Source organism: Streptomyces sp. NPDC057877, assembly GCF_042796855.1.
Taxonomy (GTDB): Bacteria; Actinomycetota; Actinomycetes; order Streptomycetales; family Streptomycetaceae; genus Streptomyces.
On the sequence record NZ_JBHVMS010000007.1, the window covers coordinates 272,051 to 328,353 of the forward strand.

Here is a 56,303-nt window from a genome sequence, read left to right on the forward strand (position 1 = left end):
AGGAGGGCGAGGGCCACCGCAAGGCGGTCAACCCCGACCTCACGCGCATGGCGCGGATGGAGGCCACCCGGCCGTCGTACCAGGACCGTCGGCGCGGGCGCGCGATGCGCGAGGCCGACCGGGAGCGGGAGCGGCGCCAGCGGTCCCGGATCTGGACGCCGAGCAGACCCGAGGTCATCGAGCGGCTGGACGCCGAGGGCCTGTTGCCCGCGATCACCTTCATCTTCAGCCGGGCCGCCTGCGAGGCCGCCGTCCAGCAGTGCCTGTACGCGGGGCTGCGGCTGAACGACGACGAGGCGCGGGAGCGGGTGCGCTCCCTGGTCGAGGAGCGGACCGCCTCCATCCCGGCCGAGGACCTGCACGTCCTCGGGTACTACGAGTGGCTGGAGGGCCTGGAGCGCGGTATCGCCGCCCACCACGCGGGCATGCTGCCGACCTTCAAGGAGGTCGTGGAGGAGCTGTTCGTGCGCGGGCTGGTGAAGGCCGTCTTCGCCACCGAGACCCTCGCCCTGGGCATCAACATGCCCGCGCGGTCGGTGGTCCTGGAGAAGCTCGTCAAGTGGAACGGCGAGCAGCACGCCGACATCACCCCGGGCGAGTACACCCAGCTCACCGGGCGGGCCGGGCGGCGCGGCATCGATGTCGAGGGCCATGCGGTGGTGCTGTGGCAGCGGGGGATGAGCCCCGAGCACCTAGCGGGGCTCGCGGGCACGCGGACGTATCCGCTGCGGTCCAGCTTCAAGCCGTCGTACAACATGGCGGTGAACCTGGTCGAGCAGTTCGGGCGGCACCGGTCGCGGGAACTGCTGGAGACCTCCTTCGCGCAGTTCCAGGCGGACCGGTCGGTGGTCGGGATCTCCCGGCAGGTGCAGCGCAACGAGGAGGGTCTCGAGGGCTACAAGGCCTCCATGACCTGCCACCTCGGGGACTTCGAGGAGTACGCGCGGCTGCGGCGGGAGCTGAAGGACCGCGAGACCGAGCTGGCCCGGCAGGGCGCGGCGCAGCGGCGTGCCGAGGCCGCGGTGGCGCTGGAGCGGCTGAAGCCGGGCGACGTCATCCATGTGCCGACCGGGAAGTACGCGGGTCTCGCGCTGGTACTGGACCCGGGGCTGCCCGCCGGGCGGTCCAACGGACACCGGGGGTTCGAGCAGCACGACGGGCCCAGACCGCTGGTGCTGACCGCCGAGCGGCAGGTCAAGCGGCTGGCGTCGATCGACTTCCCGGTGCCAGTGGAGGCGCTGGAGCGGATGCGGATCCCGAAGTCGTTCAACCCGCGTTCGCCGCAGTCCCGTCGGGACCTGGCCTCCGCGCTGCGCACCAAGGCCGGGCACATCCCGGCGGACCGGCACCGCAAGAAGCGGTCGCAGGCGGCGGACGACCGGGAGATCGCCCGGCTGCGGGCGGCGCTGCGGGCGCACCCCTGCCACGGCTGCAACGACCGTGAGGACCACGCCCGCTGGGCCGAGCGCTACCACCGGCTGCTGCGGGACACCTCGCAGCTGGAGCGGCGGATCGAGGGGCGCACCAACACCATCGCGCGCACCTTCGACCGGATCGTGGCGCTGCTGACCGAGATGGACTACCTCCGCGACAACCAGGTGACCGAGGACGGCAAGCGGCTCGCCCGGCTCTACGGCGAGCTGGACCTGCTGGCGAGCGAATGCCTGCGCGAGGGCGTCTGGGAGGGGCTCGAGCCCGCCGAACTGGCGGCGTGCGTCTCGGCGTTGGTCTACGAGGCGCGGGTCTCGGACGACGCGATGGCGCCCAAGCTGCCGTCCGGGAAGGCGAAGGCCGCGCTGGGGGAGATGGTGCGGATCTGGGGGCGTCTTGACGCCCTGGAGGAGGAGTTCCGGATCACGCAGACCGAGGGGGTCGGGCAGCGCGAGCCGGATCTCGGGTTCGCCTGGGCCGCGTACATGTGGGCCAGCGGCAAGGGCCTGGACGAGGTGCTGCGGGAGGTCGAGATGCCCGCCGGTGACTTCGTGCGGTGGTGCAAGCAGGTCATCGATGTGCTGGGGCAGATCCAGGCGGCGGCGCCGTCCGGGTCGAGCGTGGTGAAGAACGCCCGCAAGGCCGTCGACGGGCTGCTGCGCGGGGTCGTCGCGTACTCGTCGGTGGGCTGAGGCGGCGCGCCGCACCGGTGCTCGGGTGGGGGTGTCACGTTCCCAGGGGGACGGGCACCCCCACCGGCGTCTTCACTCGTCGCGGTGAGTCGTTTTCGTATGCCTGTACGCCACTACGGTGTGTGTTCCCGTGGTGTCCGTGCGTGCAAATGGGGCCGAGGGTACTGCAGTCGCCGGGGGTGTTTCAGGCGGATGCGGAATATGACACGGCGATGATCCGGTCGGACTAAGCTCGCCCGCAGCGCACCGAGTTGAGGTGTATTCGGGCGTTTGTTCCCCATGAGTCCTGAAGGTTCAGGCTGTTCAGGAACCATCCCCCAGACGATTTGTCTTAGAGGCACACATGGTGCATGTTGAACCCCCTCTCCCACGGCGTGAACTGCCCGAAGCACGCGTGCTGTTGGTGCCGGCCATACTGATGGCGGCGGCGACCGGAGCCGCCGTCGCCCTGGTGGCGTCGTCGGCGCGGATCGTGGTCGGCGTCTGCGGTGCCGTGGCGGTGGTGCTGCTGCTCGCGGTCTCCGCCGTGGCCGTGCGCCGTGGCCGCGTGGTGCGGGTCGTGGAGGCCGAGCACATCGAGTACGCCGCGTATCTGGAGCGCCGCCTCGCCGCCGAGAAGGAGGTGGTGGACTGCTTCGCCGACGAGATCGCGCCCGCCGCCTTCGACCGGATGGCCGGTGGCGTCAACCCCCATCACGCGCTCCGCGAGCTGGCCAAGGTCGACGACCGCCTGGAATTCCTCCCCGCACCGCTGGGAGACCTGCTCGAGCAGGTCATGTTCACCGTCCACACCGAGCAGGCCATCCGGGACTCCCTGGCCCGCTCCTTCGTCGACGTCGCCCGCCGCATCCAGGCGATCGTCCACCAGCAGGCCAAGGAACTGCGGGAGATGGAGGAGGACCACGGCACCAACCCCGGGGTCTTCGACGACCTGCTCCGCATCGACCACGGCACCTCGCTGATCGGCCGTCTCGCCGACACCGTCGGCGTGCTCGGCGGCGGCCGTCCCGGCCGGCAGTGGCCGCTGCCCGTCTCCCTCTACAGCACCCTGCGCGGCGCGATGTCCCGGATCCTGGAGTACCGCCGGATCCAGCTCGACACCATCGGCCGGATCAGCGTCAAGGGCATCTACGTCGAGCCCGTCATCCACGCCTGCGCCGAGCTGTTCGACAACGCCACCCGCTACTCGCCGCCCGGGTCCAAGGTCCACGTCAACGCGGTGGACGTGCAGACCGGCATCGCCATCGAGATCGAGGACTCCGGGGTCAACTTCAACGAGGAGGCCCGCAACCGGGTCGAGGGCCTGCTGGAACTGGCCATGGAGGGCATGGACATCCAGGACCTCGACAAGGCGCCGCGCCTCGGTCTCGCCGTCGTCGGCCGCCTGTGCAAGACGTACAGCATGCAGATCTCGCTGCGCCCCTCCGCGTACGGCGGTGTCCGTGCCGTGCTCGTCGTGCCGCACGCCATGCTCACCACCGAACGCGGTGTCGGACTCGCCCACGGCATCGGCGCCACCTCCCTGCCCATCTCCGCGCCGGAGATTCCGCCGGGCCCCGCCCGCACGCCCAAGAAGCGCCGCCCCACCGCCCCGAAGATCGTGCCGCGCACGGCCATCGAGGAGGAGGAGCAGGGCCCGATCATCACCGAGTGGACGCCGAACGGTCTGCCGCAGCGCCGCAGCCGGGTGCTGATCCCGCCCCACGTCCAGCGCATGCAGGCCTACGCCGCCCAGGAGGCGGCCGAGCGGGCCGAGCGGGAGGCCGCCGAGCAGGCCGAACGCGAAGGGCGACCGCTGCCCGAACCGGAGCCGGAGCCGAAGGACGACCGGCCCCCGCCCGGAATGTGGGTCGAAGAGTTCTTCGAGGGGCTGAAGCACCCTCCGGGTGAGTACAAGCCCAAGGCCAAGAGGACCGAGGAGGCGGCCAGCCCCGTGGCCGAGGACGAGAGGGATTCCCAGTGAAGCCGTACCGACGGAACATGGACTGGTTGCTCACGGACCTGTCCAAGAGCGTGCCCGGCATCCAGATGATCGTGGTGCTCTCCGCCGACGGGCTGCGCATCGCGCGTGAGGGCGGTGACCCCGACGCCGCCGACCGGGTCGCCGCCGCCTGCGCCGGACTCCAGAGCCTCGCCGGTGCCGTCGCCGACGAGATCCTCAGCAGCGACGGGGAGATGCGCATGATCCTCATCGAGGTCAACGGCGGCTACTTCTACCTGATGGCGGCGGGCCCCAACGCCTATCTGGCGGTGCTCTCCGACATCCGTACCGAGCCCGGGATGATGAGCAACCGCATGCAGGACCTCGTCGCCCGGATCGGGCCGCATCTGACCAGTCCGCCGAGGCGGAACGGGAAGGTCGTATGACTCCTCCGAAACGACAGCGGCGCCTCCCCAACCAGGAACCGCCGCCGCCGCCACCCCCGGCGCCCCAGTCCGACGAGGACAAGGAGGGCGCGCGCCCCGACCCGGAACGCCTGTACGTGATCGGGGGGGACGGGGAACGCGCGCCGCTCGACCTCGTCACCTTAGTCGTGGCGCACGCCGAGCCGAAGCCCTCCACCACCCCGGAACAGGCGGCGGTGCTCAGGCTGTGCGCCGCCCCGTTGTCCGTGGCCGAGATCTCGGCCTATCTGGCGCTGCCCTTCACCGTGGTGGCCATCCTGCTGACCGAGATGCTGGCGGCCGAGCTGGTCCAGGCCCGCGCCCCCATCGTCCGCCAGGCGCTACCAGACCGTTCCATCCTCGAAGCGGTGATGCATGGACTTCAAAAGCTCTGACACCATCCCGGGCCCCCGCGCAGAGGACCATCTGCCGCACACGGCGCAGGCCGCCGTGAAGATCGTGATCGTGGGTGGCTTCGGGGTGGGCAAGACCACCATGGTCGGCTCGGTCAGCGAGATCAAACCGCTGACCACCGAGGAGACCATGACGCAGGCCGGGATCGGCGTCGACGACGACTTCGGCTCCGCCTCCAAGACGGCCACCACCGTGGCGATGGACTTCGGCCGCATCAGCCTCACGGACGAGCTGGTGCTGTACCTCTTCGGCACCCCCGGCCAGGAACGCTTCTGGTTCCTGTGGAACGGGCTGTTCGAGGGCGCGCTCGGCGCGGTCGTGCTGGTCGACACCCGGCGCCTGGAGGTCAGCTACGACGTCATGGGGCGGCTGGAGGAAGGCGGTGTGCCCTTCGTGGTGGCCATCAACACCTTCCCCGACGCGCCCCGTTACCCCCTGGACGAACTCCGGCTCGCGCTCGATCTCGCCCCCGACATCCCCATCGTGGAGTGCGACGCGCGGCGCCGCGCCTCCAGCCGCGACACGCTGATGGTCCTGATGCGCTTCCTGCACCACATGGTCACCAAGCGCCAGCTCACCTGACGCGGCACGCCCGCCCCCGTATCCGAGTTTTCGAAAGCGACTCGCCGTGACGTCTGAATCCCCGACCCCGACCGGTACGGACGAACCCCTCCTCAGTCCGCCGCCCGGCTGTCCCGCGCACGCCCTCAGCCCCAACGGAGTGCGCAGGCTCCACGGCCCGGAGGCGGAGGACCTGCGCGCCCTCTACGAACAACTCCGCGAGGAGCACGGGCCGGTGGCTCCCGTGCTGCTGCACGACGACGTGCCGATGTGGGTGGTCCTCGGCTACACCGAGAACCTCCAACTGGTGCGCTCGCCCACGCAGTTCACCCGTGACAGCCGCATCTGGACCCCGCTGCGGGAGGGCATGGTCAAGCCGGACCACCCGCTCATGCCGCACATCGCCTGGCAGCCGATCTGCTCGCACGCCGAGGGCGAGGAACTGCTGCGGCTGCGCGGCGCGGTGAACGGGGCCCTGTCGACCATCGACTTCCGCGGTCTGCGGCAGACCGTCAACCGCTACAGCCAGATGCTCGTCAACCGGTTCTGCCAAGAAGGTGAGGCCGACCTCGTCAGTGAGTTCACCGACCATCTGCCGATGGCGGTGATGTGCGACGTCCTCGGGATGGCCGACGAGTACAGCGACGAGATCGTGCACGCCGCCCGCGACATGCTCAAGGGCACCGAGACCGCCATCGCCAGCAACCAGTACATCGTGGACGCGCTGGGGCGGCTCGCCACCCGGCGCCGGGCCAAGCCCCAGAACGACTTCGCCAGCCACCTCATCACCCACCCGGCCGGGCTGACCGACGAGGAGGTCCGTGAGCATCTGCGGGTGGTGCTGATCGCCGCCTACGAGGCCACCGCCAACCTCCTCGCCAACGTGCTGCGCATGGTGCTCACCGACCCCCGGTTCCGCAGCCGCCTCAACGGCGGTCAGCTGACCGTGCCGGAGGCGGTCGAGCAGTCGCTGTGGGACGAGCCGCCGTTCAGCACCGTCTTCGCCTACTTCGCCAAGCAGGAGACCGAGCTGGGCGGGCACCGCATCCGGCGCGGCGACGGGCTGCTGTTCGCGCCCGCCCCGGGCAACGTCGACCCGCGGGTACGGCCCGACCTCAGGGCCGGGATGCAGGGCAACCGCTCGCACCTCGCCTTCGGCGGCGGGCCGCACGAGTGCCCCGGCCAGGACATCGGCCGCGCCATCGCCGACGTCGGGGTGGACGCGCTGCTGCTGCGGCTTCCGGACGTGGAGCTGGTCTGCTCGGAGGACGAGCTGGAGTGGACGGAGTCCATCGCGTCCCGGCATCTGCTGGAGCTTCCGGTGTACTTCGAACCGCGTGAGCCGCAGAACGAGTTCCAGAAGCCCGCCCTCCACGCGAACGCGCACCAGCGCTCCACCTGGTCGCTCACCGTCGGCGACGCCAAGGCCACCAAGGCCCGGATCCGGCTGACGGACGACCTGGAGCCCGCCGCCGCACCGCCGACCGGGGGCGAGCCGGGAAGGTGGCGGCGGATCGTACGGTGGTGGCGGGGCTACTGACCGCTCCCGTCAGTGGGCCGTCACCCCGGCGGCCCACTCGGCGTACGAGGACCAGGCGCCGAGGGTTCGCCCGGTGCGGAAGCGGTGCGGTGTCCCGGTCACCGGGTCGGTGAACTCCAGCTCCTTCGCGAGGAGTTGCAGGGGGCGGCGGAAGTCGTCGGGCGGGACGGGCCCGGCCACCTCGGGATAGAGGGGGTCGCCGAGGATCGGCAGGCCGAGGGCGTTCATATGGACGCGCAGCTGGTGGGTCTGGCCGGTCGCGGGCAGCAGCCGGTAGCGGGCCAGGCCGTCACCGGTGCGCGCCTCCAGCAGCTCGATGCGGCTGACCGCGTTCGGTTCGCCCCCGACCTCACGGGCGGTCAGCGAGCCGCGCTCCTTCACCATCCGGCTGCGCACGGTCCGGGGCAGGGCGAGCGCGGGATCGTACGGCGCCACGGCCTCGTACTCCTTGCGCACCCGCCGGTCGCGGAACAGCGTCTGGTAGGCGCCGCGTTCCTCGGGGCGCACCGTGAACAGCACCAGCCCCGCCGTCAGCCGGTCCAGCCGGTGCGCGGCGCTGAGCGTGGGCACGCCCAGCTCGCGGCGGAGGCGGGCGAGCGCGGTCTCGGTGACATGGCTGCCGCGCGGGGTGGTGGCCAGGAAGTGGGGCTTGTCCACGACGACGATGTGCTCGTCCCGGTGCACCACCGCCAGCGGGAACGGCACCGGCACCTCGTCGGGCAGCTCCCGGTGGAACCACACGTACGCGCCCGGCGCGTAGGCCGCGTCCTTGGGCACCGGCCGCCCGTCCACCCCGACGATCAGGCCGGAGGCGAGCATCGCGTCGATCGTGCCGGGGCCCGCGCCGGTGAGCCGGGCCACGAGGTAGTCCCGGACGGTGTCCCAGGTGCCGTCGACGGGCATCCGCACCCGCACGGGGTCGACGCCGTCGCGCTGGGGGAGGGGGGAGGGCGGGGCGGGGGTCCTGCGTCTCATCGTCGGCTCGTGGCTGGCGCGCGGTCGTGGGCTACGCGACCGGGGTGCCCTCCTGCTCGGCCTCGATGCGGGCGTTCCACTCGCGCTTGGACTGCTGCCAGCCGTCCTCGTTGTGGCCGAGGCGCCAGTAGCCGGAGATGGACAGGTCCTCGCGGGGCACCTGGTGGTCCACGCGCAGCAGGCCGCGGAGTTCCCTCACCCAGGTCGCCTCGCCGTGCACGAAGGCGTGCACGCGGCCCTCGGGGAAGGGCAGCGCGCGGACGGCGTCCACCAGGGCCTCGCCGATCGGACGGTCACCGCGGTGCAGCCAGACCACCTCCGCGTCGGAGTCGATCTTCTGCTCCTCCTCGGGCCCGGCGATCTCCACCAGGGCGCGGACCTCGGAGCCGTCGGGCAGCGCCTCCAGGGCGGCGGCGATGGCGGGCAGGGCGCTCTCGTCGCCGACGAGCAGATGCCAGTCGGCGTCCGGGTCGGGGGCGTAGGCGCCGCCGGGGCCCATGAAGCGGATGGTGTCGCCGGGGCGGGCGTGGGTGGCCCAGGGCCCGGCCAGGCCCTCGTCGCCGTGCAGGACGAAGTCCAGGGTCAGTTCGTGCAGTTCGGGGTCCCAGGCGCGCACGGTGTACGTGCGGGTCACCGGCCACTGGTCGCGGGGCAGTTCCTCGCGGATCCGCTCCATGTCGAAGGGCTCGGGGTAGCGGACGCCCGCCGCGGGCGGGAACAGCAGCTTCACATAGTGGTCGGTGCAGGAGCCCGCCGAGAAGTCGGCCAGTCCGTCGCCGCCGAGCACCACGCGCTGCATGTGCGGAGTGAGCCGTTCGGTGCGAACGACCTGCGCGGAATGGGCCCTGCGCGGCTTGCGGGCCGGACGTTCTGCCATGGCGGCCTCCCTGCTGTCCCGTGCTTAGGTTTACCTAAGTTAGCACTTCCTTCTCCGGGAGACCTCTTGTGTCCCTCTTCGGGATGTCTCGCGCACGGAACCAATGGATTCACTTCGTGACCGGCTCGCGCGGCGCGTGCGCGGGCCTCGCTACGCCCCGAGCGTGGTGAGCAGGCGTTCCAGGGAACCGCCGAGGTTCCAGTGGGCCGCCAGTTCGGTGAGCCCGGTGGGGTTGCGCGGGGTGCGGGGCAGTGCGGGGTCGACCTCCGGCAGGGGGACGTCGTCGGCGACCTTCACCACCTTCGGCGCGACGGCGACGTAGGGCCGGGCCTCGGTGAGGCGCTTGCGCTGCGACGGGGTGAGTCTGGCCTTCGGGTCGTCGACGGCGGCCATGATCGCGGCCAGGTCGCCGAACTCGGCGAGCAGCTTGGCGGCCGTCTTCTCGCCGATGCCGGGCACGCCGGGCAGTCCGTCGCTGGGGTCGCCGCGCAGCAGCGCGAGGTCGGCGTACCCCGGGCCGTCGACGCCGTACTTCTCGCGCAGCACCGACTCGTCCGTGATCTGGAGGGTGCCGACGCCCTTGATCGGGTACAGCACCCGCACCCCGCGCGCGTCGTCCACCAACTGGTAGAGGTCGCGGTCGCCGGTGACGATGTCGACCGGGGTCTGGGCGTGGGCGGTGAAGGTGCCGATCACGTCGTCCGCCTCGTACCCCGGCACGCCCACCCGCGCGATGCCGATCGCGTCCAGGACGGCCTCGATGACCGGCACCTGCGGGGCGAGGGTGTCCGGCACCTCCTCCGCGTCCGGCCCCGTCTCGCGCTCCTCGGCCACGCGGTGCGCCTTGTACGACGGGATGAGATCGACCCGCCACTGCGGGCGCCAGTCGGCGTCCATGCAGGCGACCAGGTGCGTGGGCCGGTGGTCACGGACCAGCCGGTCGATGAACTCCAGCAGCCCGCGCACGGCGTTCACCGGGGTGCCGTCCATGGCTTTCACGGACTCCGGCACCCCGAAGTAGGCGCGGAAGTAGAGCGAGGCGGTGTCAAGCAGCATCAGTCGTCCGGTCACGCCTCGCATCATGCCGCACGGCACTGACAACGGCCGGTCTCCGGCCCCTTCGCCCGCCGTGCCCCACCCCTGTGAACTGGGCCACTTGCGTGTTTGCCGGTCAGGGGGCCGGGCAGGCGCCGCCGCGGAGCCGCGCCGGTTGCTTGTTCAACTGCCTGCGGCCGGTGGCTCCGTTCCAGCAGTCGAGGCAAGAGGTACGCGTGTCAGCGAGACTAGAGGCCGAGCGTCTTTACAAGGTGTTCGGCAGACGACCGGGGGAGGCAGTCGAGAGGCTGCGGGGCGGAGCCGACCGGGAGGAGCTGCGGGCCGACGGCACCACGGCGGCCGTGATCGACGCCTCCTTCACCGTCGAGCCCGGTCAGATCTTCGTGGTGATGGGCCTGTCCGGGTCCGGGAAGTCCACCCTGCTGCGCATGCTCAACGGGCTGCTGGAGCCGACCGCGGGTCAGGTCCGCTTCGACAGCCAGGACCTCACCGGGCTGGGCGAGCGTGAGCTGCGCGAGGTGCGCGCCCGGAAGATCAGCATGGTCTTCCAGCACTTCGCACTCTTCCCGCACCGCAGCGTCCTGGAGAACGCCGCCTACGGCCTCGCCGTGCAGGGCGTCCCGCGCGCCGAGCGGGAGAAGCGCGCCGCCGAGGCACTGGAGCTGTGCGGGCTGGCCGGGTGGGAGTCCTCCTGGCCCGACGAGCTGTCCGGCGGCATGCAGCAGCGGGTCGGCCTGGCCCGCGCGCTGGCCACCGACGCCGACCTGCTGCTGATGGACGAGTCCTTCAGCGCGCTGGACCCGCTGATCCGGCGCGACATGCAGGACCAACTCCTGCAGCTCCAGCAGACCCTGAAGAAGACCATCGTGTTCATCACCCACGACCTCAACGAGGCCATGCGCCTGGGCGACCGCATCGCCGTCATGCGCGACGGCCGCATCGTGCAGAACGGCACCGCCGAGGACATCCTGCTCCGCCCCGCGAACGACTACGTCGCCTCCTTCACCAAGGACGTCGACCGCTCGCGCGTGCTGACGGCCGCCGCCGTCATGGACACCGGCCCGCGCGGCGACGAGGCCGACTGCGGCTGCGCCACCGCGACCCCCGGCATGCCGTTCGACGAGCTGTGCGCCCTCAGCGCGCGCGTGCCGCACCCCGTTGCCGTACTGGACGCCGACCGCACCGTCGTCGGCGTCGTACCGTCGCGGCGGCTGGTGGGCTTCCTCGCCGAGTGGCCGGGGGACCCGCAGCCCTGCGACGGTGCGGCCACGGACGGGAAGGTGACCGCCCGTGCCTAGGCTCCACCTCGGTGACTGGGTCGACTCCGGCGTCGACTGGCTGCTCACCCACCTGTCCTGGCTGTTCGACGCGGTCAAGTCGGTCCTCGGCGGCCTGTACGACGCCGTGAACGCCGTGCTCACCGCTCCCGAGGCGCTGCTTCTCGCGGGCATCCTCGCGGTGGTCGCCTGGTGGCTGCGCGGCCTCGTCGCGGGCGTCCTGGCCTTCGCCGGGTTCGCCCTCGTCGACTCGCTCGACCTGTGGGACCGCGCGATGTCGACGCTGGCCCTGGTGCTCGTCGCCACCGCCATCGCCCTGCTGATCGCCGTCCCGCTGGGCATCTGGGCCGCGCGTTCCAAGACGGTCAGCGCGGCCGTGCGGCCCGTCCTCGACCTGCTCCAGACGATGCCGTCGATGGTGCTGCTGATCCCGGCGATCCTGTTCTTCGGGCTCGGCACCGCCGCCGGTGTCGTCGCCACGCTGATCTTCGCGATCGCCCCGGGCGTCCGGATGACCGAGCTGGGCATCCGCCAGGTCGACAAGGAACTCGTCGAGGCCGCCGAGGCCTTCGGCACCACCCCACGCGACACCCTGCTCCGGGTCCAGCTGCCGCTCGCACTGCCGACGATCATGGCGGGCGTCAACCAGGTGATCATGCTCGGTCTGTCGATGGTCGTCATCGCCGGCATGGCCGGGACCGGCGGTCTCGGCGGCGCCGTGAACGAGGCCATCGGCCGTCTGGAGATCGGCTACGGCTTCGAGGCGGGCGTCGCCATCGTGGTCCTCGCGATCTACCTGGACCGCATGACCAGCGCCCTGGGCACCCAGATCTCCCCGCTCGGCCGCCGCGCCGCCGCCCGCGCCCGCACGGCCGCCGCCGTCAGGCCGTGGGCCCACCGGCCGCGCCCCGTCGTCGCCGTCGTCGGTGTGGTCGTCCTCGCCCTGGTCGCGGGCGGCGTGAACGTCTTCGGCTCCACCGCGGGCACCGCCGAGGCCTCCGCCTCGAACGTCGGCCGGGGCAAGGAGGTCAAGATCGGCTTCCTGCCCTGGGACGAGGGCATCGCCTCCACCTACCTGTGGAAGGAGATGCTGGAGCGCCGCGGCTTCGAGGTGACCACCACCCAGTACGCCGCGGGCCCCCTCTACACCGGCGTCGCCACCGGCCAGATCGACTTCCAGACGGACGCCTGGCTGCCGACCACACACGGGGAGTACTGGTCCCGGTACGGCGAGCGGCTCGACGACCTCGGCGCCTGGTACGGCCCCACCTCCCTGGAGCTGTCCGTCCCGGCGTACATGGACGACGTGAACTCCCTGGAGGACCTGAGGAACCACGCCGACGACTTCGACGGCAAGATCATCGGCATCGAGCCGAGCGCCGGAATGATGGGCCTGCTCAAGGACAAGGTCCTCAAGGAGTACGGCCTGCAGGACTCCTACCGGGTCGTCGACGGCTCCACCCCGGCGATGCTCGCCGAGTTGAAGCGCGCCTACGCCAACGAGGAGCCCGTCGTCGTCACCCTCTGGTCGCCGCACTGGGCGTACAACGACTACGAGCTGAAGAAGCTCAAGGACCCCAAGGGCGTCTGGGGCAAGGGCGACGGCGTGCACACCGTGGCACGCGACGGCTTCGCCGAGGACAACCCCGAGGTCGCCCGGTGGCTGAAGGACTTCTCGATGACCGAGGAGCAGCTCACCGGTCTGGAGTCGCAGATCCTCAAGGCGGGCCGCGGCAAGGAGCAGGACGCCGTGCGCGCCTGGCTGAAGAAGCACCCGGGCCTGCTGGACAAGTGGGCTCCCGTCGACGGGACGGCCGAGAACCGGGCGGCCGGGTGACCTGACCGGCCCGGGCCGCCGCGCGAGGGGCGGGCACCGCCGTACGGAGCTTTCGTGCGCGGCGGGGCCCGCCCTTCGTGGTGCCGCTCCACGGCCCGCGCGCCTACCAAAAGGATCCGGACAACCACGCAGCGCCATGTCACCCCCCGAACCCGGCCCCAACCGGGTGCCGAGGGCACCGACTTCGCGCTCCGCCTACGGCGGGAAGATGGGGGAACACGGAAGAACGGCCGTGCATTGAACTGTAGAGAGCCGTTTCGTCCGCCGCTGGTCAGGTGCTCCGCTTGGCGATCGCACCGCGGAAGGGGTTACGCGTCCGGTGGTCGGAGCGGGATGATCCAGGTGGCGTGAACTGTGAGGTCGTACCCGACGCAGTGTGTCGTCGATGTGACGGCCATGGGAAACGGTTTGCCGAACATGCGTAGGGTGCAGAGAACTCAACAGGCAGAGTGTGCCGGGCAGCGGCACACGCGTGACGGAGCGAGGACGAGCGAGGGAGGGAGCCGGAGCGATGGGCGACCACAAAGAACAGCCCCTTCGAGTGGGCGCGGCCGTACGGCGGCGGCGCCGGGCGCTACAGCTCACGCTCGCCGTCGTGTCCGAACGCAGCGGCCTGTCGGTGCCCTTCCTGAGCCAGGTCGAGAACGACCGGGCGCGGCCCAGCACCAGCTCCCTGGAGAAGGTGGCCGACGCGCTGCGCACCACCGCCGTGGAACTCCTCGCCGCAGCCGACCCGGCGTGCAGCGTCGACGTCGTGAGAGCGGAGGGCACCGAGCCGGTGCCCGAGCCGCGCGTGCGGTCGCTGGTGCGCGGTCACCATCAGATGCACGCCTCCGAGTTCACCGGCGACCATGACGCGGGCCGTGAGTTCCAGTACCGCAACGACCAGTTGATGTACGTCGCCGACGGCGCCGTGGAGATCGAGGCGGAGGGCCGCGCGTACCGCCTCGGCCGGGGCGACACCCTGTACCTCACCGGCGGGGTGCGGCACCGCTGGCGGGCGACCGTGCCCGAGACGCGCGTGCTGGTGGTCGCCGTGGCGGAGCACATCGAGGCCCTCCACGACCGGCACCGGTAGCGCCGTGCCCCGTGTGGTCTCCCTGGTGCCGTCGCTGACCGAGGCGGTGGCGGTGACCGTGCCGGGCGCCCTCGTCGGCGCCACCGACTGGTGCAGCCGTCCGGCGGACCTCGACGTCACCCGCGTCGGTGGCACCAAGAACCCCGCCGTCGCCCGGATCGTCTCCCTCGCCCCCGACCTGGTCGTGGCCAACGAGGAGGAGAACCGCGCCCCCGACCTGGACGCCCTGCGCGCGGCGGGCGTCGAGGTGCTGGTCACCGAGGTGCGGGACGTGCCGGGTGCCTTCCGCGAGCTGGACCGGGTGCTGGCCGCCTGCGGGGCCGGGGCGCGCCCGGGGTGGCTGGACGAGGCGGAGGCGGCCTGGTCCGGGCTGCCGGTTCCCGGGCGTCGTACGACCGCCGTGGTGCCGGTCTGGCGGCGGCCGTGGATGGTGCTCGGCCGGGACACCTTCGCGGGCGACGTACTGGCCCGGCTCGGCGTCGACAACCACTACGCCGCGCACCCCGACCGCTACCCGCGCGTGCCGCTGCCCGAGCTGTGCGCGGCGGCGCCGGATGTCGTGGTGCTGCCCGACGAGCCGTACCGCTTCACCGCCGAGGACGGGCCGGAGGCCTTCCCGGGGCTGGCCTGTGCGCTCGTCGACGGGCGGCACCTCACGTGGTACGGGCCGTCACTGGCCGAGGCGCCACGGGTGCTGGGCGCGGCCCTGCGAGCAGCGCACCGCTGACCAGGCCGCGCACGGTGGGCACGGCGGCGGCGGTCCAGGCGGCGGCCAGCACGGCGTACAGCCCGGCCGCGAGCCAGCCGAAGGCGGCCAGCGACGTGTGCCGGGCCAGCGACTCCGCGCCGGTCACACAGGTGCCGACGGGGAAGGTGAACGCCCACCACGTCATCGCGAAGCGCATGCCGTGCCGCCGGGCGCGCAGCACATGGGCCGTGGCGAGGCAGCCCCACAGCAGCGCGAAGCCGGTCACGGGAACGCCGTAGAGGACCGCGAGCGCCCTGAAGCCGTCGGCGTACGGGGCGGGCAGCACGCCGGGTGCCACGTCCGCGAACTGCCCGGCCGCCGTCGTGGACTGCCCGAGCGGGCCGAGGACCAGGAACAGCGTCGGGGTGACGGCGAGGGGCAGCGGGCCGCCCGTGAGCAGCCGGGCGAAGACCATCGGCAGCATCAGCAGGGTCGCGAGGAGACTGAGCCCGAACATCGCCACGCACGCCAGCAGCAGGGTCTCCCGGGCCTGCCCGGCGGGCAGCGACGGCACCAGCAACGGCCCGACAGCGGCCGACACCATCGGCGCGACCAGCGGCAACAGCCACACGGGGGACGCGTCTGGCAGCCGTACGCGGTGGTGTACGGCCATCAGGTACGGCACCACGACGGCCGCCGCCAGCCCGACGACCGTACCGGTGCCGAACAGCCCGGCGCCCAGCGCCACCGCCGCCGGACCGGCCCACTCCTGGCCGACGGTGAGGGAGCCGCCGCCGACGGCCAGCAGGGCCATCGCCAGGCAGCCGTAGAAGGGTGCCGTCGCCGGGTCGAGGAGGTGGGCGCGGGCCTGGTCGCGGTGGTGGGTCCAGTGCAGGGCGCGGGCGGTGAGGAGCGCGGCCAGCAGGGCGAGGGAGAGGCACCACACGGCGGCCCACAGGGTGAGCGGGGCCGGGGCGAGGCGGTGACCCGCGGTGGCGAGGATCGCGGTGCCCATGACGGTGGCGTACCAGTTGGGTCCCAGGTGACGGACGGAGGTGACCATGGGATCCACGGTGCGGCGGGGCGGGGGGTGCGACCAGAGGGCTCGTCTCTATCACGGCATAAGCTGGGTTTATGACCGACATGGAGGAACAGGGGCACGGCCACCCCGGCACCCTCGCGCACCGGGTACCCGACCTGGGAGCGCTGGAGCTGCTGCTGGCGGTGGCCCGGCTGGGCAGCCTGGGCGCGGCGGCGCGGGAGGTCGGCATCACCCAGCCCGCCGCCAGCAGCCGGATCCGCTCCATGGAGCGGCAGCTGGGGGTGGCCCTCGTGGACCGCTCGCCGCGCGGCTCGCGGCTCACGGACGCGGGGGCCCTGGTGACGGACTGGGCGCGGCGGGTCGTCGAGGCCGCCGAGGCCTTCGACGCGGGCGCCCAGGCGCTGCGGCACCGGCGGGACTCGCGGCTGCGGGTCGCGGCGAGCATGACCATCGCCGAGTACCTGCTGCCGGGGTGGCTGCTCGCGCTGCGCGCCGAGCGCCCCGACACGGCGGTGTCGCTGCTCGCGGGCAACTCGGCGGCGGTCGTGGAACGCCTCCTCGCGGACGAGGCGGACCTGGGCTTCGTGGAGGGGCTGACCGTGCCGCCCGGCCTGGACTCCACGGTCGTCGCCCATGACCGCCTGATCGTGGTGACCGCCCCCGGCCATCCCTGGGCCCGGCGCCGCCGTCCGCTGTCGGCCGCCGAGCTGGCGGCCACCCCCCTGATCCTGCGCGAGAAGGGCTCCGGCACCCGCCAGGTCCTGGACACGGCCCTCGGCGGCCTGGCCCGCCCCCTGATCGAGCTGTCCTCCACCACGGCCGTCAAGGCCGCCGCGGTCAGCGGCGCGGGCCCCTCCGTCCTCAGCGAACTCGCCGTCCGCGAGGAACTCACCATGCGCCGCCTGGTCAGCGTCCCCCTCGCCGACGTCTCCCTCGAGCGCGCGCTGCGCGCCGTGTGGCCCACGGGGCACCGGCCCACGGGTCCGGCGCGGGACCTGCTGTCACTGACGCGGGGGTAGGCGCGCCCCCGCCGCCGCCCCGACCAGCGCGCCCATGACCCGTACGTCCTCCCCCATCTCCGGATGCCACTGCACCCCCAGCACCCAGCCGCCGTCCTCGGAGGGCGGCAGTTCCACCGCCTCCACGGTGCCGTCGGCGGCGTGGGCGGACGGGACCAGGCCGGTGCCGAGGCGGTCGATGGCCTGGTGGTGGTACGTCGGTACCGAGGCCTCCTCCGGGACGGCACCGGCGTAGAGCGTGCCGGGGACGGGCTTGACGGGGTGGCGGCCGAAGACGCCGACCACCTCGGCGTGGCCGTCGAGGTGCTGGACGAGCGTGCCGCCGAGGGCGACGTTCAGGAGCTGCATGCCGCGGCAGATGCCGAGGAGCGGCACGCGCGCGTCAAGGGCCGCTCGGACGAGGGCGAGTTCCCAGGCGTCCCGTTCCCGGGCGGGCGGGCCGGTGCGCGGGTCGCGGTCGGCGCCGTAGCGGATGGGGTCCACGTCGGGGCCGCCCGCGATCACCAGGCCGTCCAGCCGGGCCACCGTCGCCGCGGCGTGCTCCGGCGCGTCCGGCGGGAGCATCGCGGCCAGGCCGCCCGCCCGCTGCACCAGGCGCGGGTAACCGGCGGGCAGCAGTGCCGCCTCCAGCTCCCACACGCCCCAGCGCGCCCCGGACTCCAGATAGGTGCTGATCCCGATCAGCGGCCTGGCCACCACACACTCTCCCTCGGCTGTCCCGGTCAGTCCCGTGCCAACTCTGCCTCCGCCGCGGCCAGCGCCGCGAACTCCTCCTCCGGCGCCTTCGCCACCAGACGCTTACGGCTGTACAGGCCGAAGTACGCCAGCGCCACGATGTACACCGCCAGCGCGATGAACGCCGCGGTCACGTCGACCAGGAACGTCGCCACCAGCGCCGCGCAGGCCAGCACCAGCGCCACCGACGACGTCAGCACCCCGCCCGGCGTGCGGTAGGGCCGCTCCAGACCCGGCTCGCGGCGGCGCAGCACGATGTGCGACAGGGACATCAGCGCGTACGAGATCGTCGCGCCGAAGACCGCCACGTTCAGCATCCGCGCCCCGTCACCGGTACCCGCCGCCAGGGCGAAGCCGATCGCGCCCGGCACCAGCAGCCCCAGATACGGCGCCTTGCGGCCGCTGGTCAACGACAGGAACCTCGGCAGATAGCCCGCCCGGGACAGCGCGAACAACTGGCGCGAGCCCGCGTAGATGAGGGAGAAGAACGACGCCACCAGGCCCGCGAGCCCCGCGTAGTTGACGATCCGGCTCCACGCCGTCGCCTCGCCGTCCGGCTGGAGCGCCTCCACCAGCGGGTTGCCCGCCTCCTGGATCGCCGCCGAGCCGCGCGCCCCGGCCGCCGTCACGAAGGTGACCACGGCCAGGACGACCAGGATGCCCATGGACCACACGATCGCCCTCGGCAGCGTGCGGGACGGCTCCCTGGTCTCCTCGGCGGCCAGCGGCACGCCCTCGACGCCGAGGAAGAACCACATCCCGAAGGGGAACGCGGCCCAGATGCCGAGCAGGCCCATCGGCAGCCAGGAACTCGAACCGGCCGCGGTCGTGTCCACCGGGATGTCGTCCAGCGTGGAGGCGTCGAAGTGCGGCAGCGCCGCCACCGCGAACACGATCAGCGCCACCACCGCGATACCGGTCACCACGAAGCTGAACCGCAGCGCCTCGCCCACGCCCCACAGATGGATGCCGAGGAAGATCGCGAAGCAGACCAGGTACACCGGCCAGCCCGACTCCAGGCCGAACAGGCCGAGCGACTCGACGTAGTCCCCGATGAAGATGACGATCGCGGCGGGCGCGAGGACGTACTCGATGAGGATCGCCGTACCGGTCAGGAAGCCGCCCCACGGGCCCAGCGCGCGCCGGGCGAAGCCGTAGCCGCCGCCCGCGGTGGGCAGGATCGAGGACAGCTCGGCGAGCGCGAAGACCATGCAGGTGTACATGGCGCCCATCAGCACCATGGCGATGGCCAGCCCGCCGAAGCCGCCCTCGGCCAGGCCGAAGTTCCAGCCCGAGTAGTCGCCGGAGACGACGTACGCGACGCCGAGGCCGGTCAGCAGCAGCCAGCCCGCGCTGCCGCGGCGCAGTGCCCTGCGCCGGAGGTAGTCGTCCGCCGGGTCGGCGGCCTGTGGTGACGAGGGTTCCACGGTCATGCGGCACCTTCCAGGGACTGGCTCAATGGAATGGAGGCATACCTTTGTGGTCCCGGTGGGGGGAAGGCAATACCCGTGCGTTAAGTCGCCGTAAAGTTCACGCGAGGAACCCCCGCAGCAGCGCCGCCGTCCCCGCGCAGTGCTCGCGCATCATCTCCCGCGCGCCGTCCGCGTCCCCGTCGAGCACCGCCTCCACCAGCGCCTCGTGCTGGCGCTGCGAGTGCTCCAGGTTGCGCACCAGCAGCGGGATGCAGTCGAGCAGGTCGTTCACCGTGGCCCGTACCGCCGCGTACTGCGCCGTCAGGCTCGGTGAGCCGCACAGCTCGGCCAGCGTCAGGTGGAGCAGGGTGTCCAGGCGGCGGTACTCGGTCAGCGGCGCGTCATGCGTGGCCGTCAGCGCCCCGCGCAGCCGTGCCGCCCGCGCCCCGGTCAGCCCGTCCGCGGCGCACAGCCCGGCCGCGCCCACCTCGAGCACCTCCCGGAAGCGCAGCATGTCCTCGATGTCCACCCCGGCGATCCGGCGCCGCAGCTCGTCCTCGCCGCCGCCCTCGGCGCGCGGCAGCACGAAGGTGCCGCCGTAGCGACCGCGCCGCGCCTCGACCAGCCCCTGGTCCTGGAGCACCTTCAGCACCTCGCGCAGGGTCACCCGGCTGATGCCGAGCCGCTCCGCCAGGTCCCGCTCCGCGGGCAGCCGCTCACCACCCGCCACCAGCCCGAGCCGCACCACCTGGAGGATCTGCTCCAGCGCCTCCTCGAAGCCGTTGCCCGCCCGCACCGGCCGCAGCACCGGCGCCAGCCGGTCCTCCACCCGGACACCAGCGTCCGCCATGTCGCCGTGCCCCCTTCCCAAGCAAAGGTCTGCCGCAATACCTTATGGCGCAGTCATCGCTCACCTTATGGCTCCCGGCCCCGTCCACGAAGAGTGAGAAGCGCCCCAAGGAGGCCCCTCCGTGGCAGACCGCACACCACCCCTCGGAGTCGAGGAACTGCACGCCCTCGTCGCGGGCGGTGAGATCGACACCGTCGTCCTGGCCTTCCCGGACATGCAGGGACGGCTCCAGGGCAAGCGGTTCGCCGCCCGCTTCTTCCTCGACGAGGTCCTCCAGCACGGCACCGAGGGCTGCAACTACCTCCTCGCCGTCGACGCCGACATGAACACCGTCGACGGCTACGAGATGTCCTCCTGGGAGCGCGGCTACGGCGACTTCGCCATGCACCCCGACCTCGCCACCCTGCACCGGGTGCCCTGGCACCCCGGCACCGCCATGGTGATCGCCGACCTGGCCTGGGACGACGGCTCCCCGGTCGTCGCCGCGCCCCGCCAGATACTCCGCCGCCAGCTGGAGCGCCTCGCCGAACACGGACTGACCGCGCAGGTCGGCACCGAGCTGGAGTTCATCGTCTTCAAGGACACCTACGAACAGGCCTGGGACGCGGGCTACCGCGGCCTCACCCCGGCGAACCAGTACAACATCGACTACTCCGTCCTCGGCACCGGCCGCGTCGAGCCCCTGCTGCGCCGCATCCGCAACGAGATGGCGGGCGCCGGGATGACCGTCGAGTCCGCCAAGGGCGAGTGCAACCCCGGCCAGCACGAGATCGCCTTCCGCTACGCCGAGGCCCTGGTCACCTGCGACCAGCACGCCGTCTACAAGACCGGCGCCAAGGAGATCGCCGCGCAGGAGGGCTGCTCACTCACCTTCATGGCCAAGTACAACGAGCGCGAGGGCAACTCCTGCCACATCCACCTCTCCCTCGCCGACGCCGACGGCACCAACGTCATGGCGGGCGACGGCCCCGGGGGCATGTCCGACGTCATGCGGTACTTCCTCGCCGGGCAGTTGGCCGCGCTGCGGGACTTCGCGCTGCTCTACGCGCCCCACATCAACTCGTACAAGCGGTTCCAGCCCGGCTCCTTCGCCCCGACCGCCGTCGCCTGGGGCCACGACAACCGCACCTGTGCGCTGCGGGTGGTCGGCCACGGCCGCTCCCTGCGCTTCGAGAACCGGCTGCCCGGCGGCGACGTCAACCCGCACCTCGCGGTCGCCGGGATGGTGGCCGCGGGCCTGTACGGCATCGAGCGGCGGCTCGAACTGCCCGAGGCGTGCCCCGGCAACGCCTACACCGCCGAGTACGAGCATGTGCCCAGCACGCTGCGGGAGGCCGCCGAGCTGTGGGAGAACAGCCCGATCGCCAAGGCGGCCTTCGGGGACGGGGTCGTCGCGCACTACCGCAACATGGCCCGCGTCGAGCTGGACGCCTTCGACGCGGCGGTCACCGACTGGGAGCTGCGCCGCTCCTTCGAACGCATGTGAGGCCCCACTTGTCCCACTTGTCCGACCAGCTCCAGGTACTGAACCCGGCCACCGAAGAGATCGTCGCCACCGTCCCGGCCGCCAGCGCCGCCGACGTGGACGCGGCGGTCGTACGGGCCGCCCGCGCCCAGACCCGGTGGGCGGCCCTGGCCCCGGGCGACCGGGCCCGGCAACTGCGCCGGTTCGCCGTGGCCGTCGACGAACACCTCGAGGAACTCGCCGCGTTGGAGGTCCGGGAGGCCGGGCACACCGTCGGCAACGCCCGCTGGGAGGCGGGCAACGTCCGCGACCTGCTCGACTACGCGGCGGGCGGGGTGGAGCGGCTCACCGGACGGCAGATCCCGGTGCCCGGCGGCCTCGACGTCACCCTCCTCGAACCGCTCGGCGTGGTCGGCGTCATCGCGCCGTGGAACTTCCCCATGCCGATCGCGGCCTGGGGCACGGCACCCGCGCTCGCCGCGGGCAACGCCGTACTCCTCAAGCCCGCCGAGACGACTCCGCTGACGGCGCTGCGGCTGGCGGAGCTTGCCCTGGCGGCGGGACTCCCCGAGGGCCTGTTCCAGGTCCTGCCTGGACACGGGCCGGTCGCGGGCAACGCCCTCGTCGAGCACCCGGGCGTGGCGAAGATCGTCTTCACCGGGTCAACGGCCGTGGGCAAACAGGTGGCGGCGAAGGGGTCGGCGCTGCTCAAGCCAGTCACCCTCGAACTCGGCGGCAAGAGCCCCAACATCGTCTTCGCGGACGCCGACGTCGAAACCGCCGCCCAGGCCACCCCCATGTCCTTCCTCGACAACTCCGGACAGGACTGCTGCGCCCGCACCCGCGTCCTCGTCCAGCGGACGGTGTACGACCGCTTCCTGGAGCTGCTGGCCCCGGCGATCGAGGCCGTACGCGTCGGCGACCCGTCCGACGAGACCACCGACATGGGCCCGCTGATCTCCAGGACCCAGCTGGACCGCGTCCGTTCCTACGTCGGCCCCGACGCGACCGGCATCCGCGGCAAGGCCCCCGAGGGCCCCGGCTTCTGGTTCCCGCCCACCGTCCTGACCGGAGTAGACCCGCACGCGCGCGTGGCCGTCGAGGAGGTCTTCGGCCCCGTCGCCGTGGTCCTCCCCTTCGACGACGAGGCCGACGCGATCCGCCTCGCCAACGACACCCCCTACGGACTCTCCGGCTCCCTGTGGACCCGAGACATCGGCCGCGCCCTGCGCGTCTCCCAGGCCGTGCGCGCGGGCAACCTGTCCGTCAACTCCCACTCCAGCGTCCGCTACTGGACCCCCTTCGGCGGGTTCAAGCAGTCCGGCATCGGCCGCGAGCTGGGCCCGGACGCCCTGGCCGCCTTCACCGAAACCAAGAACGTCTTCATCAGCACGGAGGGCCCCGCACAGTGACCGAAGAGACTTCCCGCACCTCCTCCCCGGCCCCGGAGTCCGTCTGCCGCCGACTGGTCGGCCGTACCGCCGTCGTCACCGGCGCGGGCAGCGGCATCGGCCTGGCCACCGTCCGCCGCCTCGCCGCCGAGGGCGCCCACGTCGTCTGCGGCGACGTCGACGAGACCCGCGGCAAGGCCGCCGCCGAGGAGGTCGGCGGGCTGTTCGTGAAGGTCGACGTCACCGACGCCGAACAGGTCGAGGCGCTGTTCAAGGCGGCCTACGACACCTACGGCAGCGTCGACGTCGCCTTCAACAACGCGGGCATCTCGCCGCCCGACGACGACTCCATCCTGGAGACCGGTCTTGAGGCCTGGAAGCGGGTGCAGGAGGTCAACCTCACCTCCGTCTACCTGTGCTGCAAGGCGGCGCTTCCCTACATGCGGCGCCAGGGCAAGGGGTCCATCATCAACACGGCGTCGTTCGTGGCCCGGATGGGCGCGGCCACCTCGCAGATCTCCTACACCGCGTCCAAGGGCGGCGTCCTCGCCATGTCCCGCGAACTGGGCGTGCAGTTCGCCCGGGAGGGCATCCGCGTCAACGCGCTGTGCCCCGGCCCGGTCAACACCCCGCTGCTCCAGGAGCTGTTCGCCAAGGACCCCGAGCGGGCCGCGCGCCGCCTGGTGCACATCCCGCTGGGCCGGTTCGCCGAGGCCGAGGAGATCGCCGCCGCCGTCGCCTTCCTGGCCAGCGACGACTCCTCCTTCGTCAACGCCACCGACTTCCTCGTCGACGGCGGCATCTCGGGGGCGTACGTCACACCCCTGTAGGCCCCGCCCCGCTCACCCCGGGTCACGTCCTACAGTGGCCCGGGTGAGCATGACACCCCCGCCCGGCTGGTACCCCGACCCGCACGCCCCGCACCTGGAGCGCTGGTGGGACGGCACGGCATGGACCGACCACCGGCGCACGCCGGAACAGCCGGTGCCCGCACCGGCCCCGCCGCCGTCGCCGGGCGCGACGAGCGGGACGGGCGTGAAGACCATCGCCCTCACCACCGCCGCGGCCGTCGTGGTCGCCGCGATCGTCACCGGCACCATCCTCCTCGGCAAGGACGACGACCCCACCGGCACGCCGCCGCCCCCCACGGTCGCCACCTCCACCGAGGAGGAGACCAGCGAGCCCCCGTCCCCCTCGCCGTCGCCCTCCGCACCCTCCGCCGACGACCCGTCCGTGGTGGTCGACGAGCTGAACGGCATCACCCTGCCGCTGCTCGGCGGCTGGGTGCGCCCCAAGTACGTCTCCGACGGCAACGTCCTGATGACCACGGACGGCACCTACGACTGCCCCGGCGACGGCGGCCTGTGCCGCCACGGGCAGGTCGTCTCCCAGACCGTCACCGTGAACGACGAGACGTCCCCCGAGGCCCTCGCCAAGGCCGACATCAAGGAGGCCGCCGAGGAGGCCTACGACCGCGACCGCCTCGACCGCCGCCCCTTCGGCGGCATGGAGTCCCACGAGGTCGTGAAGTCGGAGCCGGTCGCGGTGGCGGGCCGCGCCGGTTACCTGGTGCGCTGGCGCGTCAAGACCGCCAAGGGGCCCGGCGGTTACGTCCAGTCGCTGGCCTTCCACTCCACCGTCGGCGTCGAGGCGCCGGTCATCGTCCGCTACGTCTTCGACGCGGGCGAGGACGGCCCGCCGCTCGCCGACATGGACCGGATCACCCAGGGCATCCGGCCGATCGGCGACGCGGACACCGGCGGCGGGGTGGGCAGCAGCATCGGCCCGACCGAGTAGAGACGCTCACAGGAAGGTGTGCCCCTCACCCCGGTACGTCGGCACGGTAGCCGTCACCTCGTCGCCCTCGACGAGATGCAGCACGTCGAACCGCTCGCACAGCTCACCGGCCTTGGCGTGCCGGAACCACACCTTGTCGCCGACCAGCAGATCATCGGCCGGAGACCCGAGCAGCGGCGTCTGCACCTCACCGGCGCCCTCCTGCGGGTCGTAGCGCAGCCCCTCGGGCAGATACGGCACCGGCAGCCGGTCCCGGCCCGCCGCGCCCGACGCGGGATAGCCGCCGCCCAGCACGGTCACCACGCCGACACCGGGCCGCCGTACGACCGGCAGGGCGAAGAGGGCCGCCGGACGCCCCCGGAAGGACGTGTAGTTGTCGAACAGCCGCGGCACGTACAGCCCCGACCCGGCCCCGATCTCGGTGACCGCGTCCTCCGCGGCGGTGTGCTGCACACTGCCGGTCCCGCCGCCGTTGACGAACTCCAGCCCCGGCGCCACCGCCCGCACGGCCCGCACCACCGCCGCCCGCCGCTCGGCGAGTTCACGGCGCGCCGCGGCCTGCATCAGCCGCACCGCCCGCGAGCGCAGCGGACGCCCGTCGACGGCATCGCCGACACCGGCGACATGACCCTCGTACGCCATGATCCCCACGACCTCGAACCCCGGCCGCCGCGCCACGACCCGCGCGAGATCGGCGACCGCGGCGGGGGAGTGCAGCGGGGAACGCCGGGCCCCGATCCGCATCCGCCCCCCGAGCAGCCGCAGCGAGGTGTCCAACTCCAGGCACACCCGCACCACTTCACGCCCCCCGTCCCGTGCCTCGTCGATCAGCCGCAACTGCGCGGGGTCGTCGATCATCACCGTGACGGAGGCGGCGAGCTTGGGGTCGGCGGTCAGTTCCCGGTACCCGGCGCGGTCCGCCGACGGGTAGGCGAGCAGCACGTCGTCGAAGCCGGAGCGGGCCAGCCACAGGGACTCGGCCAGGGTGAAGGACATGACCCCCGCGAAGCCGTCCCGCGCGAGGACGCGTTCGAGCAGCGCCCGGCAGCGCACGGACTTGCTGGCGACCCGGATCGGCTTGCCCCCCGCGCGGCGGACCAGATCGTCCGCGTTGGCGTCGAAGGCGGCCAGGTCCACGATCGCGAGAGGGGCGTCGAGAGGGGCGGTGGCCCGGTCGTAACGGGCCCGGTCGGCGGCGCGCGCAGTCATGAACGAAGCGTGCCAGACCGGGTTACCGCAAGGTAGGGGGATGTTCCGGGCAGATGCCCCGCCGTGCTGGACTGGTTCCCGTTCGACCGGCGGCAACCCGTAGAGTGACGCGCAGGCACGGGGAAGACTCCGGTGGGACATCCGTACATCCACACCGGCTCCGGGCGTACGACGTGACAACGACGGCCCACGCACAAGGAAGCGGCCCGGGCAGACGGAAACGGGGGGTGCATGAGCACAGAAGCCCAGCGCGCCTCCGTCCCACCACGCCCGACGACACCACCGCCCACCCCGGACGAGCCGGGTCTCGACCGGCCCGTCCCACCGGTCCCCTCCAGGAGCCCGGACCAGCCCAGCGTGCAGCCCTCGACCGACGCCCCCGTCCCACGCCTGCCCGGCCCGAGCGCCCCCGCGGACCCGGCCCCCGTCCCACGCCTGCCCGGCCCGAGCGCCCCCGCGGACCCGGCCCCCGTCCCGCCCCCGCCGCCCGCCTCGGCCCGCTTCCCCGACGCCCCGCCCTCGCTCGGGGCGCCGCCGGAGGCCCCCTCGGAGACGACCACCCGGTTGCGGCCGGTACCGGACACCTCCTATGCGTGGGGTGTCATGACCCCGCCCCCCGCTCCACCCACGGCACCCCTCGTCGGCGGCCGACCCGTCGTGACCTTCGGGCAGCCCGAGACCTACGACGACCAGGGGCGGCCCCGGTCGCTCAGGGCCCGGCTGCGCGGCCGTACCCTCGCCGCCGCCGGATGCGTCGTCCTCGGGCTCGGGCTGATCGGGGGCGCGGTGACCGGCAGTTGGCTCACCGGGGACTCCGGCGCGGGCGGCGAGCGCGGTGCCTTCGCCGCCGCCGCGGACCTGTGGCACAGCGTCCCGGTCGACCAGTTGTTCCCGCCCACCGTGCGCGGCGACGGTGCCGGGCCCGGCGGCGCCGACCGCACCTGGACCCGGATCGCCGTCGCCCCCGACAGCGACTGCGCGCGCGCCTTCGACCCGCTGCTGCGCAAGGTCCTCGCCCCGGTCGGCTGCGAGCGCCTGCTGCGCGCCACCTACACCGACGCCACCCAGAGCTACGTCACCACCGTCGGCCTCCTCTTCACCGACGCCGACGTCGACGCCATGCGCTCCCTCGACGACCGGTTCACCACCGAGAACCTCGACCGCCGCACCGACCTCGTGCCCCGCCCGTACGCCGCCAAGGGCACCGTCGCCGCCGACTTCGGCACCGAGCAGCGCGCCAGCTGGACCGTCTCCGTGCTCACGGACGCCCCCGTCGTCGTCTACGCCGTCTCCGGCTGGGCCGACGGCCGCACCGTCGACGAGCCCGAGCCCGCCGAGGTCGCCAGGGCCGACGGCGCCACCTCGGCCCCCGCTCAGTCGGGCCTCGGCCACGAGGCCCAGGGCCTCGCCGACCGCGTGGAGCGGAGCCTGCGCAAGAACGTCACATCACCCACGGAGCGGCCGTCATGACCCGCCTCAAGCGCCGCGGCGGGCTCCTCGGCTGTCTCCTCGCCGCCACCCTCGCCCTCGTCCCGCCCACCACCGCGCACGCCGACGGCATCCGCGCCCGGCAGTGGGCCCTGGACGCCCTGCACACCCAGCAGGCCTGGCAGACCACCAAGGGCGCCGGAATCACCGTCGCCGTCCTGGACACCGGCGTCGACGACCAGCACCCCGACCTCGTCGGCAACGTCCTCGGGACCGAGGACCTGGTCGGCTTCGGCGCGGGGCGCGGCGACGAGCACTGGGCCAAGCACGGCACCGCCATGGCCGGGATCATCGCCGGTCACGGCCATGGCCTCGGCAACGCCGACGGTGTCATGGGCATCGCCCCCGAGGCGAAGATCCTCCCCGTCCGCGTCATCCTGGAGGACAAGGACCCCGCCCGTGCCAAGGCCCGCAAGAGCCGCGGCAACGCCCTCGCGGAGGGCATCCGCTGGGCCGCCGACCACGGCGCCGACGTCATCAACCTCTCCCTCGGCGACGACTCCGCCTCCGCGCACCCCGAACCCGCCGAGGACGAGGCCGTGCAGTACGCCCTCGACAAGGGCGCCGTCGTCGTCGCCTCCGCCGGGAACGGCGGCGAGAAGGGCGACCACATCTCCTACCCCGCCGCCTACCCGGGCGTCATCGCCGTCACCGCCGTCGACCGCTACGGCACCCGCGCCTCCTTCTCCACCCGCCGCTGGTACGCCACCGTCAGCGCCCCCGGCGTGGACGTCGTCATCGCCGACCCCGACGGCAGGTACTACGAGGGCTGGGGCACCAGCGCCGCCGCCGCCTTCGTCTCCGGCGCCGCGGCCCTGCTCAAGGCCGCCCACCCGGACCTGACCCCGGCCCAGATCAAGCGCCTCCTGGAGGACACCGCCCGCAACGCCCCCACCGGGGGCCGCGACGACTCCCGCGGCTTCGGCTTCGTCGACCCCGCCGCCGCCCTCGACCAGGCCGCCCGCCTGAAGCCCGAGGGCCTGCGCTCGGCGGCCTACGGCGAGAAGTACTTCGGCCCCGGCCCCGACACCGCCGCACCCGACGACGACACCTCGGACTGGGCGGGCCCCCTCGCGGGCAGCGCGGGCGGCGTACTGCTGGTCGCCGCGGTCGTCCTGTGGCGCGCGCGCCGCTGGGACGGCGACGTCTGACCCACTACCCGGTGGGGGCCGCCGATGCCGACGCCGGGTCCGCGGTCGCAGCCGTGACCCCCGCCCTCGCCGCCGCCTCGACCAGCTCCACCCCCCGCTTCTTCGTCGAGTTGCCGTCGGACAGCACCGCCAGCAGACAGTCGTGCCCGTCGGCCGTCACCCGCCCGATGCTGTTGATGTCCCACAGCCCCGTCGCGGTGCGCGGCAGCCACCCGTTCTTCAGCGCCCACGACGAGCCGTCCGCGACCGCCGACACCCCCCAGTCCTGACCGGCGGCTATCCGCCCCATCAGCCCTCGGACGTACGACCGCGACTCCGCACTCAGCTCCGAGTCGCCGTCGTCCCCGAACACCTGCCCCAGCAGGGTCAGTTGATCGGCGGCCGTGGTCTGGGTCAGTCCCCACAGCATCCCGTCGCCGCCCTCGGTGCCGGTCAGCCCGAACCGCTCGTTGGCCGCGTCCAGCCCCTTGGCCTTCCCGATCGTCCGCCACAGCGCCGACGCGGAGGCGTTGTCGCTGCTGACGATCATGGCGGTGGCGTACGCCTTCTCCGCGTCGGTGAGCCGCCGTCCCGCGTCCTGCGCCTGGAGCAGCAGCGCCGCCAGGATGTCCACCTTCACGATGCTCGCGGTGTCGAAGGCGCCCTCGCCGTACCCGGCGCGCTCCCCGGTCTCCAGGTCCAGCACGGCCACGGACACCTCGGCCCCGTCCTCGACGCTCACCTCCGCCATGGCCCGCGCGAGGAGCGCGTCACGGTCCACCGCCGGTGCCGCCGGTGCCGCCGGTTCCGCCGGTTCCGCCGGATCCAGCGATTCCGCCACGGGTTCCACGGGCCCCTCCCCAGTCGCCGATGCCGCCGCCGACGCCTCGGGGCGCACCCCGGAATGCGCCCGCGCCTGCACGTAGAACGTCCCCGCCGTCGTACCACCCATGATCACTACGGACGCGACGGCAGCGCAGACGAGCGTACGAGGAGAGGCCATGCCCGCGATGCTGCGGGTGGCCGCTGTGCGGACCGTTAGACGGAGGTTAGATCTGTGTCAGGGATGGCTGAGAATTCGGTGAGCCGTGTCACGCCCGTGTTTCCGGGGCCGCACAAGCGCGGCAGCATCCCCCCGATAGGGTCGGTGACCGTGGCGAACAAGAACATTCCCGACCCCGGCTACTCCGACGACGACGGCTCCGCCGACCCCCGGCTGAGCGCGGCGCTCGCCGCCTGGGCCGAGGACCGCAGCGCCGTGGGCCCGGTCCTCGAGGCGCTCAAGGGCACCCGGCTCCTCGTGCCCGTCGTGGCCGTGCTGGGGGAAGTGGAGGAGGACGAGAACGGCCTGCGCCGCGAGAAGACCAGCGACATGGCCGTACCGACCCTGAAGGCCGGGGGCCGCACCGCGCTGCCCGCCTTCACCTCCACCGACGCCCTGGCCCGCTGGGACCCGCGGGCCCGCCCCGTGGCCGTACCCCTGCACCAGGCCCTCCGGGCGGCGGCGCACGAGAAGGCCGACACGATCGTCCTGGACATGGCCGGGCCGGTGCCGTACGAGCTGACCGGGCACGCGCTGCTCGCCCTGGCCGAGGGCCGCACCAGCACCGACCCGCTCAGCGACCCGGCGGTCCTGGAGGCGGTACGGGCCGCGGTCGCCGCCGAGCCCGCCGTGGTCCGCGCCCACCTCGGCCCCGGACAGGCCGACGGCACCCTGGCCCTCGTCCTCGACCCGGCCGCCGCCCCCGCCGAGGCCGCCCGCGCGGTTGCCGCGCGCATGGCCGCCGACGAGACACTGAGGGCCCGCCTGGTGCGCGGTCTCGACCTGGCGCTGCTGCCAGCCGGGACCACGCCGCCGGGCGAGCCCTTGTACGTACGCGGTTGAAAGTGTGGAGGGGGCTGCCTAGCCGTAGACCGGGCCGGTGTACTTCTCGCCCGGTCCCTGGCCCGGCTCGTCCGGGACCAGTGACGCCTCGCGGAACGCCAGCTGGAGCGACTTCAGACCGTCGCGCAGGGGCGCGGCGTGGAAGGAGCTGATCTCGGTCGCGCTCCCGTCGAGCAGACCGGCCAGGGCGTGGATCAGCTTGCGGGCCTCGTCCAGGTCCTTGTGCTTCGCGCCCTCCTCGGTCAGACCGAGCTTCACGGCGGCGGCGCTCATCAGATTGACGGCGACCGTCACGATCACCTCGACCGCGGGGACCTCCGCGATATCGCGGGTCATGGCGTTGAAGTCGGGCGTCTCTTCACTCATGCCGTTCACCCTAGAGGCAGCTCGGTCCCCGATCCCAGTCGGTCCGAGTTAGCCGTAGTCGGTCGAAGCTGCTAACCTTGTGTAACGACCGGTCGGACCCGCCTGCCTCACGGCCCGCGAGCCCGGCCCACAAGTGGAGGCTTCGAACTCCCACCTGACCGCCCTGTGGGCGGCGGGTCACCGGTCAGGCGGTCCCGTCCACAGTGACGGGCATCCGCCCGAAAGTGCGCCCCGCGGTCGCCGCGGCGGTGCTCCGGTAGTTCGAGGAGCCCCGCCTGTGATCGTCCGGGGCATTTTTTCTGTCTTGGCGCGGTTAGGTCTAACGAACAGAGACGTTACGCGGCTGTCCGCCAGACCGTCGCGTGGTGCTACCGAGGAGGATCCATCAGCGCCGAGCCCCGCATCAACGACCGGATTCGCGTTCCCGAGGTGCGACTTGTCGGTCCCAGTGGCGAGCAGGTGGGCATCGTCCCCCTGGCCAAGGCACTGGAGCTTGCGCAGGAGTACGACCTGGACCTGGTCGAGGTCGCGGCGAACGCCCGTCCGCCCGTGTGCAAGCTCATGGACTACGGGAAGTTCAAGTACGAGTCGGCCATGAAGGCCCGTGAGGCGCGCAAGAACCAGGCGCACACGGTCATCAAGGAGATGAAGCTCCGGCCGAAGATCGACCCGCACGACTATGACACCAAGAAGGGTCACGTCGTCCGGTTCCTCAAGCAGGGCGACAAGGTCAAGATCACGATCATGTTCCGCGGTCGTGAGCAGTCCCGTCCCGAACTGGGCTACCGACTGCTCCAGCGGCTCGCGGAGGACGTCCAGGACCTCGGCTTCGTAGAGTCGAACCCGAAGCAGGACGGCCGAAACATGATCATGGTTCTCGGTCCGCACAAGAAGAAGACCGAGGCGATGGCCGAGGCCCGCCAGGCGCAGGAGGCCCGCAAGGCGGAGGCGAAGGCCAACCCCGGCCGCTCGCAGAACGCCGCGGAGGCCCCCCAGGCGTCGGCTGAGGAGCCTGCCGAGGCGTGATCCCCGGGACCTCGCGTCACCGCGCGTCGTCCCAGGCAGTAACCGAAACACGAGCGACGCTCCACCGTGCCCGGTCGGATGGCCGGGCACCGGAGCGCCACCCACGAGGAGAGAACGGCGCTATGCCGAAGAACAAGTCGCACAGCGGTGCCAGTAAGCGCTTCAAGATCACCGGCTCTGGCAAGGTGCTCCGTGAGCGCGCCGGCAAGCGCCACCTGCTCGAGCACAAGTCGTCCCGCGTGACGCGTCGCCTCACCGGCAACGCCGAGATGGCCCCGGGCGACGCCGCGAAGATCAAGAAGCTTCTCGGCAAGTGACGTCGGGCGCGAGCGTCGCGCCTGATCCCCGACCGGGACCCAATCGAATCCGGGCCGTGTGACGATCACCACGGCCCCGCTACAAGGAGTCAAGAAGTGGCACGCGTCAAGCGGGCAGTCAACGCCCACAAGAAGCGCCGGGCGATCCTCGAGCAGGCCTCCGGCTACCGCGGTCAGCGTTCGCGCCTGTACCGCAAGGCCAAGGAGCAGGTCACCCACTCGCTGGTCTACAACTACAACGACCGCAAGAAGCGCAAGGGTGACTTCCGCCAGCTGTGGATCCAGCGCATCAACGCCGCTGCCCGCGCCAACGGCATCACGTACAACCGCTTCATCCAGGGTCTGAAGGCCGCGAACGTCGAGGTCGACCGCAAGATCCTGGCCGAGCTGGCCGTCAACGACCCGAGCGCGTTCGCCGCGCTGGTCGAGGTGGCGCAGAAGGCGCTGCCGAGCGACGTCAACGCGCCGAAGGCCGCGTGACGCTGGCGCTGGCCTTGAGCCGACGTGACGGGACCCGCAGGTTTGTCCTGCGGGTCCCGTCGTGTCGGCGTACGTAGTCGTCGAGCTGCGGGTTGTCTGTGGCTGGTCGCGCAGTTCCCCGCGCCCCTAGGTCGGACCGGCCCCGCTCCATCAGAAGGTGCCGAAGGTGAAACAGGACATGGCTGGCCCCGAACTCGTCTCTCCCCGTTCCCCCCGCGTCAGCGCCGCTCGGCGGCTGGGCAAGCGGAACTTCCGGGGGAAGGAGCGGCTGTTTCTCGCCGAGGGGCCGCAGGCCGTGCGGGAGGCAGCGGGGCAGGCGGACACGCTGGTCGAGCTGTTCGCCACCGTCGAGGCCGCGGAGCGGTACGCCGACATCGTCGGGCGTGCCCGTGAGGTCGGTGCCCGGGTGCACCTTGCCGACGAGCAGGTCATCGCCGACATCTCCACCACCGTCACCCCACAGGGGCTGGTCGGGATCTGCCGGTTCCTCGACACCCCGTTCGAAGCCATTCTCGCCGCCCGGCCCAAGCTGGTCGCCGTGCTCGCCCATGTCCGGGATCCCGGCAACGCGGGCACCGTGCTGCGCTGTGCCGATGCCGCCGGGGCCGAGGCGGTCGTGCTGACCGATGCCTCCGTGGACCTCTACAACCCCAAGGCCGTACGGGCCTCCGTCGGCTCGCTGTTCCATCTGCCGGTCGCCGTGGGCGTCCCCGTGGAGCGGGCCGTGGCCGGGCTGCGGGAGAGCGGGGTGCGGGTGCTCGCCGCGGACGGGGCCGGTGACCGCGACCTCGACGACGAGCTGGACAAGGGCACCATGGGCGGGCCGACCGCCTGGGTGTTCGGCAACGAGGCCTGGGGGCTGCCGGAGGAGACCCGCGCCCTCACCGACGCCGTCGTGCGCGTGCCCATCCACGGCCAGGCGGAGAGTCTGAACCTCGCGACCGCCGCCGCCGTATGTCTCTACGCGTCGGCCCGTGCACAGCGTGCCCCCGCAGGCTGCCGCTCCGTCACCGAAGGCTAGTAGGGTGACCAGCTCGGGGGCCCACTGGACAAGCCGAGAGGTGGGGTACGGGGATGAGCGTCGGCACGAGCAGCGCACCGGGAGCGCACCGGGAGCGCCCGCCCGCCGGTGCCGATGATCCCGGGGGTCTCGGCATCCACCCCGACGACCTGCCCGACGGCCTCGTGGTCGCCGACCGGCACGGCCGGGTGATCTGCTTCAACGCCGCCGCCGAGCGCATCACCGCGATCCCGGCCGCCGAGGCCCTCGGCCAGCGGCTGGAGAAGGCGCTGCCGTTAGAGGACCTGGAGGGCAGGCGCTGGTGGCAGCTGACCGATCCCTACGGCGGCCTCGCCATCCGGGTCCGGCAGCCCGAGCGGAACCTGCTGCTGCCGGGCGGGCGTGAGGTGCTCGTCGCCGCCCGGTACGTACGCGCCGAGCCCACCGGGCCGGTCCAGCGGGTGGTCGTCTCCCTGCGGGACACCGAGGCCCGCCGCCGCACCGAGCGCAGCCACGCCGAACTGATCGCCACCGTCGCGCACGAGCTGCGCTCCCCGCTCACCTCCGTCAAGGGGTTCACCGCCACCCTGCTGGCCAAGTGGGAGAGGTTCACCGACGACCAGAAGCGGCTGATGCTGGAGACGGTCGACGCGGACGCCGACCGGGTCACCCGGCTCATCGCCGAGCTGCTCGACATCTCCCGCATCGACTCCGGGCGCCTCGAAGTGCGCCGCCAGCCCGTCGACATCGGCGCGGCCGTCGGACGGCACATCCAGGCGTACGTCGCGGCCGGGCTGCCCGCCGACCGGTTCCTGCTGCGCATCGAGCAGCCGCTGCCCGACCTGTGGGCCGACCCCGACAAGATCGACCAGGTGCTGAGCAACCTGCTGGAAAATGCCGTGCGGCACGGCGAGGGGACCGTCACCATTGACATCACGGCCACGGCCTCACCCCGCGAGGGCGAGGACACCGGCACGTCGGTCACCGTGAGCGACGAGGGCCCAGGCATCCCGGAGGAGTCCATGAACCGCGTCTTCACCCGCTTCTGGCGGGGCAGCAAGCGCGGCGGCACCGGCCTCGGGCTGTACATCGTCAAGGGCATCGTCGAGGCCCACGGCGGCACCATCACCGTCGGCCGCGCCCCCGGCGCCGGTGCCGAGTTCCGATTTACGTTGCCCGTGAGCGCTCCGGCGTATCTCGCCTGAGCCGCCCGCGGGCGCATGCGCGTATCCCCACCCCGTTAGACTCGGCCAATGGCACTTTTGTGTCCTGCTCGCGGCCCTTCGAGTCGGTGACGGGGACTCCAGCCAGCCAATCGGAAGCACGGGAAGAGATGTCGGCACCCAATAAGTCGTACGACCCTGTCGAGGTCGAGGCGTTGAAACCGGAAGAGATCGAGCGCATGCGGGACGGGGCGCTCGCCGCCTTCGCCGCCGCGGACTCCCTCGACGCGCTCCACGAGGCCAAGGTCGCGCACACCGGCCCGGCCTCCCCGCTGGCCCTCGCCAACCGCGAGATCGGCGCCCTGCCCCCGCACGCCAAGGCCGACGCGGGCAAGCGGGTCGGCATGGCCCGCGGCGCCGTGAACAAGGCCCTCGCCGCCCGCCAGGTCGAGCTGGAGGCCGAGCGCGACGCCCGCGTGCTGGTCGAGGAGGACGTGGACGTCACACTGCCGTACGACCGCGTTCCCGCGGGCGCCCGGCACCCGCTGACCACGCTCTCGGAGCGCATCGAGGACATCTTCGTGGCCATGGGCTACGAGGTGGCCGAGGGCCCCGAGGTCGAGGCCGAGTGGTTCAACTTCGACGCCCTGAACATCGGCCCGGACCACCCGGCCCGCGGCGAGGCCGACACCTTCTTCGTGCAGGGCCCCCAGGGCGGCACCGAGTCCGGCGTCGTCCTGCGCACCCACACCTCGCCGGTGCAGATCCGCTCCCTGCTCAGCCGTGAGCTGCCGGTGTACGTGATCTGCCCGGGCCGCGTCTACCGCACGGACGAGCTGGACGCCACCCACACCCCGGTCTTCCACCAGGTCGAGCTGCTCGCCATCGACGAGGGCCTGACCATGGCCGACCTCAAGGGCACCCTGGACCACATGGTCCAGTCCCTGTTCGGCGAGGGGATGAAGACCCGGCTGCGGCCGAACTTCTTCCCGTTCACCGAGCCGTCCGCCGAGATGGACATGCTCTGCTACGTCTGCAAGGGCGCGTCCGTCGGCAACCCCGACCGGCCCTGCCGGACCTGTTCGTCCGAGGGCTGGATCGAGCTGGGCGGCTGCGGCATGGTCAACCCGCGGGTGCTGGTCGCCTGCGGCGTCGACCCGGAGAAGTACAGCGGCTTCGCCTTCGGGTTCGGCATCGAGCGGATGCTGATGTTCCGCCACAACGTCGAGGACATGCGAGACATGGTCGAGGGTGACGTCCGGTTCACCCGGCCGTTCGGGATGGAGATCTGATGCGGGTCCCGCTTTCTTGGCTGCGGGAGTACGTCGACCTGCCGGAGACGGAGACCGGTCGTGACGTGCAGGCCAAGCTCATTTCGGCCGGACTCGAGGTCGAGACCGTGGAGCAGCTCGGCGACGGCCTCAAGGGCCCCCTGGTCGTCGGCCAGGTGCTGACCATCGAGGAGCTGACGGAGTTCAAGAAGCCGATCCGCTTCTGCACCGTCGACGTCGGCCAGGCCAACGGCACCGGTGAGCCGCAGGAGCTGATCTGCGGCGCCCGCAACTTCGCCGTCGGCGACAAGGTCGTGGTCGTGCTGCCGGGCGCGGTGCTGCCGGGCGGCTTCGCCATCGCCGCCCGCAAGACCTACGGCCGCACCTCCCACGGCATGATCTGCTCCAGCGACGAGCTGGGCATGGGCGACGACGGCAGCAAGGGCATCATCGTGCTGCCGCCCGAGACCGAGATCGGCAAGGACGCCATCGAGCTGCTCGAGCTGGTCGACGAGGTCCTCGACATCGCCGTCACGCCCGACCGCGGCTACTGCCTGTCGATGCGCGGCGTGGCCCGCGAGGCCGCCATCGCCTACGGGCTGCCGCTGCGCGACCCGGCCCTGCTCGACGTACCGGCACCCAACGCGTTCGGCTACCCGGTCGAGGTCTCCGACCCGCTCGGCTGCGACCGCTTCACCGCCCGCACCGTCACCGGTCTCGACCCCGAGGCCCGCTCCCCGATCTGGCTCAAGCGCCGCCTCCAGAAGGCGGGCATGCGCCCGATCTCGCTCGCCGTCGACATCACCAACTACGTGATGCTCGAACTCGGCCAGCCGCTGCACGCCTACGACCGCGGTCTGGTCCAGGGCACCATCGGCGTGCGCCGCGCCCAGCCGGGCGAGAAGCTCACCACCCTGGACGGCGTCCAGCGCACCCTGGACGCCGAGGACCTGGTGATCACCGACGAGCGCGGCCCCATCGGGCTCGCCGGTGTCATGGGCGGCGCCAACACCGAGATCGCCGATCACGACGACACCGGGAACGCCACGTCCGACGTGGTGATCGAGGCAGCGCACTTCGACACGGTCGCCATCGCCCGCACCGCCCGCCGCCACAAGCTGTCCTCGGAGGCGTCCCGCCGCTTCGAGCGCGGCGTCGACCCGCTGGCCGCGGCGGCCGCCGCGCAGCGCACCGTCGACCTGCTGTCCCTCCTCGCGGGCGGCACCGCCGACGCCGGGGTCACCGAGGTCGCCGCGCCGTCCGCGCCGCGCACCATCAGCATCCCGGCGGACCACCCCGACAAGGTCGCCGGTGTGGTCTACGGCCGGGAGACCGTCGTACGCCGCCTCCAGGAGGTCGGCTGTGACGTGTACGGGCAGGACGAGCTGATCGTCACCGTGCCGTCCTGGCGGCCCGACCTCACCGACCCCAACGACCTCGCCGAAGAGGTCATCCGGCTGGAGGGCTACGAGAACCTGCCCTCCACGCTGCCCAAGCCGCCGTCGGGCCGTGGCCTCACGCACCGGCAGCGGCTGCACCGCCGGGTCGGTCGGGCGCTCGCCGGGGCGGGCTACGTCGAGGCGCCGAACTACCCCTTCCTCAGCGAGCAGGTCTTCGACCAGCTCGGTCTGGAGGCCGGTGACCCGGCCCGCCGGGTCGTGAAGCTGGTCAACCCGCTCAGCGACGAGGAGCCCGCGCTGCGTACGTCGCTGCTGCCGGGCCTGCTCGGCGCGCTGCGCCGCAACGACGGCCGGGGCAGCCACGACCTCGCGCTGTTCGAGACCGGCCTGGTCTTCCTGCCGGGCGAGGAGCGGCGGGTCGCCGCCGCGCTGCCCGTCGACCGGCGCCCCACCGACGAGGAACTCGCCGGGCTCGGCGCCGCGCTGCCCGACCAGCCGCGCCATGTCGCCGTCGTCCTCGCGGGCGCCCGTGAGCAGGCGGGCTGGTGGGGCAAGGGCCGCCCGGCCGACTGGGCCGACGCGATCGAGGCCGCGCGGACCGTGGCCGCCGAGACCGGGGTCGAACTGATCGTCCGCAAGGGCCAGTACGGGCCGTGGCACCCGGGCCGGTGCGCCGAGCTGGCGATCACCGTCGACGGCGCGGACCGCGTCGTCGGCCACGCCGGTGAGCTGCACCCCCGGGTGCTGAAGGCCCTGGGCCTGCCCGAGCGCTCCTGCGCGATGGAGCTGGACCTGGACGCCCTGGAGCGGGTCGCCGAGGGCACCCCGCAGGCGCCGTCCATCTCCACCTTCCCGGTCGCCACGCAGGACGTCGCCCTCGTCGTCGACAGGCCGGTACCGCACACCGAGGTCGAGGCCGCGCTGCGCGAGGGCGCCGGTGAACTGCTGGAGTCCCTCCGGCTGTTCGACGTCTACGAGAACGCCGAGCAGCTCGGCGAGGGGCGCAAGTCGCTCGCCTACGCGCTGCGGTTCCGGGCGGCGGACCGGACCCTGACGGTGGACGAGGCGTCGGCGGCACGGGACGCGGCGGTTTCGCTGGCCGCTGAGCGGACCGGGGCGGTGTTGCGGGGCTAGGTGGTCCCGCCGGGTGCGGGTGCGGGTGCTGGGTGGCTGGGCGCACAGTGCCCGTGCCCCTTGTGTGGGGGGGGCGAGCCCCCCCACCCCCCGTCTCACTCGTTCGGGTGACAAGTCGGGTCCCTTGGCCCATTCGGGTCATGCCGTCGACAGAATCAGACCGGCCTCTCGGGGCCGGTCTGTGCTGTCCGGGCCTGATGGGGGGCCAATCGGCATGATTCGCTTCGGCGCCGGGCGCCGGTCACTCGCGCTCGGACTTCCGCTGGTGTGGGGCGCGGCGGCCGTCACCTACAAGCTGGTGTGCCCGCTCGACGACCAGACCGGGCTAGGGGCACGGATCGTCACCAGCGCCGTCTTCTTCGCCGTGGGCACCGGCCTCGTGCTGCATGTGCGCCGCGGGCCGCTGCGGGAGCTGAAGCAGGCCCGGCGGGTCGCGGGCGTCGCCCAGGACGCGCTGCTGCGGCCACCGCCGCCGCGCGTCGGGGGGCTCGGTGTCGCCGCCGCCCAGCTCTCGGCGGACCGCGGTGCCACCGTGGGCGGTGATCTGTACGAGGTCATCGCCACCGAGTACGGCGTCCGCGTCGTCATCGGTGATGTGCGCGGGCACGGCATGGCCGCCCTCGGCACCGCCTCCGCCGTCCTCGGCAGCTTCCGGGAGGCGGGGCACGACGAACCCGGCCTCGACCGGGTACTGCACAGGCTGGACCGGGCCCTCGCCCGCCGCCTGCGTGAGCGCCAACTCGCCGAGCATGGTGAGGAGTTCGTCACCGTCCTGCTGCTGGAGATCGGCCCCGACGGCGACGTCCGGGCCCTGAACTGCGGCCACCCCTGGCCGTACCGCCTCTGGGAGACCGAGGTCGAGCCGCTCGCCCGGACCGGCCCGCTGCCACCCCTGGGCCTCTTCCCGCTCCCGGCCGACCTGCCCGCCGTGCCCTGCGGCCGACTGCGCCCCGGCGAGGCGCTGTTCCTGCACACGGACGGCGTGACGGACGCCCGGGACGGTCATGGCCGGTTCTTTCCCCTGGAGTTGGTGCTCGCAGGGGCACTGCGGCAAGGCCCGCCGACCCCGCAGTCCGTTCTGGGCACGGTCTTCACCCGGCTGCTGCGCCACACCTCAGGCCGCCCCACGGACGACATAGCCCTGCTGGTCCTGCGCGACGAACGGCTGCCCGCTCACCCCAAAGGGGCGAGAGGAACCGCCCGACCAGCCACGACGCACCCGCAGCCGACGATGCACAGCTAGCGCCGCGACCCGGCGCGCCGTCCCCCCGCCACGGAGTGTCGGGCAGGCGACGGGGCGGACGGCGTGAGATCGGGCCGCCGCACTGTACGAGGGGGAGCCGACGACCCGGCCGGGCCTCTTGCGAGGCATTTCAGTCAACCGACTGGAAACTCTGCGCGACAGCGCGCACACCGTGCGGATTCGGGCACTCCGTTCACACCCCGTGTGAAACCGGATTCACTACGCTGTCGCCCATCGAGCCACCTTGGGGGCATGGATGCAGCCCAACACCCTGCTGGACGCGATCCTGGACGAGGCCGGAATCTCGCACGCCGGGCTGGCGGCGCACGTCAACCAGGCCGGGCGGGCGCGGGGGCTCGCGCTCCGCTACGAACACACGGCGGTGGCCCGCTGGCTGAAGGGCCAGCGACCGCGCGGCCAGGTGCCCGACCTGATCTGCGAGGTGCTCGCCGCCCGGCTGCGACGGCCCGTCACGCTCGACGACATCGGCCTCGGCGTGCCGGGCGAGCCGCAGACCCCGCACGGCACCTCGCTGTCCGGCTTCGTCGAGCGGGCCACCGCGCTGTGGCGCTCCGACGAGCAGCAGCGCCCGCACATCCTCGGCGCGCCCGCCGTCACCGGCACACCCGCCGTGATGCCGGTGTGGGAGTGGGAGAACCCGCCGGAGGACGTGGACGTCTCCCGGGGCGGTCGGCACCGGGTGACCCCGGCCGACCTGGAACTGCTGCGGGCCGCCCGCAGCCACTACGAGCAGATGTACCGCAAGGCGGGCGGGGTGGCGACCCGCGCCCGGATCGTCGGGTTCCTCAACGCCGAGGCGGCGCCGCTGCTGCGCGGCAGCTACACCGACGCGACCGGCCGTCAGGTGCACCGGGCCACGGGCGGGCTGGTGGCGATCGCGGGTATCTGCGCGTACGACTCCGACGCGCACGGTCTAGCGCAGCGCTACTTCCACCAGGCGCTGCGGCTGGCGAAGGCGAGCGGGGACCGGGGGCTCGGGGCGTATGTGATCGGGCTGCTGGTCAACCAGTCGCTGTTCATGAAGGAGTACCGGCAGGCGGTCGCCTTCGCGGAGGCGGCGCTGCGCACCGCGGGCCGGGACATCACCCCGGCGCTCGCCTCCGACCTGTACGCCATGCAGGCGAAGGCGTACGCGCACCTCGGCGACAGCGCGAGCGCGTTGTCCTGCATCCGGCGGGCGGAGACGGCCGCCGAACGCATCCGGCGCGGCCATGAGCCCGATGAGACCGGCTATGTCCAGCCGGGCCTGGTCAATGTCCAGGTGGCGGAGGCGCTGCTCAGCCTGGGGGAGCTGGCGGCGGCGGGGGAGCACGCGGCGGCGGCCGTGGACAACCCGGCGCACGACCGGGGCCGGGTGCACCGGCTGGCGATGCTCAGCACCATCGAGCTGCGCCGGGGCAACGCCGACAAAGCGGTGGCCACGGCGGTGCAGATGGCCGAGCAGGCGCGCGGGATGGAGTCGCAGCGGCTGCGCGACAGACTCCGGGCGGTACGCGACCATCTGGTGCGCAGCGGCGGCGCGGGTACCGCCGAGGCCGCCGAACTCATCGACGGGGCACTGCGCGTACCCCTGTAACCCCCACGGACACCGCCCGGGACCCCCGCGCCGACCGCCGTGCCGCGGGCAGCCCCGCGTGCGCCTGCTGCCGACTCGCTCCTGCTGCGATATTGCCACTGACTCAAACGGAAGGTGGCAGAACCGTGCAGTGGACGAAACTGAACGAACAAACTGTGTATGCAAATCGCTGGTTCAGCGTCAATCTCGCAGATGTCGTCCTCCCGGACGGGCGCCATCTCGACCACTTCCTGATACGGCTGCGGCCCGTCGCCGTGGCCACCGTGGTGAACGAGGCCAACGAGGTCCTCCTGCTGTGGCGCCACCGCTTCATCACCGACAGCTGGGGCTGGGAACTCGCGGCCGGGGTCGTGGAGGACGGCGAGGACATCGCCGTCGCGGCGGCCCGGGAACTGGAGGAGGAGACCGGATGGCGGCCGGGACCCCTGCGCCATCTGATGAGCGTGGAGCCGTCCAACGGGCTCACCGACGCCCGGCACCATGTGTACTGGGCCGACGAGGGAGAGTACGTCGGACACCCCGTGGACGACTTCGAATCCGACCGCCGGGAATGGGTCCCCCTCAAACTCGTCCCCGACATGGTCGCCCGCGGTGAGGTCCCGGCCGCCAACATGGCGGCCGCGCTGCTCTTACTGCACCATCTCAGGCTCGGTCAGGACTTCGTGCCCTGAGACGGCGGCCCAGGGCCTGTCGTCCGGCACTGACCCGATGCCGTCGCCTCCCTGCACCGTGACGCGAACGACAGGCCCTTAGCGCCCCAGCGCCTGCCAGACCGCCACGATCAGCGTGCCCACCGCGGTGACGGCCGCGATCGAGGGCAGCGGCCAGCGGGCGTGTTCCAGGGTGACGAGCCGGGTGTTCAACTCGTCCACCTCCTTGGCGGTCTGCTCCGTGCGATGGGTGAGCAGTGCCAGTCCGCCTTCGAGCCGGGTGTACGCCACATCCAGTCGGCGTCGTAACTCTGCGAGTTCTCCATGGGCGGCGGACTGCTCGGGATCGGCGGTCACGAACCGCTCCTTTCCGTAGTCGTTCCCTATCCCTTGCATGCGCATGATGAGTCAACTCGCCTGTTGGGCCCATGGGGAGAGTGTGAGGGTGGCATATGCGAGCCCGGGGCGCACACGGTGTGTGAATGCTTCGGGCCCGGCACCGAGGAGGTGCCGGGCCCGGAAAACGTAGCGCTGGGTAATCAGCCGTAGGTGTAGAAGCCCGAACCGGTCTTCCGGCCGAGCCGCCCGGCGTCGACCATCCGCTGCAGCAGCGGGGGAGCGGCGTACAGCGGCTCCTTGAACTCGTCGTACATGCTCTGCGCCACCGAGGCGACGGTGTCCAGGCCGATCAGGTCGGACAGCTTCAGCGGGCCCATCGGGTGGGCGCAGCCCATCTCCATGCCGTTGTCGATGTCCTCACGGCTGGCGATGCCCGTCTCGAACATCCGGATCGCGGAGAGCAGGTACGGGATCAGCAGGGCGTTGACCACGAAGCCCGAGCGGTCCTGCGCGCGGATCGCGTGCTTGCCGAGCAGCTTCTCCGTGAACAGCTGCGCCCGGCTCAGCGTGCCCTCGGAGGTGGTCAGCGCCGGGATCAGCTCGACGAGCTGCTGCACCGGGGCCGGGTTGAAGAAGTGGATGCCGACGACCTGGTCCGGTCGGGCGGTGGCGACCGCCAGTTTCACCAGCGGGATCGAGGAGGTGTTGGAGGCGAGGATCGCGTCCGGCCGGGTCACCACCTGGTCGAGCACCTGGAAGATCTCGGTCTTGACCTGCTCGTTCTCGACGACGGCCTCGATCACCAGATCGCGGTCGGCGAACTCGCCGAGATCGGTGGTGAAGCTCAGACGCGCCTGGGTGGCGTCCCGCTCCTCCTCGCTGATCTTGCCGCGCTCGGCCGCCTTGGCGAGGGAGTTGAACAGCCGGGTACGGCCGATCTCCAGGGCCTCACCGGTGGTCTCGGCGACCCTCACCTCGAGGCCCGCGCGAGCGCACACCTCGGCGATGCCCGCCCCCATCTGACCGCAGCCCACCACTCCGACGCGCGCGATATCTCCCGAACTGCCGGTCACATCGTCCCTTTCGCTGATCCACGGCCCGGCGGGCACCGGGTTGCGGCGTCCTGCGGCGGGCCCTGCTCCGATCGTGCACGTTACCCCCAAGTATCGATGATCGATCGACGGGGTACAGGCATGCTGGAGCGCGAGACGATCCGTGATCGAACGGATCCAGAGCGTATGGGGGTGTTGTTCCATGGGACGGCTGTCACGGCGGGCGTTCGCCCTGGTCGCCCTGTCGGCCCTGGCGACGGCCGGGGACGGCTCCGCCGCACCGGCCCGGACCCGCGCGCCCCGCCCGACGGCGGGTGCCGAGCAGGGCGAGATGCGGGGCGTGTGGCTGGCGACCGTGCAGAACCGCGACTGGCCGTCCGCGCCCGGCCTGTCCCCCACCGAGCAGCGCGCCGAGCTGACCGCCCACCTCGACGCCGCGGTCCGGCGCCGCCTCAACACGGTGATCTTCCAGGTGCGGCCCACGGCCGACGCCCTGTGGCCGTCGCCGTACGAGCCCTGGTCGCAGTACCTCACCGGCACCCAGGGCCGCGATCCCGGCTGGGACCCGCTCGGCACCGCCGTCACCGAGGCGCACGCCCGGGGGCTCGAACTGCACGCCTGGTTCAACCCGCTGCGCGTCGCCGCCCACACCGACCCGTCCCGGCTGGTCGCCTCCCACCCGGCCCGCCAAAACCCCGGTTGGGTGGTGCCGTACGGCGGGCAGTTGCACTACAACGCGGGGCTGCCGGAGGTCCGCGCCTTCGTGCGCGAGGCGATGCTGGACGCGGTGGAGAAGTACGCCGTGGACGGCGTCCACTTCGACGACTACTTCTACCCGTACCCGGTGCCCGGCCAGAGCTTCGACGACGACGCCGCCTACGACGCCCACGGCGGCGCCTTCCCCGACCGGGCCGCCTGGCGGCGCGACAACATCGACCGGCTGGTGCGCGACATGGCGGCGGACATCAAGAAGGTCCGCCCGGCGGCCCGCTTCGGCATCAGCCCCTTCGGCGTCTGGCGCAACGCGGACAACGACCCGCGCGGCTCGGACACCCGGGCCCTCCAGTCCTACGACGACCAGCACGCCGACACCCGCAAGTGGGTCAGGGAGAACTGGATCGACTACATCTGCCCGCAGCTCTACTGGCACATCGGCAACCAGGCCGCCGACTACGCCAAGCTGGTGCCCTGGTGGGCGGAGGTGGCCCGGGGCACGGGCACCCAGCTGTACCTGGGCGAGGCGCTGTACCGCGCCGGTGACCCCGCCCAGGGCTCGGCCTGGCAGGACCCGGCCGAGCTGTCCCGGCACCTCACCCTCGCCAAGGACCACCCGGAGGTGCGCGGTCATGTCTTCTTCGCCGCCCGGGAGGTGGCGGCGGATCCGGCCGGGGCGATGGCGCGGGTGGTGGCCGACCACTACCAGCGCCCGGCGGGGACACCCACCGGCTGAGGGGCGCACATCGGCGCCGACGGGCGTCCCCGCGACACCCCGGGCGTGGGCCGGTGGACCCACCGGCCCGCCCCGGTCGGCCCTCGTGACGCCACGGGTCCGGGACCAGACTGGTCGCGTAGGAGACTGGCAGGCCGTAGGAGCTGAGTACCCATGGCTGTACCGGTGGAATTCCCCCAACGCCCGGTTCGCGTCGACGCGGTGCTCGACGCCCCACTGTCCCGGTGGCTGTGGCTGGTGAAGTGGATCCTCGTGGTGCCACACCTCGTGGCGCTGTTCTTCCTCTGGATCGCCTTCACCCTGGTGAGCGTGGTGGCGCTCGTCGCCATCCTGTTCACCGGGCGCTACCCCCGTCGGCTGTTCGACTTCAACCTCGGTGTGCTGCGCTGGAGCTGGCGGGTCGGCTACTACTCGTACGGCGCGCTGGGCACGGACCGGTATCCGCCCTTCAGCCTGGGGGAGGAGCCGCAGTACCCGGCGCGGCTGGACATCGCCCGCCCCGAGCACCTCTCGCGCGGGCTGGTGCTGGTGAAGTGGTGGCTGCTGGCCGTCCCGCACTACCTCGTCATCGCGTTCTTCCTGGGCGGCGTCCAACTGGGCTGGTGGGCCGGGGGGCTCATCGGCGTGCTGACGCTGATCGCGGCCGTGATCATGGCCTGCACCGAGAAGTACCCGGAAGACCTGTTCGACCTGATACTCGGTCTGAACCGCTGGTGCCTGCGCGTGGCCGCGTACGCCGCCCTGATGACCGACGAGTATCCGCCGTTCCGCCTCGACACGGGCGGCTCCGAACCGGCCGGGCGCGGGGTGTCGTCGTGATCACCGCTCTGGTCGCCGCCTTCCTGGTCGTGCACGGACTGCTGCATCCAGGAGTGTGGGCGGCCCCCGTGCAGCCCGGCAGGCAGGCCCCGTTCGAGCCCGGTCACTCGTGGGTGCTGTCGGCGGCCCATGTCTCGGCGGCACCGACGAGGGCGGCGGCCCTGGCGCTCGCCTGGTACACCGCCCTCGCCTACTGCGTCGCCGGTGCCGGGACGGCGGCGGGGGCCGACTGGTGGGCCACGGCGGCGCTCGTCGGGGCGGCCAGCGGGCTCGTCCTCAAGGCGATCTGGTACGACCCGTGGCTCACCGTCGGGGTACTGCTGGACGTGGCCGTCCTGGTCGCCGTCGCCAACTCGTGGCCCCCGTCCCTCTACTGAGGGCAACCCCGCGGTGCCCGTACGCGGATGTCCCGGGCCCTTTCCCAGAGCCTCACCGGGCCGCCGACGGGACCGATCGGCCCTATCGGCGGCCCTGGCTCCTTGGCTTTCCTGGCTCCATGAACGAGACCCCGTTCCGGTACGCCCCCGGTTCGCGTGCGCGCGTCATCGACGGCACGACGGTCGTGGAGCTGAGCGGCGAGATCGACATCCTCGCCGCGCCGCACCTGTGGACGCGTCTCGACCCGCTCACCGCCGGGCCCTGTCCGGACCTGGTGCTGGACCTGCGCCCCGTCTCCTTCATCGATTGCAGTGGCCTCGCGGTGCTGTGCCGGACCCGGAACCGGGTGCTCGACCGGGGCGGGCGGCTGCGGCTGGTGATCAGCAGCCCGCGGATCCTGCGCATCCTGCGCTGCACCGGCCTCGGACACGCCTTCGAGGTGACGCCCGATCTGCCCGCGCACCTGGCCCGCGCACGGGTGCCGCACGGGCCTGGAGCGTGCCGGTGCCGGGGTCCGGGCGGCCCTGCGGCCTGACGCAGGGAAAGCACCAGGTGGAGGGGGGGCGAACAGCCCGTCGGTAGGGCCGGGTTGACCCTCACCGGGCCCCGACGCCACCGCGCCGGGTGAGTGGCGCGGGCCCCGGTCGGCGGGGCCGCCCCCCGTCAGTGGTGCGCGACGACCGCGACGGGGACGGTGGCGTGGTGCAGGACCGCGTGGGTGACGGGGCCGATGTGGGCGCCCAGGGGGCTGCGGCGGATCCGGCGGCCCACGACCACCAGGGACGCGTCGCGGGCCGCCTCGACCAGGACGTCGGCGGCCTTGCCGGGGCGGGACTCCGCCACGGTCGTGACCTCCGGGAACTTGGCCCGCCACGGGTGCAGGACCTCGGTGAGGGCCTCGGCCCGTCGCCGGGTGACCTTCTCGGCGGCGTCGGACGGGATGTCGTGGACGTAGGAGGGCGGCAGGCTCCAGCCGTTGACGACCCGCAGCGGGGCCGAGCGGCGGGCCGCGGCCTCGAAGGCGAACTCGAGCACCGAGGGGTCGGGCGCCGCGGTGTCCAGGCCCAGGACGACGGGCCGGAACGGGGTCGCCTCGGACGGGTTCCCGGCGAGGTCCCTGACGTGCTCGTCGGCGGCCTGCTCCCCGGAGCGCACCAGGACGACGGGCCGCTGCGCGTGGGCGACGACCATCATGCCGACGGAGCCCACCAGGAAGCCCCCGACCCCGCTCAGGCCCCGGGAGCCCAGCACGAGCAGTTCGGTGTCCTCGGCCAGACGGGGCAGGACCTCGTAGGGCCGGCCGGTGAGCTGTTCGGCGCCGACCTCCAGCCCGGGGTGGCGCCGACGGATGCCCGCGGCGGCCTCACGGGGGATCCGTTCGCTCCAGTGCCGGTGGGTGGCGGCGTTGAGCAGCGCGGCCTGCGCGATGGGATCCGGAACCGGCTCCCAGACCTGGACCAGCTTCAGCGGCAGACCGCGCAGCTTCGCCTCGCGCGCCGCCCACTCGGCGGCGGCCCGGCTCTCCGCTGAACCGTCGAGGCCCACGGTGACGATGCGGGGCATGATCTCCACCTCCTGCAGCGGGGGGGGTCCCGGTTCCAACGTCCCGTGCCGGAGGCGGGTGTTGGAGAGGCCGCAGGTCCCTGCGCGGGACCGACCGGCCCTTGCGGCGTCGGCGGGGCGCGGACTGGCGCAGACGAAGGGCCGGTCGGCCCTCACGCCTGCCCGCACAGCCCCTGGGGAGCGGGGACCCCCTGCCGGACGCTGAGGATGCGGGTACTCGCCCGGCCGTCCGGAACGCGCGCCCGCGGCGGGGAGCTGACAGACCGAAGGAAGGCAGCCATGGTCCCTCTCATCCTGATCGCCGCGTCCGTCCTGGGCGCGTGCCTGCTGTTCGGTTACAGCTCCGCCGTGGTCGGCTTCGTGCTGCTGTCGGTCGGCGTCCTCGGGCTCATCGTCTTCGTGGCCACGCCGGGGATGGTCCGGCGCCCCGGTGAGACCGGCACGGTCATCGAGGAACGCCACTACATCGGTGACCTGGACGACCACGACCGTCACCGGCACCATCGCCCGTGAGCACCGCCCCCGGCGCGCACGGGGTGACGGCTTCGGGCGCCGCGTGCGGTGGTGCCGATGGGCAGTCATGAGGGGGCAGGGGAGGGGCCGGACGGCCGTCGGGATCGTCCGGCCCCTCCCACCCGCGCCACCGGTTCCCGGACCGGTCGTGTTCGGCGGTCCGCCCGGTGCGGCCGTGTTCGCCGGTCCGCCCGGTGCGGCTCAGCCCCGCCAGGGCCGGGGCCCGCTGATCACGGCCCGTTCCGCGAGGTGGAGCAGGCCGGGGGGGCACCGAGCCCGGGTGCCTACCGCTGTACCCGCCGCCCGTGTCTGCCGACGACGACCGCCGCTGCGTCCGCCGAGGCGCGGGCCAGTTACTCCACGGGGGTGGCCGCGCACCCGGTCCGGTGGTCTTGTCGCGCGGTGTCCGCTCTGTGCGGGGCGTCTCCCGGGCAGGCCTCCACGCACTCTCGCGCGCGGTACGGCGAGCGCGGCGGCCGAGCGGTTCGGACCAGGGGGCGGGGTCGTTCGGCCCTGGCGGCCGGGGAGGCCGTGTCCCACCGTGGAGACCATGAGGACACACGGCCGGGTCACCGTCACCGGCGTCGGGAACGAGTTCCGGCGCGACGACGGTGTGGCCTGGGCGGTGCTCGCACGGCTGCGGGAACGGTCGCGGCAGCGGCCCCTGCCCCCGGGCACCGAACCCGCCACCTGCGACGGCGACCCCGGACGGCTGAGCGCGCTGTGGGAGGGCACCCACCTCGCCGTCGTCGTGGACCCGGCCCACGCGCACCCGGGCACGCCCGGCCGCGGGCACCGCCTCGGACTCGGCGCCGGGGCCCTCGCGCGGTCGGCCGCCCCCAGTTCCCACGGGCCGGGGCTCGGTGCAGCCGTCGAACTGGCCCGGGTGCCGGACCCGCTGCCGGAGCGCCGGGTCGGGTGCGCCGTGGAGGGGGCCGGGAGCGCCCTGGGCACCGGCCTGTCCCCGGCCGTGGCGGACGCGGTGGCACCGCTGGCCGAGGCCGCCGAGGCGGAGATCGCCCCGGACCGGGACACGTCGGGCGGGAGGCCCACATGACCGTGCGCCGCTTTCACGTGGAGGGCGTCGTCCAAGGCGTCGGGTTCCGGCCGTTCGTCTACCGCACCGCGGCCGAGCTGGGCCTGGACGGATGGGTGGCCAACGTCGACGGCCATGTGGAGGGCGAGGTCGCCGGACCCTCGGGCGCGCTGGAGGAGTTCGCCGCACGGCTGCGCACCGGCGCCCCGGCCCTCGCCCGGGTGCGCCGCGTCGAACTGGCCGACGGCGCGCGGCAGTCGTCGCCCACCCCCGGTTTCCGGGTGCGGCGCAGCGCGCCGGACGGGGCCGGAACGGCACCGCGCGAGATCCCGCCGGACGCGGCGATCTGCGACGCCTGCCTGCGCGAGCTGCGCGACCCCCGCGACCGGCGCCACCGTTACCCGTTCATCAACTGCACCGACTGCGGACCCCGCGCCACGATCATCGAGGACCTCCCGTACGACCGGGACCGTACGACCATGCGCCGCTTCCCGCTGTGCGCCGACTGCGCGGCCGAGTACGCGGACCCCGGCGACCGGCGCTTCCACGCCGAACCCGTCGCCTGCCCGGTCTGCGGGCCGCGGCTGGCCTGGGAGGAACTGCGGGACGAGGAGGCCCTGCGCGCGGCGGTGAAGATCGTCGGTGACGGCGGGATCGTCGCGCTGAAGGGGCTCGGCGGCTACCAACTGGTGTGCGACGCGGGCGACCCGGCGGCCGTGACGGAACTGCGGCGTCGCAAGCGGCGCCCGGTGAAGCCGTTCGCCGTGATGGTCCGCGACCTCGCCGCCGCGGCCTCGCTCGCGCGGATCAGCTCCAACGAGCGGCGGGCCCTGACGTCGCCCGAGCGCCCCGTGGTGCTGCTCGCCCGGCGGCGGCTGCGCGGGCAGGCGTTTGTGCTCGCGCCGCAGGTGCACCCCGGACTGGACCGGGTCGGCCTGTTCCTGCCCACCACCGGCCTGCACCATCTCCTCCTCGACGAACTGGCCCGGCCCCTGGTGGTCACGAGCGGCAACCTGAGCGACGAGCCCATCGCCATCGACGACGGACGGGCCCGCCGTGCCCTGGCGGCCGTGGCCGACGGCTTCCTCACCCACGACCGGCCGATCCGGTCCCGGTACGACGACTCGGTGGTCCAGTTCGCCGGGCAAACCCGGATCACGGTCCGCCGGGCGCGCGGGCTCGCTCCCGCCCCGCTGTCGCTGCCCGTGGGGACGCCGGTCGCCGCGGTGGGAGCCCAGCTGAAGCACACGTTCACGCTGGCGGCCGACGGCCGGGCGCACCTCGGCCCGCACACCGGGGACCTGTCCGACGTGTCGACGTACGACGCGTTCCTCGCGTCGTACCGGCAGCTCAGGGAACTCACCGGCATCGAGCCCGCCGTCCTCGCCCACGACCTGCACCCCGGCTACCTGTCCACGCAGTGGGCGAAGGCGCAGCCGCTGCGCCGGATCGCGGTGCAGCACCACCACGCGCACGTGGTGGCCTGCGCGGCCGAGCACGGTGTGCGCGGCCCCTTCGTCGGTGTTGCCTACGACGGACTGGGGCTGGGCGACGACGGGACGCTGTGGGGCGGCGAGATCCTCGTCGCCGACCGGTGCGGCTACCGCCGCGCGGGCAGGTTCGCGACCGCGCCCCTGCCGGGCGGTGACGCGGCGGTACGCCATCCCTCCCGCACCGCCCTCGGGTACCTGCTCGGCGGGGAACCGCTGGGCTCCCCGGGGCCGGACGCGCGGCTCGTGCGGTCCTTCGGCGACCGGCTGGACCCGGCCGAGGCCGCCGCCGTGCGCGCCATGGTCGGCCGGGACGTCAACTGCCCCCGGGCGTCGAGCGCCGGACGCCTCTTCGACACGGTCGCCGCGCTGCTCGGTCTCGCCGACCGGGTGAGCTACGAGGGTGAGGCGGCCGTCCTGCTCGAAGCGGCGGCGGGCGACGAGCACGCCGTACCGCTCGCGCACCGGGTCGTCCGGGAGCGGGGCCTGTGGGTGTACGACTCCGCGCCGACCCTCGCCGACCTGCTGGCGCGGCGTCTGGGCGGGGAGCCGACCGGCCGGCTGGCGGCGGCTTTCCACCTGACGCTCGGGATCGTCACCGCGGAGGTGGTCGCCCGGGTGGTCGCGGACGGCGCGCCGCGCACGGTGTGCCTCGGCGGTGGCTGCTTCGTCAACCGGCGGCTGCTGACCGAGGTGAAGCGCCGACTGCGTGCCCGGGGGCTGCGGGTGCTGGTCGGCGGTCAGGTGCCAGTCGGTGACGGCGGCATCAGCTACGGCCAGGCCGCGGTCGCCGTCGCACGGCTGGCCGGGGAGGAGTGAGAGCCGTGTGCCTCGGCATCCCGAGCCGGACCCTGGAGGTCCGCGGCGAGGCCGGACTGCGCATGGCGACCGTCGACTTGGGCGGCGTCCGGCGCGGGGCCTGCCTCGACGCACACCGGGGGGCCGTCGGGTCGCGCCAGGGCGGAACAGGCCGTTGGCAACAGCATGGTGGTGGGCCCGCCAGCAGGGCGCCACGGAGATCGTGCCGGGCGGCCGTCCCGAGCGGTTCGAGATCCTCCCGTCCGGGGACCTCGCCCCGGCGCTGGACCTCGTGGGTGCCGCGGTCGAGGACGGCCAGGGCGGGCACCTGCGCCTTATTCCGCGCCGCCGGGTCCGTCCACCTCTGCTCGGCCCGCACGGAGCTGCGGCCGCCTGCCCCCGGGAGCTGAGGCGCGCGGGCCAGCCGTGCGCGGCGAGACGTACGAGGAGGACGGACATGAGTGCACCGGAGCCCCGCGTAGGCACCTCCCACCGGCTCCAGCGGCCACCGGCGTCCCCGGCCCGCCGCGACCCCGAGGCGTCGGGGCTCGTGCGTCTGTACCGGCGCACCGTGCCGACGGGACTCAAGCGGGCCGTCGTGGCCCGTACCACGCCGCGGGCCCGCGCCCGCGTCAAGCAGCGGTTCGCGGAACTGCCGTCCTTACGCCGCCTGTTCGGGCGGCTGCGCGCGGCCTGGCTCGTGCACACACGTCCGGGACGGTACGCCCGGCCGGACACGGAGGTACGGCTCGTGCGCGGCGTACCGAAGGCGGTCCTGCTGCGGCCCGGCCTCTCGCCGCTGACGGTCCGCGCGGCCAACGCGGCGGCAGTCCGCGCGGCCCTCGACGACGTGGGCGTCGACTACTTCTGTGTCCGTGGCCACAGCGACACCGCCGCGGCCGTCGCGGTGCCCGCCGACGACCGGGTCACGGCCCAGCGCGCCCTGGCCGACGCCTGCCGGGCGCGGCCCGGGTACGTCGGCGCCGTCGACGCCCGCGGGCGTCCGCGGCGCACCACCCGACCGGGCTTCCGCCCGCGCACCTGGCGGCGGCTGGCGCGGGCCGACGTACTGCGCGTGACCTGGTACCACGGCGTTGCGCGCGGGCAGTTGACGTACGGCCCCAAGTACGGCTGCGACATCGAGTTCTGGGCCAAGGACGGCGACACCCTCGTGGCACCGCGCCCGAACCGCAGGGCCGAGCGGGTCCCGCGCACCGGCGTCGCCACCTACGCCCCCGACTCCCTGTTCACCGCGCTGGCCGCCGCCGACCGCACGCTGCCGCGGGTGCGCACCCGCGCGGAGTTCGCCCGGCCGGGCTGCGAGGACGTCCGGTTCCCCGTGGACGTCGTGTACACCTGGGTCGACGGACGCGACCCCGAGTGGCGGCGGCGCCGCGCGGCCTGCGCGGGGCGGGCGTACCACGAGGAGGCCGCGAACGCGGCGCGGTACCTCGACCGCGACGAACTGCGCTACTCGCTGCGCTCCCTGACCCAGTACGCCCCCTGGGCGCGCACCGTCTACCTGGTCACCGACGAGCAGGTCCCCGCCTGGCTGGACGAGGGCGCGGGGCACTTGCGCGTCGTCAGCCACAAGGAGATCTTCAGCGATCCGGGCCTGCTGCCGACGTTCAACTCCCACGCCATCGAAAGCCAGTTGCACCACATCGACGGCCTGTCCGAGCACTTCCTGTACTTCAACGACGACGTCTTCCTCGGCAGGCCCACCGTCCCCCAGGACTTCTTCCTCGCCAACGGACTGACCAAGTTCTTCCCGTCGAAGGTCCTCATCCCGCCGGGTGAGCCGACGCCGCTGGACGCGCCGGTCGCGACCGCGGGCAAGAACAACCGGGCCCTGATCGAAGCCGCCTTCGGCACCGTCATCAGCCAGAAGACCAAGCACACCCCGCACGCGCTGCGGCGCAGCGTCCTGTACGAGATCGAGGAGAGGTTCCCGCAGCAGCACCACGCCACCGCCGGTCACCGCTTCCGAAGCGTCGACGACCTGTCGATCGCCTCGTCGCTGCACCACTACTACGCCTTCCAGACCGCGCGCGCTGTCCCCGGCCGCCTCCGCTACGCCTACCTCGACGTGTCCCACCCGGCGCTGGCCACCCGGCTCGCGACCCTGCTGGCGCGGCGCGACAGGCAGGTGTTCTGCCTGAACGACACCGTCTCGGACGAACGGGACCTCGACGCCCAGCAGGCGCTGATCACCGCCTTCCTGGAGTCGTACTTCCCCGTCCCGGGCCCCTACGAGCCAGTCCGCTGCACCGGGGACGCCGTGTCGCGCAGCCCGTGGCGGAGGTGACCACGGGGTCCCGGAGCCGCTCCGGCCGTCCTGTTCTCCCGGCAGCCGCTCCGGTCGTCCCAGGAGGAGCCGCCGGACCGTCGAGGCGGTCGCCGCGGGGCACTGTCAGCCCATGTCCCGCCTGCGCAGGCCCGCCAGGCCGGCCGCTGTCAGAACGGCCGCCACGGCCGTGAGCAGGACCGGCGCGGCGGCGCCGGGGTCGGCCGCGGGCAGGGCGGGGACGTGCTCGAAGGGCGAGGCTTCCGTGACCCACCGGGGCAGGCCGAGGACCTCGCCCAGCAGGCCGATGACGAAGCAGGCGGCCAGCAGCGCCCAGGCCGCGGCCGTGGCCCGGGGCAGGAGTCCGAACAGCAGGGTCGTCACCCCGGTGAGCAGCCACAACGCCGGGGCGTAGGTGAGCGCGGCGCCGACGAGTCGGGGCACCTGCGCGGGGCCGCCGCCGGTGGTGGCGTAGGCGAACCCCGTACCGAGGCCCGCGGCGGCGAGCACGGCCACGCTGCCGACCAGGCTCACCGTCAGGTGGCCGACCGCCCATCGGGCCCGGGAGACGGGGGTGGCGAGCAGCGGCTCGGCCCGCAGGGCGGACTCCTCGCCGCGCATCCGCAGCGCGGACTGGACGGCGAAGCCGCTGCCGATGAGGGCGAGCACGAGCAGGGACTGGGCGAGGTAGGAGTCGGTGAGGTCAGCCGCGCCATACCGGGCGATCATGTCCTGCATGGTCTCGTTGTCGCCCACGAAGTCCTCGACGTCGGCGGCGACCCAGCCGTAGGCGAGGCCGGTGAGGAACACGCCGCAGCTCCAGCCGACGAGGCCGCCGCGCTGGAGGCGCAGGGCCAGGCCGAAGGGTCGGCCCAGGCGGGGTGCCGCCCGGGGCGGACCGGGCCGGGGCGGGACGAGGCCCGCGCCGAGGTCGCGGCGGTTGGTGAGGGCACGCGCCACCGCGACGGCCCCGGCGGCGCAGACGGCGGCGACCAGCAGGGGCCAGAGCCGTTCCCCGGCGAACGGCCGGGCCTTCTGCACCAGGCCGATCGGTGAGAACCACGACGCGGTGCCGTCGCCGATGTCCCCGACGGCGCGCAGCACGAAGCCCGCGCCCAGCACGGCGCCCGCACTGCCGTGCACCACCCGGGTGTTCTCCGAGACCTGGGCCAGGGCGGTGGTGATCCCGGCGAAGAGGAGCCCTAGCAGCACGTAGGACAGGCCGAAGACGAACGACCCCGTGGCGGGCAGGCCCAGGGCGACGAGGCCGAGCGCGACGAGCGTCCCGACGGCCACGTTCATGGCCGCCACGACGAGCAGCGCGGCGGTGGTGTCCGCGTGACGGCCGACGGGCAGGGAGCGGATCAGTTCGGCGCGGCCGGTCTCCTCCTCCGCGCGGGTCTGCCGTCCTGTCATGAAGGTGCTCATCAGGGCGACGAGGACCAGCCCGAGGGTGCCGACCTGGAAGGCCACCTCGCCGCCCAGGGTGTCGAGCGCGAGGGGCGGCCCGTTGAAGGCGATGGCGGCGGCGTTGCCCGCACTGGCCCGGGCCGCCACGTCGAGGTCGTGCTGGGTGGGGTACAGGCCTTTGACACTGGCCGCGGTCAGCAGTACGAGCAGCGGCACGGCCACGATCCAGAGCAGGACGCGCACCCGGTCGCGGCGCAGGATCAGCCGGGTGAGCGTGGCGGTGCCGGTCAGCTCGGGCGGCGGCGTCATCACGGCTCCTCACGGCTGGCGCGCCGGGCGGTTCCGTCGTCGTAGTGCCGCAGGAACAGCTCCTCCAGCGTGGGCGGCCTGCTGGTGAGGCTGCGGATGCCGAATCCGGAGAGACGGCGTACGGCGTCGTCGAGGCGGTCGGTGTCGACGTCGAAGCGGGCCCTGTGGCCGTCGGTGCGCAGGTCGTGCACGCCGGGCAGGGCGTGGAGGCCGTCGGGCGCGCGGACCGTCTCGACGTCGAGCGAGGTGCGGGTGAGGTGCCGCAGTTCGGCCAGCGAGCCGCTCTCCACCGTGCGGCCCGACCGGATGATGCTCACCCGGTCGCACAGGGTTTCCACCTCGGCCAGGATGTGGCTGGACAGCAACACGGTGCGGCCCTCGGCCTTGACCTCCCGGATGCAGTCCTGGAAGACGCTCTCCATCAGCGGGTCGAGTCCCGAGGTGGGCTCGTCGAGGAGCAGAAGCTCGGCACGCGAGGCCAGCGCGGCGACCAGACCGACCTTCTGCCGGTTGCCCTTCGAGTAGGTGCGCGCCATCTTGGTCGGGTCCAGTTCGAACCGCTCCAGCAGTTCGTCGCGCCGGACGGGGTCGAGGTCGCCGCGCAGCCGCCCGAAGACGTCGATGATCTCGCCGCCGGTGAGCCTGGGCCACAGGCTGACGTCGCCCGGCACGTACGCCAGCCGCCGGTGCAGCGCGACGGCGCCGTGCCACGGGTCGCCGCCGAGCAGCCGCGCCTCGCCCGCGTCTGCGCGCAGCAGCCCCAGCAGGACCCGGATGGTGGTGGTCTTGCCCGCGCCGTTGGGCCCGAGGAAGCCGTGCACCTCGCCGGTGGCCACGGTCAGGTCCAGCCCGTCCAGGGCACGGGTCCGCCCGAAGGTCTTCACGAGCCCCGAGACGGAGACCGCGGGCCCCGGCGCGGGGACCGCGGCGGCGCTGCCACGACCGGCCGTCGCCTGGCGCTCGGGTACGGGGACGGCG

The 56,303-nt window shown here is 73.0% G+C and carries 51 protein-coding genes (2 of these 51 running past the window's edge); 36 read left to right on the plus strand and 15 right to left on the minus strand.

The annotated features are described in order from the left end of the window. The 6 genes from ACFVQG_RS22755 to ACFVQG_RS22780 all read left to right on the plus strand — a co-directional run. On the plus strand, positions 1-2,123 hold the 3' portion of the coding sequence (locus ACFVQG_RS22755) for a DEAD/DEAH box helicase (protein ID WP_383386297.1). 727 nt of this gene lie to the left of the window's left edge; 2,123 of the gene's 2,850 nt are visible here — the last part of the coding sequence; its start codon lies off the left edge, out of view; the stop codon is at positions 2,121-2,123. 343 nt (positions 2,124-2,466) lie between these two features. After that, positions 2,467-4,086 carry an ATP-binding protein gene (locus tag ACFVQG_RS22760; protein WP_383386300.1) on the plus strand — a complete coding sequence of 540 codons (1,620 nt, stop codon included), beginning with the start codon at positions 2,467-2,469 and terminating at the stop codon, positions 4,084-4,086. 17 nt (positions 4,087-4,103) lie between these two features. Continuing rightward, positions 4,104-4,490 carry a roadblock/LC7 domain-containing protein gene (locus tag ACFVQG_RS22765; protein WP_383386303.1) on the plus strand — a complete coding sequence of 129 codons (387 nt, stop codon included), beginning with the start codon at positions 4,104-4,106 and terminating at the stop codon, positions 4,488-4,490. Next, positions 4,487-4,903 (plus strand): DUF742 domain-containing protein, encoded by a 417-nt coding sequence (locus tag ACFVQG_RS22770; RefSeq protein WP_383386305.1) that lies wholly within the window; start codon positions 4,487-4,489, stop codon positions 4,901-4,903. The genes ACFVQG_RS22765 and ACFVQG_RS22770 overlap by 4 nt, the downstream gene beginning before the upstream one ends. Beyond that, entirely contained in the window at positions 4,884-5,504 is a 621-nt protein-coding gene (locus ACFVQG_RS22775) for an ATP/GTP-binding protein (protein ID WP_383386308.1), read from the plus strand. The genes ACFVQG_RS22770 and ACFVQG_RS22775 overlap by 20 nt, the downstream gene beginning before the upstream one ends. 46 nt (positions 5,505-5,550) lie before the next feature. Continuing rightward, positions 5,551-7,023 (plus strand): cytochrome P450, encoded by a 1,473-nt coding sequence (locus ACFVQG_RS22780; protein WP_383386311.1) that lies wholly within the window; start codon positions 5,551-5,553, stop codon positions 7,021-7,023. Between the two features lie 9 nt (positions 7,024-7,032). On the opposite strand, the gene ACFVQG_RS22785 is transcribed toward ACFVQG_RS22780, so the two are convergent. From ACFVQG_RS22785 to ACFVQG_RS22795, 3 genes are all read right to left on the minus strand, one after another. Further along, complete coding sequence (locus tag ACFVQG_RS22785) at positions 7,033-7,998, minus strand: RluA family pseudouridine synthase (RefSeq protein ID WP_383386314.1); 966 nt, start codon at positions 7,996-7,998, stop codon at positions 7,033-7,035. Positions 7,999-8,029: 31 nt separating this feature from the next. Further along, on the minus strand, positions 8,030-8,875 hold the full coding sequence (locus tag ACFVQG_RS22790) for a siderophore-interacting protein (RefSeq protein WP_383386317.1): 846 nt from the start codon (positions 8,873-8,875) through the stop codon (positions 8,030-8,032). A gap of 150 nt (positions 8,876-9,025) precedes the next feature. After that, positions 9,026-9,958 carry a 5'-3' exonuclease H3TH domain-containing protein gene (locus ACFVQG_RS22795; protein ID WP_383386320.1) on the minus strand — a complete coding sequence of 311 codons (933 nt, stop codon included), beginning with the start codon at positions 9,956-9,958 and terminating at the stop codon, positions 9,026-9,028. A 188-nt stretch (positions 9,959-10,146) separates the two neighbouring features. Here ACFVQG_RS22795 and ACFVQG_RS22800 point away from each other — a divergent pair, with 188 nt between their 5' ends. From ACFVQG_RS22800 to ACFVQG_RS22815, 4 genes are all read left to right on the plus strand, one after another. Further along, complete coding sequence (locus ACFVQG_RS22800; RefSeq protein ID WP_383386322.1) at positions 10,147-11,229, plus strand: glycine betaine/L-proline ABC transporter ATP-binding protein; 1,083 nt, start codon at positions 10,147-10,149, stop codon at positions 11,227-11,229. Next, positions 11,222-13,045, plus strand: a complete 1,824-nt coding sequence (locus ACFVQG_RS22805) for an ABC transporter permease/substrate binding protein (protein WP_383386325.1) — start codon at positions 11,222-11,224, stop codon at positions 13,043-13,045. Before ACFVQG_RS22800 ends, ACFVQG_RS22805 begins: the two co-directional genes overlap by 8 nt. Before the next feature lie 511 nt (positions 13,046-13,556). Further along, positions 13,557-14,123 (plus strand): helix-turn-helix domain-containing protein, encoded by a 567-nt coding sequence (locus ACFVQG_RS22810; protein ID WP_383386328.1) that lies wholly within the window; start codon positions 13,557-13,559, stop codon positions 14,121-14,123. Positions 14,124-14,127: 4 nt separating this feature from the next. Beyond that, positions 14,128-14,850, plus strand: a complete 723-nt coding sequence (locus ACFVQG_RS22815; RefSeq protein WP_383386331.1) for a helical backbone metal receptor — start codon at positions 14,128-14,130, stop codon at positions 14,848-14,850. Here the strand turns inward: ACFVQG_RS22815 and ACFVQG_RS22820 are convergent. After that, positions 14,777-15,874, minus strand: a complete 1,098-nt coding sequence (locus tag ACFVQG_RS22820; protein ID WP_383386334.1) for a TDT family transporter — start codon at positions 15,872-15,874, stop codon at positions 14,777-14,779. The genes ACFVQG_RS22815 and ACFVQG_RS22820 overlap by 74 nt on opposite strands. A 71-nt stretch (positions 15,875-15,945) precedes the next feature. On the opposite strand from ACFVQG_RS22820, the gene ACFVQG_RS22825 reads away from it, so the two are divergent. Continuing rightward, a complete protein-coding gene (locus tag ACFVQG_RS22825) occupies positions 15,946-16,872 on the plus strand; it encodes a LysR family transcriptional regulator (protein WP_383386336.1) in 927 nt (308 codons plus the stop codon). Here the strand turns inward: ACFVQG_RS22825 and ACFVQG_RS22830 are convergent. The 3 genes from ACFVQG_RS22830 to ACFVQG_RS22840 form a co-directional block, all read right to left on the minus strand. After that, positions 16,855-17,571, minus strand: coding sequence for a gamma-glutamyl-gamma-aminobutyrate hydrolase family protein (locus tag ACFVQG_RS22830; RefSeq protein WP_383386339.1), 717 nt, complete (start codon positions 17,569-17,571; stop codon positions 16,855-16,857). The genes ACFVQG_RS22825 and ACFVQG_RS22830 overlap by 18 nt on opposite strands. Before the next feature lie 23 nt (positions 17,572-17,594). Next, positions 17,595-19,040 (minus strand): ethanolamine permease, encoded by a 1,446-nt coding sequence (gene eat / locus ACFVQG_RS22835; protein ID WP_383386342.1) that lies wholly within the window; start codon positions 19,038-19,040, stop codon positions 17,595-17,597. Positions 19,041-19,137: 97 nt separating this feature from the next. Beyond that, positions 19,138-19,869, minus strand: a complete 732-nt coding sequence (locus tag ACFVQG_RS22840) for a FadR/GntR family transcriptional regulator (protein WP_383386345.1) — start codon at positions 19,867-19,869, stop codon at positions 19,138-19,140. Between the two features lie 121 nt (positions 19,870-19,990). On the opposite strand from ACFVQG_RS22840, the gene ACFVQG_RS22845 reads away from it, so the two are divergent. From ACFVQG_RS22845 to ACFVQG_RS22860, 4 genes are read left to right on the plus strand one after another with little or no spacing between them, the layout of a single operon-like run. Continuing rightward, complete coding sequence (locus ACFVQG_RS22845) at positions 19,991-21,355, plus strand: glutamine synthetase family protein (protein ID WP_383386348.1); 1,365 nt, start codon at positions 19,991-19,993, stop codon at positions 21,353-21,355. A 17-nt stretch (positions 21,356-21,372) separates the two neighbouring features. Then, entirely contained in the window at positions 21,373-22,746 is a 1,374-nt protein-coding gene (locus tag ACFVQG_RS22850; RefSeq protein ID WP_383387055.1) for an aldehyde dehydrogenase family protein, read from the plus strand. Continuing rightward, entirely contained in the window at positions 22,743-23,555 is an 813-nt protein-coding gene (locus ACFVQG_RS22855) for a 3-oxoacyl-ACP reductase (protein WP_383386351.1), read from the plus strand. Before ACFVQG_RS22850 ends, ACFVQG_RS22855 begins: the two co-directional genes overlap by 4 nt. A gap of 49 nt (positions 23,556-23,604) precedes the next feature. After that, positions 23,605-24,522, plus strand: a complete 918-nt coding sequence (locus tag ACFVQG_RS22860) for a DUF2510 domain-containing protein (protein ID WP_383387059.1) — start codon at positions 23,605-23,607, stop codon at positions 24,520-24,522. A 6-nt stretch (positions 24,523-24,528) separates the two neighbouring features. Here ACFVQG_RS22860 and ACFVQG_RS22865 read toward each other — a convergent pair whose 3' ends face one another. Then, entirely contained in the window at positions 24,529-25,731 is a 1,203-nt protein-coding gene (locus ACFVQG_RS22865; protein ID WP_383386356.1) for an amino acid deaminase/aldolase, read from the minus strand. A 231-nt stretch (positions 25,732-25,962) separates the two neighbouring features. On the opposite strand from ACFVQG_RS22865, the gene ACFVQG_RS22870 reads away from it, so the two are divergent. Further along, positions 25,963-27,201 carry a hypothetical protein gene (locus tag ACFVQG_RS22870; RefSeq protein ID WP_383386359.1) on the plus strand — a complete coding sequence of 413 codons (1,239 nt, stop codon included), beginning with the start codon at positions 25,963-25,965 and terminating at the stop codon, positions 27,199-27,201. Next, the gene (mycP, locus tag ACFVQG_RS22875; protein WP_383386362.1) at positions 27,198-28,370 is read left to right on the plus strand and encodes a type VII secretion-associated serine protease mycosin; all 1,173 of its coding nucleotides are present in this window, start codon (positions 27,198-27,200) and stop codon (positions 28,368-28,370) included. The genes ACFVQG_RS22870 and mycP overlap by 4 nt, the downstream gene beginning before the upstream one ends. Before the next feature lie 4 nt (positions 28,371-28,374). Here the strand turns inward: mycP and ACFVQG_RS22880 are convergent, their stop codons facing one another. After that, positions 28,375-29,352: a serine hydrolase gene (locus ACFVQG_RS22880; RefSeq protein ID WP_383386365.1), complete on the minus strand. Its 978-nt coding sequence runs from the start codon at positions 29,350-29,352 to the stop codon at positions 28,375-28,377. A gap of 150 nt (positions 29,353-29,502) precedes the next feature. Between ACFVQG_RS22880 and ACFVQG_RS22885 the strand changes: the two genes are divergently transcribed. Then, positions 29,503-30,234: an SseB family protein gene (locus ACFVQG_RS22885; protein ID WP_383386368.1), complete on the plus strand. Its 732-nt coding sequence runs from the start codon at positions 29,503-29,505 to the stop codon at positions 30,232-30,234. Positions 30,235-30,252: 18 nt separating this feature from the next. Here the strand turns inward: ACFVQG_RS22885 and ACFVQG_RS22890 are convergent, their stop codons facing one another. Continuing rightward, entirely contained in the window at positions 30,253-30,600 is a 348-nt protein-coding gene (locus ACFVQG_RS22890; protein WP_210922299.1) for a DUF1844 domain-containing protein, read from the minus strand. 384 nt (positions 30,601-30,984) lie between these two features. Between ACFVQG_RS22890 and infC the strand changes: the two genes are divergently transcribed. From infC to ACFVQG_RS22940, 10 genes are all read left to right on the plus strand, one after another. After that, the gene (infC, locus tag ACFVQG_RS22895) at positions 30,985-31,626 is read left to right on the plus strand and encodes a translation initiation factor IF-3 (RefSeq protein ID WP_383387062.1); all 642 of its coding nucleotides are present in this window, start codon (positions 30,985-30,987) and stop codon (positions 31,624-31,626) included. Between the two features lie 122 nt (positions 31,627-31,748). Further along, entirely contained in the window at positions 31,749-31,943 is a 195-nt protein-coding gene (rpmI, locus tag ACFVQG_RS22900) for a 50S ribosomal protein L35 (RefSeq protein WP_003977225.1), read from the plus strand. A gap of 96 nt (positions 31,944-32,039) precedes the next feature. Further along, on the plus strand, positions 32,040-32,423 hold the full coding sequence (gene rplT / locus ACFVQG_RS22905) for a 50S ribosomal protein L20 (protein ID WP_383386372.1): 384 nt from the start codon (positions 32,040-32,042) through the stop codon (positions 32,421-32,423). Between the two features lie 178 nt (positions 32,424-32,601). After that, complete coding sequence (locus tag ACFVQG_RS22910) at positions 32,602-33,444, plus strand: TrmH family RNA methyltransferase (RefSeq protein ID WP_383386375.1); 843 nt, start codon at positions 32,602-32,604, stop codon at positions 33,442-33,444. 53 nt (positions 33,445-33,497) lie between these two features. Beyond that, a complete protein-coding gene (locus tag ACFVQG_RS22915; RefSeq protein WP_383386378.1) occupies positions 33,498-34,628 on the plus strand; it encodes an ATP-binding protein in 1,131 nt (376 codons plus the stop codon). 173 nt (positions 34,629-34,801) lie between these two features. After that, positions 34,802-35,878, plus strand: coding sequence for a phenylalanine--tRNA ligase subunit alpha (gene pheS / locus ACFVQG_RS22920; RefSeq protein WP_383387065.1), 1,077 nt, complete (start codon positions 34,802-34,804; stop codon positions 35,876-35,878). Further along, positions 35,878-38,391, plus strand: coding sequence for a phenylalanine--tRNA ligase subunit beta (gene pheT / locus ACFVQG_RS22925; RefSeq protein WP_383386381.1), 2,514 nt, complete (start codon positions 35,878-35,880; stop codon positions 38,389-38,391). Before pheS ends, pheT begins: the two co-directional genes overlap by 1 nt. Positions 38,392-38,605: 214 nt before the next feature. Next, on the plus strand, positions 38,606-39,634 hold the full coding sequence (locus ACFVQG_RS22930) for a PP2C family protein-serine/threonine phosphatase (protein WP_383386384.1): 1,029 nt from the start codon (positions 38,606-38,608) through the stop codon (positions 39,632-39,634). Positions 39,635-39,890: 256 nt separating this feature from the next. Beyond that, complete coding sequence (locus tag ACFVQG_RS22935) at positions 39,891-41,231, plus strand: transcriptional regulator (protein ID WP_383386386.1); 1,341 nt, start codon at positions 39,891-39,893, stop codon at positions 41,229-41,231. A gap of 125 nt (positions 41,232-41,356) precedes the next feature. Further along, a complete protein-coding gene (locus ACFVQG_RS22940) occupies positions 41,357-41,902 on the plus strand; it encodes an NUDIX hydrolase (protein ID WP_383386389.1) in 546 nt (181 codons plus the stop codon). A 78-nt stretch (positions 41,903-41,980) separates the two neighbouring features. Here ACFVQG_RS22940 and ACFVQG_RS22945 read toward each other — a convergent pair whose 3' ends face one another. After that, positions 41,981-42,238 carry a hypothetical protein gene (locus ACFVQG_RS22945; protein ID WP_383386392.1) on the minus strand — a complete coding sequence of 86 codons (258 nt, stop codon included), beginning with the start codon at positions 42,236-42,238 and terminating at the stop codon, positions 41,981-41,983. 182 nt (positions 42,239-42,420) lie between these two features. Next, positions 42,421-43,293 carry a 3-hydroxybutyryl-CoA dehydrogenase gene (locus ACFVQG_RS22950; protein WP_383386395.1) on the minus strand — a complete coding sequence of 291 codons (873 nt, stop codon included), beginning with the start codon at positions 43,291-43,293 and terminating at the stop codon, positions 42,421-42,423. A 181-nt stretch (positions 43,294-43,474) separates the two neighbouring features. On the opposite strand from ACFVQG_RS22950, the gene ACFVQG_RS22955 reads away from it, so the two are divergent. The 4 genes from ACFVQG_RS22955 to ACFVQG_RS22970 all read left to right on the plus strand — a co-directional run bounded on the left by ACFVQG_RS22955 (position 43,475) and on the right by ACFVQG_RS22970 (position 46,454). After that, complete coding sequence (locus ACFVQG_RS22955) at positions 43,475-44,722, plus strand: glycoside hydrolase family 10 protein (protein WP_383386398.1); 1,248 nt, start codon at positions 43,475-43,477, stop codon at positions 44,720-44,722. Positions 44,723-44,875: 153 nt separating this feature from the next. Then, entirely contained in the window at positions 44,876-45,541 is a 666-nt protein-coding gene (locus ACFVQG_RS22960; RefSeq protein WP_383386401.1) for a DUF4389 domain-containing protein, read from the plus strand. Beyond that, entirely contained in the window at positions 45,538-45,918 is a 381-nt protein-coding gene (locus ACFVQG_RS22965) for a hypothetical protein (RefSeq protein WP_383386404.1), read from the plus strand. The genes ACFVQG_RS22960 and ACFVQG_RS22965 overlap by 4 nt, the downstream gene beginning before the upstream one ends. Before the next feature lie 119 nt (positions 45,919-46,037). Further along, on the plus strand, positions 46,038-46,454 hold the full coding sequence (locus tag ACFVQG_RS22970; protein ID WP_383386407.1) for an STAS domain-containing protein: 417 nt from the start codon (positions 46,038-46,040) through the stop codon (positions 46,452-46,454). A 128-nt stretch (positions 46,455-46,582) separates the two neighbouring features. Here ACFVQG_RS22970 and ACFVQG_RS22975 read toward each other — a convergent pair whose 3' ends face one another. Then, complete coding sequence (locus ACFVQG_RS22975) at positions 46,583-47,482, minus strand: universal stress protein (RefSeq protein WP_383386410.1); 900 nt, start codon at positions 47,480-47,482, stop codon at positions 46,583-46,585. Positions 47,483-47,761: 279 nt separating this feature from the next. Between ACFVQG_RS22975 and ACFVQG_RS22980 the strand changes: the two genes are divergently transcribed. The 4 genes from ACFVQG_RS22980 to ACFVQG_RS22995 all read left to right on the plus strand — a co-directional run bounded on the left by ACFVQG_RS22980 (position 47,762) and on the right by ACFVQG_RS22995 (position 53,627). After that, the gene (locus ACFVQG_RS22980) at positions 47,762-47,995 is read left to right on the plus strand and encodes a hypothetical protein (RefSeq protein WP_383386413.1); all 234 of its coding nucleotides are present in this window, start codon (positions 47,762-47,764) and stop codon (positions 47,993-47,995) included. 550 nt (positions 47,996-48,545) lie between these two features. Continuing rightward, positions 48,546-49,052 (plus strand): hydrogenase maturation protease, encoded by a 507-nt coding sequence (locus tag ACFVQG_RS22985; RefSeq protein ID WP_383386416.1) that lies wholly within the window; start codon positions 48,546-48,548, stop codon positions 49,050-49,052. Beyond that, entirely contained in the window at positions 49,049-51,340 is a 2,292-nt protein-coding gene (gene hypF / locus ACFVQG_RS22990) for a carbamoyltransferase HypF (protein WP_383386419.1), read from the plus strand. The genes ACFVQG_RS22985 and hypF overlap by 4 nt, the downstream gene beginning before the upstream one ends. Positions 51,341-51,776: 436 nt before the next feature. Then, on the plus strand, positions 51,777-53,627 hold the full coding sequence (locus tag ACFVQG_RS22995) for a stealth family protein (protein WP_383387070.1): 1,851 nt from the start codon (positions 51,777-51,779) through the stop codon (positions 53,625-53,627). 105 nt (positions 53,628-53,732) lie between these two features. On the opposite strand, the gene ACFVQG_RS23000 is transcribed toward ACFVQG_RS22995, so the two are convergent. Beyond that, complete coding sequence (locus ACFVQG_RS23000; protein WP_383386422.1) at positions 53,733-55,325, minus strand: ABC transporter permease; 1,593 nt, start codon at positions 55,323-55,325, stop codon at positions 53,733-53,735. Beyond that, on the minus strand, positions 55,325-56,303 hold the 3' portion of the coding sequence (locus ACFVQG_RS23005) for an ATP-binding cassette domain-containing protein (RefSeq protein WP_383386425.1). Its footprint extends 5 nt past the window's final position; only the last 979 of its 984 coding nucleotides appear in the window; its start codon lies off the right edge, out of view; its stop codon occupies positions 55,325-55,327. The genes ACFVQG_RS23000 and ACFVQG_RS23005 overlap by 1 nt, the downstream gene beginning before the upstream one ends.

What these genes read in the sequence shown, in the direction of transcription:
- ACFVQG_RS22955 (WP_383386398.1), top strand. Translation starts at nt 43,475, where the DNA reads ATGGGACGGCTGTCACGGCGGGCGTTCGCCCTGGTCGCCCTGTCGGCC.
- ACFVQG_RS22795 (WP_383386320.1), bottom strand. Translation starts at nt 9,958, where the DNA reads ATGATGCGAGGCGTGACCGGACGACTGATGCTGCTTGACACCGCCTCG.
- ACFVQG_RS22910 (WP_383386375.1), top strand. Translation starts at nt 32,602, where the DNA reads ATGGCTGGCCCCGAACTCGTCTCTCCCCGTTCCCCCCGCGTCAGCGCC.
- ACFVQG_RS22880 (WP_383386365.1), bottom strand. Translation starts at nt 29,352, where the DNA reads ATGGCCTCTCCTCGTACGCTCGTCTGCGCTGCCGTCGCGTCCGTAGTG.
- ACFVQG_RS22980 (WP_383386413.1), top strand. Translation starts at nt 47,762, where the DNA reads ATGGTCCCTCTCATCCTGATCGCCGCGTCCGTCCTGGGCGCGTGCCTG.
- ACFVQG_RS22890 (WP_210922299.1), bottom strand. Translation starts at nt 30,600, where the DNA reads ATGAGTGAAGAGACGCCCGACTTCAACGCCATGACCCGCGATATCGCG.
- ACFVQG_RS22860 (WP_383387059.1), top strand. Translation starts at nt 23,605, where the DNA reads ATGACACCCCCGCCCGGCTGGTACCCCGACCCGCACGCCCCGCACCTG.
- ACFVQG_RS22775 (WP_383386308.1), top strand. Translation starts at nt 4,884, where the DNA reads ATGGACTTCAAAAGCTCTGACACCATCCCGGGCCCCCGCGCAGAGGAC.
- ACFVQG_RS22870 (WP_383386359.1), top strand. Translation starts at nt 25,963, where the DNA reads ATGAGCACAGAAGCCCAGCGCGCCTCCGTCCCACCACGCCCGACGACA.
- ACFVQG_RS22935 (WP_383386386.1), top strand. Translation starts at nt 39,891, where the DNA reads ATGCAGCCCAACACCCTGCTGGACGCGATCCTGGACGAGGCCGGAATC.
- ACFVQG_RS22930 (WP_383386384.1), top strand. Translation starts at nt 38,606, where the DNA reads ATGATTCGCTTCGGCGCCGGGCGCCGGTCACTCGCGCTCGGACTTCCG.
- ACFVQG_RS22770 (WP_383386305.1), top strand. Translation starts at nt 4,487, where the DNA reads ATGACTCCTCCGAAACGACAGCGGCGCCTCCCCAACCAGGAACCGCCG.
- ACFVQG_RS22995 (WP_383387070.1), top strand. Translation starts at nt 51,777, where the DNA reads ATGAGTGCACCGGAGCCCCGCGTAGGCACCTCCCACCGGCTCCAGCGG.
- eat (WP_383386342.1), bottom strand. Translation starts at nt 19,040, where the DNA reads ATGACCGTGGAACCCTCGTCACCACAGGCCGCCGACCCGGCGGACGAC.
- ACFVQG_RS22785 (WP_383386314.1), bottom strand. Translation starts at nt 7,998, where the DNA reads ATGAGACGCAGGACCCCCGCCCCGCCCTCCCCCCTCCCCCAGCGCGAC.
- ACFVQG_RS22960 (WP_383386401.1), top strand. Translation starts at nt 44,876, where the DNA reads ATGGCTGTACCGGTGGAATTCCCCCAACGCCCGGTTCGCGTCGACGCG.
- rpmI (WP_003977225.1), top strand. Translation starts at nt 31,749, where the DNA reads ATGCCGAAGAACAAGTCGCACAGCGGTGCCAGTAAGCGCTTCAAGATC.
- hypF (WP_383386419.1), top strand. Translation starts at nt 49,049, where the DNA reads ATGACCGTGCGCCGCTTTCACGTGGAGGGCGTCGTCCAAGGCGTCGGG.
- ACFVQG_RS22840 (WP_383386345.1), bottom strand. Translation starts at nt 19,869, where the DNA reads ATGGCGGACGCTGGTGTCCGGGTGGAGGACCGGCTGGCGCCGGTGCTG.
- ACFVQG_RS23000 (WP_383386422.1), bottom strand. Translation starts at nt 55,325, where the DNA reads ATGACGCCGCCGCCCGAGCTGACCGGCACCGCCACGCTCACCCGGCTG.
- ACFVQG_RS22810 (WP_383386328.1), top strand. Translation starts at nt 13,557, where the DNA reads ATGGGCGACCACAAAGAACAGCCCCTTCGAGTGGGCGCGGCCGTACGG.
- ACFVQG_RS22765 (WP_383386303.1), top strand. Translation starts at nt 4,104, where the DNA reads ATGGACTGGTTGCTCACGGACCTGTCCAAGAGCGTGCCCGGCATCCAG.
- ACFVQG_RS22825 (WP_383386336.1), top strand. Translation starts at nt 15,946, where the DNA reads ATGACCGACATGGAGGAACAGGGGCACGGCCACCCCGGCACCCTCGCG.
- ACFVQG_RS22970 (WP_383386407.1), top strand. Translation starts at nt 46,038, where the DNA reads ATGAACGAGACCCCGTTCCGGTACGCCCCCGGTTCGCGTGCGCGCGTC.
- mycP (WP_383386362.1), top strand. Translation starts at nt 27,198, where the DNA reads ATGACCCGCCTCAAGCGCCGCGGCGGGCTCCTCGGCTGTCTCCTCGCC.
- pheT (WP_383386381.1), top strand. Translation starts at nt 35,878, where the DNA reads ATGCGGGTCCCGCTTTCTTGGCTGCGGGAGTACGTCGACCTGCCGGAG.
- ACFVQG_RS22820 (WP_383386334.1), bottom strand. Translation starts at nt 15,874, where the DNA reads ATGGTCACCTCCGTCCGTCACCTGGGACCCAACTGGTACGCCACCGTC.
- ACFVQG_RS22760 (WP_383386300.1), top strand. Translation starts at nt 2,467, where the DNA reads ATGGTGCATGTTGAACCCCCTCTCCCACGGCGTGAACTGCCCGAAGCA.
- ACFVQG_RS22790 (WP_383386317.1), bottom strand. Translation starts at nt 8,875, where the DNA reads ATGGCAGAACGTCCGGCCCGCAAGCCGCGCAGGGCCCATTCCGCGCAG.
- ACFVQG_RS22975 (WP_383386410.1), bottom strand. Translation starts at nt 47,482, where the DNA reads ATGCCCCGCATCGTCACCGTGGGCCTCGACGGTTCAGCGGAGAGCCGG.
- ACFVQG_RS22915 (WP_383386378.1), top strand. Translation starts at nt 33,498, where the DNA reads ATGAGCGTCGGCACGAGCAGCGCACCGGGAGCGCACCGGGAGCGCCCG.
- ACFVQG_RS22865 (WP_383386356.1), bottom strand. Translation starts at nt 25,731, where the DNA reads ATGACTGCGCGCGCCGCCGACCGGGCCCGTTACGACCGGGCCACCGCC.
- ACFVQG_RS22985 (WP_383386416.1), top strand. Translation starts at nt 48,546, where the DNA reads ATGAGGACACACGGCCGGGTCACCGTCACCGGCGTCGGGAACGAGTTC.